This is a genomic window from Shigella sp. SIG3 (genome assembly GCF_053555855.1).
On sequence record NZ_JBQZXE010000009.1, the window covers coordinates 1 to 57671 of the forward strand.

49 protein-coding genes, 5 tRNA genes and 2 pseudogenes (1 of these 56 running past the window's edge) are annotated in these 57671 nt (G+C 51.6%); 39 read left to right on the top strand and 17 right to left on the bottom strand.

Annotated features, from left to right (window positions below):
* Window positions 1–375 precede the first annotated feature (375 nt).
* The 3 genes and pseudogenes from ACUU1I_RS03535 to ACUU1I_RS03545 all read left to right on the top strand — a co-directional run.
* Window positions 376–582 (top strand): annotated as a pseudogene (locus ACUU1I_RS03535) (DcrB-related protein); the annotation flags it as partial.
* A gap of 18 nt (window positions 583–600) precedes the next feature.
* On the top strand, window positions 601–5265 hold the full coding sequence (locus tag ACUU1I_RS03540; protein ID WP_000390561.1) for an RHS repeat-associated core domain-containing protein: 4665 nt from the start codon (window positions 601–603) through the stop codon (window positions 5263–5265).
* Between the two features lie 2 nt (window positions 5266–5267).
* Entirely contained in the window at window positions 5268–5648 is a 381-nt protein-coding gene (locus ACUU1I_RS03545) for a hypothetical protein (protein ID WP_050544116.1), read from the top strand.
* Window positions 5649–5702: 54 nt separating this feature from the next.
* Here ACUU1I_RS03545 and ACUU1I_RS03550 read toward each other — a convergent pair whose 3' ends face one another.
* Window positions 5703–6020 (bottom strand): SymE family type I addiction module toxin, encoded by a 318-nt coding sequence (locus ACUU1I_RS03550; RefSeq protein ID WP_000807560.1) that lies wholly within the window; start codon window positions 6018–6020, stop codon window positions 5703–5705.
* A 128-nt stretch (window positions 6021–6148) separates the two neighbouring features.
* Here ACUU1I_RS03550 and ACUU1I_RS03555 point away from each other — a divergent pair, with 128 nt between their 5' ends.
* Window positions 6149–6658, top strand: coding sequence for a YbgA family protein (locus tag ACUU1I_RS03555; RefSeq protein ID WP_001053303.1), 510 nt, complete (start codon window positions 6149–6151; stop codon window positions 6656–6658).
* Entirely contained in the window at window positions 6655–8073 is a 1419-nt protein-coding gene (gene phrB, locus ACUU1I_RS03560) for a deoxyribodipyrimidine photo-lyase (protein ID WP_000207083.1), read from the top strand. The genes ACUU1I_RS03555 and phrB overlap by 4 nt, the downstream gene beginning before the upstream one ends.
* A gap of 149 nt (window positions 8074–8222) precedes the next feature.
* Here phrB and dtpD read toward each other — a convergent pair whose 3' ends face one another.
* The gene (gene dtpD / locus ACUU1I_RS03565; RefSeq protein WP_001032706.1) at window positions 8223–9704 is read right to left on the bottom strand and encodes a dipeptide permease DtpD; all 1482 of its coding nucleotides are present in this window, start codon (window positions 9702–9704) and stop codon (window positions 8223–8225) included.
* 270 nt (window positions 9705–9974) lie between these two features.
* Here dtpD and ybgI point away from each other — a divergent pair, with 270 nt between their 5' ends.
* The 5 genes from ybgI to nei are packed head-to-tail and all read left to right on the top strand — an operon-like array spanning window position 9975 to window position 13874.
* The gene (gene ybgI, locus ACUU1I_RS03570) at window positions 9975–10718 is read left to right on the top strand and encodes a radiation resistance protein YbgI (RefSeq protein WP_000798874.1); all 744 of its coding nucleotides are present in this window, start codon (window positions 9975–9977) and stop codon (window positions 10716–10718) included.
* Between the two features lie 22 nt (window positions 10719–10740).
* The gene (gene pxpB / locus ACUU1I_RS03575) at window positions 10741–11397 is read left to right on the top strand and encodes a 5-oxoprolinase subunit PxpB (protein WP_001188349.1); all 657 of its coding nucleotides are present in this window, start codon (window positions 10741–10743) and stop codon (window positions 11395–11397) included.
* Window positions 11391–12323 carry a 5-oxoprolinase subunit PxpC gene (pxpC, locus tag ACUU1I_RS03580; RefSeq protein WP_000912720.1) on the top strand — a complete coding sequence of 311 codons (933 nt, stop codon included), beginning with the start codon at window positions 11391–11393 and terminating at the stop codon, window positions 12321–12323. Before pxpB ends, pxpC begins: the two co-directional genes overlap by 7 nt.
* Window positions 12313–13047 carry a 5-oxoprolinase subunit PxpA gene (pxpA, locus tag ACUU1I_RS03585; RefSeq protein ID WP_000687141.1) on the top strand — a complete coding sequence of 245 codons (735 nt, stop codon included), beginning with the start codon at window positions 12313–12315 and terminating at the stop codon, window positions 13045–13047. Before pxpC ends, pxpA begins: the two co-directional genes overlap by 11 nt.
* A 35-nt stretch (window positions 13048–13082) precedes the next feature.
* Window positions 13083–13874, top strand: coding sequence for an endonuclease VIII (gene nei / locus ACUU1I_RS03590; protein ID WP_001114016.1), 792 nt, complete (start codon window positions 13083–13085; stop codon window positions 13872–13874).
* Here the strand turns inward: nei and ACUU1I_RS03595 are convergent.
* The 7 genes and pseudogenes from ACUU1I_RS03595 to ACUU1I_RS03625 form a co-directional block, all read right to left on the bottom strand.
* The gene (locus tag ACUU1I_RS03595; protein ID WP_001297246.1) at window positions 13871–14917 is read right to left on the bottom strand and encodes an AbrB family transcriptional regulator; all 1047 of its coding nucleotides are present in this window, start codon (window positions 14915–14917) and stop codon (window positions 13871–13873) included. The two genes, nei and ACUU1I_RS03595, sit on opposite strands and share 4 nt — an antisense overlap.
* 151 nt (window positions 14918–15068) lie before the next feature.
* Window positions 15069–16131: pseudogene (locus ACUU1I_RS03600) on the bottom strand (fimbrial protein).
* A complete protein-coding gene (locus ACUU1I_RS03605; protein ID WP_000143529.1) occupies window positions 16128–16859 on the bottom strand; it encodes a fimbrial biogenesis chaperone in 732 nt (243 codons plus the stop codon). Before ACUU1I_RS03605 ends, ACUU1I_RS03600 begins: the two are co-directional and overlap by 4 nt.
* 14 nt (window positions 16860–16873) lie before the next feature.
* Window positions 16874–19333 carry a fimbria/pilus outer membrane usher protein gene (locus ACUU1I_RS03610; protein ID WP_167701209.1) on the bottom strand — a complete coding sequence of 820 codons (2460 nt, stop codon included), beginning with the start codon at window positions 19331–19333 and terminating at the stop codon, window positions 16874–16876.
* A gap of 50 nt (window positions 19334–19383) precedes the next feature.
* Complete coding sequence (locus ACUU1I_RS03615) at window positions 19384–19950, bottom strand: fimbrial protein (RefSeq protein ID WP_000472416.1); 567 nt, start codon at window positions 19948–19950, stop codon at window positions 19384–19386.
* Window positions 19951–20340: 390 nt separating this feature from the next.
* Window positions 20341–21624: a citrate synthase gene (gene gltA / locus ACUU1I_RS03620; protein ID WP_000785836.1), complete on the bottom strand. Its 1284-nt coding sequence runs from the start codon at window positions 21622–21624 to the stop codon at window positions 20341–20343.
* 205 nt (window positions 21625–21829) lie between these two features.
* Window positions 21830–21937, bottom strand: coding sequence for a hypothetical protein (locus tag ACUU1I_RS03625; protein WP_001305582.1), 108 nt, complete (start codon window positions 21935–21937; stop codon window positions 21830–21832).
* 380 nt (window positions 21938–22317) lie between these two features.
* Here ACUU1I_RS03625 and sdhC point away from each other — a divergent pair, with 380 nt between their 5' ends.
* The 8 genes from sdhC (at window position 22318) to sucD (ending at window position 32024) form a co-directional block, all read left to right on the top strand.
* Window positions 22318–22722 (top strand): succinate dehydrogenase cytochrome b556 subunit, encoded by a 405-nt coding sequence (gene sdhC, locus ACUU1I_RS03630; protein ID WP_000263347.1) that lies wholly within the window; start codon window positions 22318–22320, stop codon window positions 22720–22722.
* Window positions 22716–23063 carry a succinate dehydrogenase membrane anchor subunit gene (gene sdhD / locus ACUU1I_RS03635; RefSeq protein ID WP_000254365.1) on the top strand — a complete coding sequence of 116 codons (348 nt, stop codon included), beginning with the start codon at window positions 22716–22718 and terminating at the stop codon, window positions 23061–23063. The genes sdhC and sdhD overlap by 7 nt, the downstream gene beginning before the upstream one ends.
* The gene (gene sdhA / locus ACUU1I_RS03640) at window positions 23063–24829 is read left to right on the top strand and encodes a succinate dehydrogenase flavoprotein subunit (RefSeq protein WP_000775540.1); all 1767 of its coding nucleotides are present in this window, start codon (window positions 23063–23065) and stop codon (window positions 24827–24829) included. Before sdhD ends, sdhA begins: the two co-directional genes overlap by 1 nt.
* Window positions 24830–24844: 15 nt before the next feature.
* Window positions 24845–25561 carry a succinate dehydrogenase iron-sulfur subunit SdhB gene (gene sdhB, locus ACUU1I_RS03645; protein WP_001235263.1) on the top strand — a complete coding sequence of 239 codons (717 nt, stop codon included), beginning with the start codon at window positions 24845–24847 and terminating at the stop codon, window positions 25559–25561.
* A gap of 300 nt (window positions 25562–25861) precedes the next feature.
* Window positions 25862–28663 carry a 2-oxoglutarate dehydrogenase E1 component gene (gene sucA / locus ACUU1I_RS03650; protein WP_001181462.1) on the top strand — a complete coding sequence of 934 codons (2802 nt, stop codon included), beginning with the start codon at window positions 25862–25864 and terminating at the stop codon, window positions 28661–28663.
* A gap of 14 nt (window positions 28664–28677) precedes the next feature.
* Window positions 28678–29895 carry a 2-oxoglutarate dehydrogenase complex dihydrolipoyllysine-residue succinyltransferase gene (odhB, locus tag ACUU1I_RS03655; RefSeq protein ID WP_000099824.1) on the top strand — a complete coding sequence of 406 codons (1218 nt, stop codon included), beginning with the start codon at window positions 28678–28680 and terminating at the stop codon, window positions 29893–29895.
* A 93-nt stretch (window positions 29896–29988) separates the two neighbouring features.
* The gene (gene sucC / locus ACUU1I_RS03660) at window positions 29989–31155 is read left to right on the top strand and encodes an ADP-forming succinate--CoA ligase subunit beta (RefSeq protein WP_001048602.1); all 1167 of its coding nucleotides are present in this window, start codon (window positions 29989–29991) and stop codon (window positions 31153–31155) included.
* Complete coding sequence (sucD, locus tag ACUU1I_RS03665; RefSeq protein ID WP_000025451.1) at window positions 31155–32024, top strand: succinate--CoA ligase subunit alpha; 870 nt, start codon at window positions 31155–31157, stop codon at window positions 32022–32024. Before sucC ends, sucD begins: the two co-directional genes overlap by 1 nt.
* A 103-nt stretch (window positions 32025–32127) precedes the next feature.
* Here sucD and mngR read toward each other — a convergent pair whose 3' ends face one another.
* The gene (gene mngR, locus ACUU1I_RS03670; RefSeq protein WP_000509906.1) at window positions 32128–32850 is read right to left on the bottom strand and encodes a mannosyl-D-glycerate transport/metabolism system transcriptional repressor MngR; all 723 of its coding nucleotides are present in this window, start codon (window positions 32848–32850) and stop codon (window positions 32128–32130) included.
* 169 nt (window positions 32851–33019) lie between these two features.
* On the opposite strand from mngR, the gene mngA reads away from it, so the two are divergent.
* From mngA to pnuC, 20 genes are all read left to right on the top strand, one after another.
* Window positions 33020–34936, top strand: a complete 1917-nt coding sequence (gene mngA, locus ACUU1I_RS03675; RefSeq protein WP_005066816.1) for a PTS 2-O-a-mannosyl-D-glycerate transporter subunit IIABC — start codon at window positions 33020–33022, stop codon at window positions 34934–34936.
* Between the two features lie 17 nt (window positions 34937–34953).
* Complete coding sequence (gene mngB, locus ACUU1I_RS03680) at window positions 34954–37587, top strand: mannosylglycerate hydrolase (RefSeq protein ID WP_000648948.1); 2634 nt, start codon at window positions 34954–34956, stop codon at window positions 37585–37587.
* An 848-nt stretch (window positions 37588–38435) separates the two neighbouring features.
* The gene (gene cydA / locus ACUU1I_RS03685; RefSeq protein WP_000884354.1) at window positions 38436–40004 is read left to right on the top strand and encodes a cytochrome ubiquinol oxidase subunit I; all 1569 of its coding nucleotides are present in this window, start codon (window positions 38436–38438) and stop codon (window positions 40002–40004) included.
* Between the two features lie 15 nt (window positions 40005–40019).
* A complete protein-coding gene (cydB, locus tag ACUU1I_RS03690) occupies window positions 40020–41159 on the top strand; it encodes a cytochrome d ubiquinol oxidase subunit II (RefSeq protein WP_000568272.1) in 1140 nt (379 codons plus the stop codon).
* A 14-nt stretch (window positions 41160–41173) separates the two neighbouring features.
* Window positions 41174–41287, top strand: a complete 114-nt coding sequence (gene cydX / locus ACUU1I_RS03695; RefSeq protein ID WP_000270282.1) for a cytochrome bd-I oxidase subunit CydX — start codon at window positions 41174–41176, stop codon at window positions 41285–41287.
* On the top strand, window positions 41287–41580 hold the full coding sequence (gene ybgE, locus ACUU1I_RS03700) for a cyd operon protein YbgE (protein WP_000034602.1): 294 nt from the start codon (window positions 41287–41289) through the stop codon (window positions 41578–41580). The genes cydX and ybgE overlap by 1 nt, the downstream gene beginning before the upstream one ends.
* A gap of 149 nt (window positions 41581–41729) precedes the next feature.
* Window positions 41730–42134: a tol-pal system-associated acyl-CoA thioesterase gene (gene ybgC, locus ACUU1I_RS03705; protein ID WP_001098380.1), complete on the top strand. Its 405-nt coding sequence runs from the start codon at window positions 41730–41732 to the stop codon at window positions 42132–42134.
* Window positions 42131–42823, top strand: coding sequence for a Tol-Pal system protein TolQ (tolQ, locus tag ACUU1I_RS03710; RefSeq protein WP_000131314.1), 693 nt, complete (start codon window positions 42131–42133; stop codon window positions 42821–42823). The genes ybgC and tolQ overlap by 4 nt, the downstream gene beginning before the upstream one ends.
* Before the next feature lie 3 nt (window positions 42824–42826).
* Window positions 42827–43255: a colicin uptake protein TolR gene (gene tolR / locus ACUU1I_RS03715; RefSeq protein ID WP_000090097.1), complete on the top strand. Its 429-nt coding sequence runs from the start codon at window positions 42827–42829 to the stop codon at window positions 43253–43255.
* 64 nt (window positions 43256–43319) lie between these two features.
* Window positions 43320–44489, top strand: a complete 1170-nt coding sequence (gene tolA / locus ACUU1I_RS03720; protein WP_449144810.1) for a cell envelope integrity protein TolA — start codon at window positions 43320–43322, stop codon at window positions 44487–44489.
* Between the two features lie 132 nt (window positions 44490–44621).
* Entirely contained in the window at window positions 44622–45914 is a 1293-nt protein-coding gene (gene tolB / locus ACUU1I_RS03725) for a Tol-Pal system beta propeller repeat protein TolB (RefSeq protein WP_001295307.1), read from the top strand.
* Window positions 45915–45948: 34 nt separating this feature from the next.
* Window positions 45949–46470 carry a peptidoglycan-associated lipoprotein Pal gene (gene pal / locus ACUU1I_RS03730; protein ID WP_001295306.1) on the top strand — a complete coding sequence of 174 codons (522 nt, stop codon included), beginning with the start codon at window positions 45949–45951 and terminating at the stop codon, window positions 46468–46470.
* 9 nt (window positions 46471–46479) lie between these two features.
* Window positions 46480–47271, top strand: a complete 792-nt coding sequence (gene cpoB, locus ACUU1I_RS03735) for a cell division protein CpoB (protein WP_000097580.1) — start codon at window positions 46480–46482, stop codon at window positions 47269–47271.
* Window positions 47272–47435: 164 nt separating this feature from the next.
* Window positions 47436–47511, top strand: a tRNA-Lys gene (locus ACUU1I_RS03740).
* Between the two features lie 136 nt (window positions 47512–47647).
* Window positions 47648–47723, top strand: a tRNA-Val gene (locus ACUU1I_RS03745).
* Between the two features lie 2 nt (window positions 47724–47725).
* Window positions 47726–47801: transfer RNA gene (locus ACUU1I_RS03750), tRNA-Lys, on the top strand.
* A gap of 51 nt (window positions 47802–47852) precedes the next feature.
* Window positions 47853–47928 (top strand) — tRNA-Val (locus ACUU1I_RS03755).
* 3 nt (window positions 47929–47931) lie between these two features.
* Window positions 47932–48007 (top strand) — tRNA-Lys (locus ACUU1I_RS03760).
* A gap of 248 nt (window positions 48008–48255) precedes the next feature.
* Window positions 48256–49299, top strand: coding sequence for a quinolinate synthase NadA (gene nadA, locus ACUU1I_RS03765; RefSeq protein ID WP_000115306.1), 1044 nt, complete (start codon window positions 48256–48258; stop codon window positions 49297–49299).
* 37 nt (window positions 49300–49336) lie between these two features.
* Window positions 49337–50056 carry a nicotinamide riboside transporter PnuC gene (pnuC, locus tag ACUU1I_RS03770; RefSeq protein ID WP_000345410.1) on the top strand — a complete coding sequence of 240 codons (720 nt, stop codon included), beginning with the start codon at window positions 49337–49339 and terminating at the stop codon, window positions 50054–50056.
* On the opposite strand, the gene zitB is transcribed toward pnuC, so the two are convergent.
* Both zitB and ACUU1I_RS03780 read right to left on the bottom strand, forming a co-directional pair.
* Window positions 50053–50994: a CDF family zinc transporter ZitB gene (gene zitB, locus ACUU1I_RS03775; RefSeq protein WP_000951292.1), complete on the bottom strand. Its 942-nt coding sequence runs from the start codon at window positions 50992–50994 to the stop codon at window positions 50053–50055. The genes pnuC and zitB overlap by 4 nt on opposite strands.
* Window positions 50995–51107: 113 nt before the next feature.
* Window positions 51108–51488 (bottom strand): YbgS-like family protein, encoded by a 381-nt coding sequence (locus ACUU1I_RS03780; protein ID WP_000784351.1) that lies wholly within the window; start codon window positions 51486–51488, stop codon window positions 51108–51110.
* A gap of 315 nt (window positions 51489–51803) precedes the next feature.
* Between ACUU1I_RS03780 and aroG the strand changes: the two genes are divergently transcribed.
* Window positions 51804–52856, top strand: coding sequence for a 3-deoxy-7-phosphoheptulonate synthase AroG (gene aroG, locus ACUU1I_RS03785; protein ID WP_001109192.1), 1053 nt, complete (start codon window positions 51804–51806; stop codon window positions 52854–52856).
* Window positions 52857–53022: 166 nt separating this feature from the next.
* On the opposite strand, the gene gpmA is transcribed toward aroG, so the two are convergent.
* The 5 genes from gpmA to galE form a co-directional block, all read right to left on the bottom strand.
* Window positions 53023–53775, bottom strand: coding sequence for a 2,3-diphosphoglycerate-dependent phosphoglycerate mutase (gene gpmA / locus ACUU1I_RS03790; RefSeq protein ID WP_001295305.1), 753 nt, complete (start codon window positions 53773–53775; stop codon window positions 53023–53025).
* Between the two features lie 202 nt (window positions 53776–53977).
* The gene (gene galM / locus ACUU1I_RS03795) at window positions 53978–55018 is read right to left on the bottom strand and encodes a galactose-1-epimerase (RefSeq protein WP_000931412.1); all 1041 of its coding nucleotides are present in this window, start codon (window positions 55016–55018) and stop codon (window positions 53978–53980) included.
* Window positions 55012–56160 carry a galactokinase gene (gene galK, locus ACUU1I_RS03800; RefSeq protein WP_000053437.1) on the bottom strand — a complete coding sequence of 383 codons (1149 nt, stop codon included), beginning with the start codon at window positions 56158–56160 and terminating at the stop codon, window positions 55012–55014. Before galK ends, galM begins: the two co-directional genes overlap by 7 nt.
* 3 nt (window positions 56161–56163) lie before the next feature.
* Window positions 56164–57210 carry a galactose-1-phosphate uridylyltransferase gene (galT, locus tag ACUU1I_RS03805; protein WP_000191508.1) on the bottom strand — a complete coding sequence of 349 codons (1047 nt, stop codon included), beginning with the start codon at window positions 57208–57210 and terminating at the stop codon, window positions 56164–56166.
* 9 nt (window positions 57211–57219) lie between these two features.
* Window positions 57220–57671 carry the end of a UDP-glucose 4-epimerase GalE gene (gene galE / locus ACUU1I_RS03810; protein WP_001265430.1) on the bottom strand. Its footprint extends 565 nt past the window's final position, so 452 of the gene's 1017 nt are visible here — the last part of the coding sequence; its start codon lies off the right edge, out of view; the stop codon is at window positions 57220–57222.

Consider the following 57671-nt stretch of genomic DNA (forward strand, 5'->3'; position numbering starts at 1 on the left):
TTTTGTTGTTAATAAAAAGCTTATAGATTTATAGTTGATAATTAAAACGCATCCGATATTTCAGCTTTTTCTATGCAAGATACAATTTTATAAGGTGTCCATTTTTATATGGAGGCGGTAGCGTGTCTGTTACTAGTGGTTTTATTTGCATAGTGAATATATTGGGATTGTTAAATACATAACTATGTATCCGCTCTGGTCGTTGTAAATATTGCTAATTGCTTAATATTATTAGTGATTATGGCTGGAAAGATAAAGTGTGCTGTAAAGCGGTGATGGGTATTACATTCATGATTAAAAAAACAGAACCTGTCAATAAATAATTCCTTTATTAAAACGGACTATTTACATTATGACGGAATATTATCTCAACGAGGCGGTTTGGAAATACAGAGCCAGTTTCTCCGGGGTAACGAGCAGGTGTACCAGTGTCAGGTGGCATTTGTATTGCCGGGTGAGCGGGTCATGATGGCCTTCACCTACGCCAGAACCACACCGCTGACCCCGGCAGATATGACGCGCTGGGCTGAAATTAAAAAGAATCTGCGCTTCAGGATGCGGCAGGAAGTCAGGACGAATTAATCATACAGGGAACGGGACATGGAAGAGGCATTCTGGGCGGCAAGACAGGGGGATGCCCTGCTGCATACGTCGTTTATGGCAGATGTGCTGGGGGCGGTGCTGGAGGTGGCTGCAAATGTCGTTATTGATGCCCTCATTGTCGGCACAACCTCGTTACTGGCGACGTCAGTGGGGATCACGATGGGGGGCACGGCCGTCGTGCTGACCGGTTTTGTGGCGGGTGTGGCGATGGTGTACACCGGCGTGACAGAAAAGGTCAGCGAAGCCTGTTCAGCCCTCGCAAATATGCTTTTCCCGCCTCAGATTGAAGGTTACATCCTCACCGGCTCTGGTGACACATGGATCAACAGCAAACCTGCCGCGCGGGCAGCGGCGACTGCGGCATCGCGGCAGGACATAGAGGCGCAGGAAGCGCAGGCGAAGGCAGAACAGGAAGAAGCGCAGCGTCAGGAGGATGCCAGAACGTTCCGGGATGTGGCCGGGGAATATCTGGAAATGGCGGGGGCCATAGCCCTGGCGGTTAACCCGGTGACAGGGCCTGTGCTGATGTCCCGGGCTCTGCACGACCAGCTCAGTACGGAAGAAGGGCGTTCTGAAATGGTGGATGGCGTGACACATTTTGTGTCGGAACTATGGCAGCCCACTGTGGCCAGTGCGGCCCCGGGCTCCACCCCGACCCCTGACGATAAAATCGACTGCCATAAACATCCTTCCTCACTGACGCAGTTTCTCGCACAAAAAAAAGCCGCCTTTCTGGATGACCCCCTGGGAACGGCCCTTAACCTGCTGAATCCGGGCGGTATGCTGGAAACCGCCTTTCAGGGAGTGAATGCGGTTATTGGCAGCATCAGTAATCTGTTCAAAGGCGATGACGAGCCGCCCGCAGCGGAATATATCGCGGAAGGCGCGCGGGATGTGCGTATCAACAGCCAGCCGGCGACACGCAGCGGGGCACGCTGTACCTGCGAGGCCAGGGTGGTGAATGAGCCGGGGAACGGGGCGTTTGTGTCACCGGATGTGCGCATTGGCGGTCCGTTACTGGTGGTCAGGGATATCAGAAGCGGCAGGTCGCAGATAACCCTGGTGGCAACCGTGGCGCTGATGTTTCTTCGCCCGGGCAAAATGCTTTCTAAAATCGCCTGTTTTGCTGCCAGTGTCGGGATGAGCATGCTGACGCAGAAGGCCACCAGTGCCCTTCCGCATCCGGTCAATGCCGCCACCGGGGCCAAATACCTGGCCGATGACGATGACTTCGATTTCAGTCTGCCGGGCCACTTTCCGCTGGACTGGCAGCGCGTGTACAGCAGTCGTGACGAACGTACGGAAGGAATGTTTGGTCAGGGCTGGAGTGTAATGTATGAAGTCAGCCTCGTGTGCACACCGGGTAGCGCAGACGAAAACTGCATGACCTTTGTGTCGGGCATGGGGCGACGCCTGGATATGGAAGCCGTACTGCCGGGGGGCGGGTTTTACAGCCCCGGTGAAGGGCTGGCGGTAAGGCGTGGTGAGCAGGGGCACTGGCTTATCAGCAGCGATGACGGGCAGTGTTTTCTGTTTGAGGCTGACCCGCACCACCCGCAGCGCCAGCGGCTGAAAATGCTGGGCGACCGTAACAGCAACTGTCTGAATCTGTACTACGACGACCGGGGCCGCATTGTGGAAATCAGCGGCGAACAGCAGCGTCCGTGCATCCGTCTGTATTACGAACTGGCGGCGCATCCCCGGCGGGTGACACAGATTTATCAGCATTTCCCTGAGACTGCACCTTTACTGCTGCGTCGTTACAGCTATGACGAGGCCGGCCACCTGAACGGCGTGTACGACAGCACGGGGCACCTGCTGCGTGAGTTTGCTTACGACGAAAACCACTGCATGACGCTGCACCGCCAGCCGGGCGGCGAAGGGTATTATTACCAGTGGGGCTGGTATGAAGGTCCGGATGACGCGGCATGGCGGGTGACGGGGCACCACACGGACAGCGGTGAACAGTACCGGCTGGCGTGGGACCTGGCGCAGCGCAGGCTGTGCGTGACGGACGGACTGGGGCGCACACGTTATCACCAGTGGGATGCGCAGAATCAGGTGACGGCGTACCAGGACGAAGCCGGACAGGTGACGACATTCCGCTGGAGCGACGAAGAACGACTGTTGCTGGGGATGACCGACCCTCAGGGCGGCAAATGGCGCTATGTGTATGACCTGCAGGGGCATATCACGGAGACGCACGACCCGCTGGGGCGGGTGGAGCAGGCGCAGTGGCACCCGGTGTGGCACCAGCCGGAAACGGAGGTGGACGCGGCGGGAAACACCTGGCGCTGTGTGTACGATGAACGCGGCAACCTTCTTGCCGTGACCGACCCGCTGCAGCAGAACACCCGGTATCAGTATGACCACCACGGCCAGGTGGTGCAGATAACAGATGCGCGCGGGGGGAATAAATACCTCCAGTGGAATGAAGACGGGCAGCTCATGCGGCACACGGACTGTTCCGGCTCGCAGACGGCGTGGTTCTACGACGAACGCACGAGGCTTATCAGAATGACGGATGCGCAGAGCCACAGCACGCGCTACGGGTATGACGACAGCGGTCATCTGACGGAGGTGATACTGGCGGACGGCCGCACGGTGAATTACCAGTCAGACGCGGCGGGCAGGCTGGTAAAGTACACCAGCCCGATGGGGAGGATAACGCGCTGGCAGCGGGACGGGCAGGGCCGGGTGCGCAGCCGGACGGACGCGATGGGGCGCAGGACGGCATTCGGGTACGACGCTTACGGGCGTCTGGTCACGCTCACGAACGAGAACGGAGAACGCTACTGGTTCCGCCATGATGTGCTGGACCGTCTGGCGGAGCAGATAAACCCGGACGGCTGCCGCCAGTCGTACCGCTACAACGCGCTGAACGCGGTCACGGAAGTGGTGTTCACCGGGGACCGGGGCGGTGAAATCCGCCACCGGCTGGCGCGTGATGCGGCGGGCCGGCTCACGGCAAAAGAGACAGCCGATGGCCGTACGGAATACGTCCATGATGCGGCAGACCAGCTACTGGAAATCCGTCGCCAGCGGCACGAAACTGACGCGCCGGAAGTTATCCGCTTCAGCTACGACAGACTGGGGCGGATGCTGAGCGAGGAGACGGCGCAGGGCATCCTGACCCACCAGTACGATGAACTGGGCAACCGGACTGCCACCACCTTTCCGGACGGCAGAACGCAGCGCCATCTGTACTACGGCAGCGGCCATCTCCAGCAGATAAATCTGGACCGGGAGGTCATCAGCGAGTTCACGCGCGACCACCTGCACCGTGAAGTGCTCAGAAGCCAGGGGCGACTGAGCACGCGGCAGCTTTACGACCCCGGCGGGCGGCTGAAGCGCAGGGAGACATACAGCGGGATGCGCGGGGTGGTACCGGAGACGTTCACGGACCGGCAGTACAGCTACAGTGGCGAGGATGAACTGCTGAAGACGCGGCACAGCCGGCGGGGGGAAACGGATTACTTCTACGACCCCACGGGGAGCATCACGGCGTGTCGTTCGGAGGATGAGGGGTATCTGGCGAGCTGGCAGTACGACGCGGCGGGAAACCTGCTGGGGAGGCGCGCGGGGGAAAGGGCCACGGCAGAAAACAGCGTGGTGCCGTTCAACCGGCTGATGTCTTACCGTGGTGTGCACTACCGTTATGACGAATTTGGCCGTGCGGTGGAAAAGGAGGGCCGGAGCGGAACGCAGAGTTACCGTTATGATGCGGAACACCGGATGGTGGAAGTGACGACAGCGCGGGGGACATACCGGTATGTGTACGATGCACTGGGGAGGCGGACGGAAAAACAGCACATCAGCCCTGACGGTAAGCCGTACAACCGGACAAAATTTTTATGGGACGGAATGCGGCTGGCGCAGGAGAGCAGGCCGGAGGGAACAGGCAGCCTGTACATCTACAGGGACCAGGGGAGTTATGAACCGCTGGCGCGGGTGGATAAGGCGGGCAAAGAGGGCCCGAACCGGATACTGTATTTTCACACGGATGTGAACGGCGCGCCGGAAGAGATGACGGACAGCGACGGGAAAATCGTGTGGGAGACGGGGTATCAGGTCTGGGGTAACACGATACAGGAGAAGGACCACGGCGGGGTGGAGCAGAACCTGCGCTACCAGGGACAGTACCTCGACAGGGAAACGGGGCTGCACTACAATCTGCACAGGTACTATGATCCGGATGTCGGGCGGTTCATGGTAACTGACCCGATAGGGTTGAGAGGCGGTTTAAATCTCTACAGTTATGCACCTAATCCTCTAAAATATGCTGATCCACTTGGATTAACTCCATGTGCTGTTAGTAACCAAAAAGCGAATCGTTTATTAGATAGTAGTGAAACCAAAGTTACTGTTAGGTCTAGAAGTGACGCTGAACAATTGTTTATGGATAGATATTTAGGTCATAATTATAAAAATATGACAGGTGAGTCAGGCCCCAGCACTAAGAACTTAATGGAATATCTTACTGGAAATAAAACAAAAGCAGGTTCATATCATTGGGATGATATAAAAGATCCTTCTGTAACAAAACCTCCATATAGAGTGTCAGGTCATGGACCAGGAAATCCTGATGGTGATTTACCACATTTACAAGTTCATCAACATGGTGGAAGTGTTAGACATATATTTTTCCCGAGGGAGACATAATAATGAACAATCTCAATACATTATTAAGTGGAAAGGTTTTGCTCAAAGAAATTAGTCCATTAATGCCTGGATATAGAACATGGATTGAAATTTCATTGATCGATGAATTAAAACCATCTTATCCTTTTAGATTAGAGGAATATGCTATGATAGGGCATTCACCTTATGCCAATGAATGTAATAAAGATGAAGCTAAATTTAAACTACGAATATCATCATTTTTAGCTTCTGACATAGATAATGAATACGATCCATCATATGATTATGTTGGAAAATATGAAATTATCGCTTCACTTAATGAGTTAAAAACTAGGTTAAGTACTCTTCATGTAAACTTGGAGCAATTTATAAATTCATCGGAAGATGATGAGTATACATTATAATAAGACAGAATAAAAAGCTAGGAAGGTTTTAAATCTTCCCAGCTTTTTTAATATTTAACTTTCGTTCAGCACACTAAACATCCCATCCCGCATCCCCTTAACTACCTGTTTAACCTGATAAAGTTCCTCCCGCAGTTCCTGCACCTCGTCACTGTCAGCGATGATGGTCAGGCCCCCCTCCGAAATCTTCACCGTGACACCCCGTCCGGTATCAAATCCGGCCTCTTTCAGCCAGTCGCCCTTAAGGTGCAGGCTATAATACCGGGCTATACCGGTTTTGCGGTCCTGGTGGCGGGCTCTGACATAGCCGACTTTATAGCGGCGCTGTGTTTTGGAAATGGTGACTTCTGGCGTAATATCGTGTTCAGCCATGATTAACTACCTTGATTAGTTGCTTGCGGGGAGCGCGCTTTCGTAATCTTGCCCTGCTAGCGGATTAACTTCACAAACATCATTTACCAACGTCTACACTTACTCCTGTATACCGTTCAGGAGCAGTAATGAATCTACAACGATTTGATGACAGCACCCTAATCCGTATCTTCGCCCTTCATGAGTTACATCGACTGAAAGAACATGGCTTAACGCGCGGGGCGCTTCTCGATTATCACAGCCGCTATAAACTCGTCTTTCTGGCCCATTCTCAGCCCGAGTACCGCAAACTTGGCCCGTTTGTGGCTGATATTCATCAGTGGCAAAATCTGGATGATTTTTACAACCAGTACCGCCAACGCGTAATTGTTTTGCTTTCTCATCCCGCCAACCCGCGCGATCACACCAACGTTTTGATGCACGTTCAGGGTTATTTTCGCCCGCATATTGATTCCACAGAACGCCAGCAGCTGGCTGCGCTTATCGACAGTTATCGCCGTGGCGAGCAACCACTTCTTGCGCCGCTGATGCGTATCAAACACTATATGGCGCTTTATCCTGACGCCTGGCTTTCAGGGCAGCGTTATTTCGAACTTTGGCCGCGTGTGATTAACTTGCGCCATTCAGGAGTTTTATGACTACCCATCTGGCCTGGTTTCGCCAGGATTTACGTCTGCACGATAATCTCGCACTGGCTGCCGCCTGCCGCAATTCGTCTGCACGCGTGCTGGCGCTGTATATCGCTACACCACGCCAGTGGGAGACGCATAACATGTCGCCGCGTCAGGCTGAACTTATCAATGCTCAACTGAATGGGCTACAAATCGCGCTGGCGGAAAAAGGTATTCCTTTATTGTTCCGTGAAGTGGATGACTTTGTCGCCAGTGTCGAAATAGTTAAACAGGTGTGCGCGGAAAACAGCGTTACTCATCTTTTTTATAACTATCAGTATGAGGTGAATGAGCGAGCGCGGGATGTGGACGTTGAAAGAGCGCTGCGTAACGTGGTGTGTGAAGGATTTGATGACAGCGTGATCCTGCCGCCGGGGGCGGTGATGACCGGCAATCACGAGATGTACAAAGTCTTTACGCCTTTTAAGAATGCCTGGCTGAAACGGCTGCGGGAAGGGATGCCGGAGTGCGTCGCTGCACCAAAAGTTCGTAGTAGCGGATCGATAAAGCCCGCGCCATCCATTACGCTGAATTATCCTCGTCAGTCTTTCGATACTGCGCATTTCCCGGTGGAAGAAAAAGCGGCGATTGCGCAATTACGCCAGTTTTGCGAGAACGGTGCTGGAGAGTATGAGCAACAACGAGATTTTCCGGCAGTGGAAGGCACCAGCCGTTTGTCCGCCAGCTTGGCAACGGGCGGGTTATCGCCTCGCCAGTGTTTGCATCGCTTGTTGGCGGAACAGCCGCAGGCGCTGGACGGTGGGGCCGGTAGTGTCTGGCTTAGTGAGCTGATCTGGCGCGAGTTCTACCGTCATCTGATGACGTATTACCCCTCGTTGTGTAAACATCGTCCATTTATTGCCTGGACGGATCGTGTGCAGTGGCAAAGCAATCCCGCACATTTACAGGCCTGGCAGAAAGGCAAAACGGGATACCCGATTATTGATGCCGCTATGCGTCAGCTTAACAGCACTGGCTGGATGCATAACCGGCTACGGATGATTACAGCCAGTTTTCTGGTGAAAGATTTGTTGATCGACTGGCGCGAAGGCGAGCGATATTTTATGTCGCAGCTGATTGATGGTGATTTGGCAGCTAATAACGGTGGCTGGCAGTGGGCGGCTTCTACGGGTACTGATGCTGCGCCGTATTTTCGTATTTTCAATCCTATAACTCAGGGCGAGAAATTTGACCGTGAGGGCGAGTTTATTCGTCGATGGTTACCGGAGCTGCGCGATGTACCAGGGAAAGCGGTGCATGAGCCGTGGAAGTGGGCGCAGAAAGCAGGTGTGAAGCTGGATTATCCGCAACCGATAGTCGAGCACAAAGAGGCGAGAGTACAAACGTTGGCAGCGTATGAGACGGCGCGGAAGGGGAAATAACAGACGCGTCAGGCAATCGAGCCCAGATGCCGGATGCGGCGTGAACGCCTAATCCAGCCTACAAATTTGTGCAAATTCAATAAATTGCAGGAAATACGTAGGCCTGATAAGACGCGTCAAGCGTCGCATCAGGCATCGGTGCTGGCCTATTATGACTCCAGCGCCAGCGCGCGGTTTCTGAATTTCAGCGCCTGATACAGCCAAATCATCAGTACCAGTCCTACACACGCCAGTGCGCCCCAGGTAATTTGATCAAATACTTCAATATATGCATTGATGGAGTAGTTGATCGCCCCGGAAGCATCAAACGAAGCCTGCGATGTCTGATCGGCAATCACGCCCGCCAGATAGTTCGCGATCGCGCCAGAAAGCAGCATGTAGATGCCGGTTAATACGCCGGTCACGCCCGGAATTTCAATGCGCGTAATTTGCGACATGGCAACCGGGTCGATAAACAGTTCCGCAAAGCCCATCACCGCGAGGCCTAACACCATCAGTGGCAGAGAAGAGTGACCATACATTGCGGACCAGCGGGCGCTTAAGGTCAGAATGCAGAATCCGGCGCTCATCAGGCCAAGGCCAAGAGCAAATTTTCCCCAGATGCGCACGGTACGATTACCTGCGACGCTTTCTTTAACCACCCACGCCAGGAACACACCGCACAGCATAACTGCGAAGGCATTAATCGACTGGAACATCGCGGTCGGAACGGTATAACCAAACATATCGCGGTTAACGAAGCGGTCGATATAAAGGCTAATCGAGCTACCGCCCTGTTGTGCGAAGGCCCAGAACAACATACTGAATAAGGTGAGCGTCACAATCAGCCCCAGCTCCTTCCGCTGTTTCTGGTTTTCTGCTTTGCGATAAATTTTTGCCAGTACACCCAGGCCAATAATAGTCGCGACAATTAAGGCGTATACCGACCACTCTTTCCAGAACAGCACGGTAATCAGTGCAGGCGTTGCCACCAGCAGAACCAGCAGCCATCCCCAGTTCGGCAGGAGAAAGTTTGTCGCACGCAGTACTTTTTTGTTAACGCCGCGGGTATGAGTGAAATGACGATTGCCACATAAGAAAATGACCAGACCCGCGATCATGCCAACCGCCGCCAGGCCAAAGCCCATCGCCCAGCTGTACTCTTCCTGGGCGTAACCACAGGCGATAGGTGCGATAATAGACCCCACGTTACCCGCCGCATACATCAGCGAGAAACCGCCATCACGACGCGGATCGGTTGGCTCATACAGCTCGCCGAGCAGACAGCTTACGTTAGATTTAAACAGGCCATAGCCGCAGACGATAATCGCCAGGGACAGATAGAGGAATGACGGATGGATCTCACTGGCACCCAGCACCACATGACCGATCGCCATCAACAACGCCCCCAGCATCACCGCCATGCGATTGCCGAGAACTTTATCCGCCAAAAAGCCACCGAGGATTGGCGTGACATACACCAGCGAACAGTAGGCGCTAAATAACTCGTAGGCGTGAGTATCGTTGTATTTTAGTTGATTGGTGAGATAGAGAATCAGCAGGGCACGCATGCCGTAAAAGCTAAAATATTCCCAGATTTGCAGCGCAACGACATAGTAAATAGCGCGCGGTTGTGATGCGTGTTTATTCATAATAATTCCACAATTGACGGCAACGTCACGTAATAGTTGCGCGGCGTGCTTGTGTTTCCTTAAAGTTAAAACTTTGATACAGAACTGATTATTTATGCAATATGCTGTCTGATTGCATAAATATACATTAGCTGAAGCGTGATGATATAAACAATTTGCGTCTTTTGGCGTCGGGTTTGTTTCTTAATATGTCAAAAGATTGGCTATCGACGAACAGGCGAGGTAACGCTATGTTAACGGTGTAGCTATCAGAATACGGAAGGCGCGAAGATGAAAAACACCGAACTGGAACAACTGATTAACGAAAAACTGAACAGCGCGGCGATTAGTGATTACGCGCCGAATGGTTTGCAGGTGGAAGGCAAAGAGACGGTGCAAAAAATTGTTACCGGTGTCACCGCCAGCCAGGCTTTGCTCGATGAGGCAGTGCGTCTGGGCGCGGATGCGGTCATTGTGCATCATGGCTACTTCTGGAAAGGAGAGTCTCCGGTCATTCGCGGAATGAAGCGTAACCGTTTAAAAACGTTGCTGGCGAATGATATCAACCTGTATGGCTGGCATTTGCCGCTTGACGCACATCCTGAGCTGGGCAATAACGCACAGCTGGCGGCGTTACTGGGGATCACGGTCATGGGCGAAATTGAGCCGTTGGTGCCGTGGGGAGAGCTGACCATGCCTGTGCCGGGAATGGAACTAGCCTCCTGGATTGAAGCGCGTCTGGGACGTAAGCCGTTATGGTGTGGCGATACCGGACCTGAGGTGGTCCAGCGCGTCGCCTGGTGCACGGGCGGCGGGCAAAGTTTTATCGATAGCGCCGCGCGTTTTGGCGTGGATGCTTTTATTACTGGCGAAGTTTCTGAACAGACCATTCATTCAGCCCGCGAGCAGGGATTGCATTTTTATGCTGCAGGTCACCATGCCACTGAACGCGGTGGTATTCGCGCATTGAGCGAGTGGCTGAATGAAAATACCGATCTTGATGTGACCTTTATTGATATTCCTAATCCTGCATAACGAATAATCAGAGGGATCGAAAGTGCAACGAGCGCGTTGTTATCTGATAGGTGAAACGGCGGTAGTGCTGGAACTGGAACCGCCGGTGACGCTGGCTAGCCAGAAGCGGATCTGGCGACTGGCGCAGCGTCTGGTGGATATGCCGAATGTGGTTGAAGCCATTCCCGGCATGAACAATATCACGGTGATTTTGCGTAATCCTGAGTCGCTGGCGCTGGATGCCATAGAGCGTTTGCAACGCTGGTGGGAGGAGAGCGAGGCCCTGGAACCTGAGTCTCGCTTTATTGAAATTCCGGTGGTTTACGGTGGTGCAGGCGGACCGGATTTGGCGGTGGTCGCGGCGTATTGCGGGTTGAGCGAAAAACAGGTTGTTGAATTGCACTCCTCCGTGGAATACGTGGTCTGGTTTTTAGGTTTTCAACCGGGCTTCCCGTATCTCGGGAGTTTGCCGGAACAACAACACACGCCACGGCGCGCTGAACCGCGCTTGCTCGTTCCGGCAGGTTCTGTCGGGATCGGCGGGCCGCAGACTGGTGTTTATCCGCTGGCAACGCCGGGTGGCTGGCAGTTGATTGGTCATACCTCACTCAGCCTGTTTGATCCGGCGCGTGACGAACCCATCTTATTACGTCCGGGAGACAGCGTGCGATTTGTACCGCAGAAGGAGGGAATATGCTGAAGATTATTCGTGCGGGCATGTACACCACTGTGCAGGATGGCGGTCGTCACGGTTTTCGCCAGTCGGGTATCAGCCACTGTGGCGCACTGGATATGCCTGCGCTGCGCATTGCTAACCTGCTGGTGGGTAATGACGCCAATGCCCCCGCGCTGGAGATCACGCTCGGTCAGTTAACAGTTGAGTTCGAAACTGATGGGTGGTTTGCCCTGACGGGTGCAGGTTGCGAAGCGCGGTTGGATGATAACGCCGTCTGGACCGGCTGGCGATTGCCGATGAAAGCAGGCCAGCGTTTAACGCTTAAACGCCCGCAGCACGGGATGCGCAGTTATCTGGCGGTCGCGGGTGGTATTGATGTTCCGCCGGTAATGGGGTCATGCAGCACCGATCTCAAAGTGGGGATTGGCGGGCTGGAAGGCCGTTTACTGAAGGATGGTGACCGACTCCCGATTGGCAAATCGAAGCGTGATTTTATGGAAGCGCAGGGCGTTAAACAGCTGCTGTGGGGCAACCGCATTCGCGCCTTGCCGGGGCCGGAATATCATGAGTTCGATCGCGCCTCGCAGGATGCATTCTGGCGTTCGCCCTGGCAGCTTAGCTCGCAAAGTAACCGAATGGGCTATCGTTTACAGGGGCAAATTTTAAAACGCATCACCGATCGCGAACTGTTATCTCACGGTTTGTTACCGGGCGTGGTGCAGGTGCCGCATAACGGGCAGCCGATTGTGTTGATGAACGACGCACAGACCACCGGTGGTTATCCACGTATTGCCTGTATCATTGAGGCTGATATGTACCATCTGGCGCAAATTCCGCTCGGTCAGCCGATTCATTTTGTCCAGTGTTCACTGGAAGAGGCACTGAAAGCGCGGCAAGATCAGCAACGTTATTTTGAACAATTAGCGTGGCGGCTGCACAATGAAAATTGACCTGAACGCCGATCTGGGCGAAGGCTGCGCCAGCGACGCAGAGCTATTAACGCTGGTTTCCTCTGCCAATATTGCTTGTGGATTTCATGCAGGCGATGCGCAAACCATGCAGGCTTGCGTGCGTGAAGCAATAAAAAATGGTGTCGCGATTGGCGCTCACCCGAGTTTTCCCGACAGGGAAAATTTTGGTCGCAGCGCCATGCAGCTGCCGCCGGAAACCGTTTACGCCCAGACGCTGTATCAAATTGGCGCGCTGGCAACGATTGCCCGTGCGCAAGGCGGCGTAATGCGTCATGTCAAACCGCACGGCATGTTGTACAACCAGGCGGCGAAAGAAGCACAACTGGCAGACGCCATCGCCAGAGCGGTATACGCTTGCGATCCGGCATTGGTTCTCGTTGGGCTGGCAGGAAGCGAGCTGATTCGTGCAGGCAAGCAATATGGCCTGACAACGCGCGAGGAAGTGTTTGCCGATCGCGGTTATCAGGCTGACGGCTCGCTGGTGCCGCGAAGTCAGCCAGGCGCGTTGATTGAAAACGAAGAACAGGCGTTGGCGCAAACGCTGGAGATGGTGCAACACGGCAGAGTCAAAAGTATCACCGGCGAATGGGCAACGGTCGCGGCGCAAACGGTCTGCCTGCATGGCGACGGCGAGCACGCTCTGGCGTTCGCCCGCCGATTACGAGCTACATTTGCCAAAAAGGGGATTGTTGTCGCAGCATAACCCCGCTTAATAAAGAATGAAAAAAGGATATCACCATGCCTGAAGGCCCGGAGATCCGCCGTGCAGCGGATAACCTGGAGGCGGCGATCAAAGGCAAACCACTAACTGATGTCTGGTTTGCCTTCCCGCAGTTAAAAACTTATCAATCACAACTTATCGGTCAACACGTTACCCATGTGGAAACGCGTGGTAAGGCGTTGTTAACTCATTTTCCCAACGGTTTAACGCTCTACAGCCATAATCAGCTTTACGGCGTCTGGCGCGTGGTTGATACCGGCGAAGAGCCGCAGACCACGCGAGTATTGCGGGTAAAACTGCAAACGGCTGACAAAACCATTCTGCTTTATAGCGCCTCGGATATTGAGATGTTGAGGCCGGAACAACTGACCACGCATCCGTTTTTACAACGCGTTGGTCCCGATGTGCTGGATCCGAATCTGACGCCGGAGGTGGTAAAGGAACGGTTATTGTCGCCGCGCTTTCGTAACCGTCAGTTTGCAGGATTACTGCTCGATCAGGCGTTTCTGGCTGGGCTTGGCAATTATTTGCGGGTGGAGATCCTCTGGCAGGTTGGGTTGACTGGAAATCATAAAGCGAAAGATCTCAATGCGGCGCAACTGGATGCACTCGCACACGCGTTACTGGAGATTCCTCGGTTTTCTTACGCTACGCGGGGGCAGGTGGATGAGAATAAGCATCATGGGGCGCTGTTTCGCTTTAAGGTTTTTCATCGTGATGGCGAACTGTGCGAACGCTGTGGCGGCATCATTGAGAAAACCACGTTGTCCTCGCGCCCGTTTTACTGGTGTCCAGGCTGCCAGCACTAGGCCGACCGCTTCGGCGCATAGGTTGAAATAAACCGCGCAATGGCTGGCCCTGTCAGCAAAATACTGAACAGGCGCAGGGTTTGCATCGCCATAATAAGCGCCATATCGGCATTGCTCCCTGCGGCGATGACCGCCACGGTATCAAGCCCGCCGGGACTGGTGGCGAGGTAGGCAGTCATAAAATCAATATGCATAAACCGGGTCAGTCCCCACGCCATACCTGCACAAATAGCCAGCAGAGCAAAAATCGACAGCAGGATTTGCGGTAGCGGGCGTAGTGCCCGCAGTAAGATTTGTTTATCGAAACCAAGACCAATCCGCCAGCCAATTGCCATATACGCCATCGCCAGCAGCCATTCCGGTAGTTCGATGGTGATGAGCTGACCAGACTGGAGCACTGCGCCCGCCAGCATCGGGATGAGCATCGTGCCGGAAGGAAGACGCAGCATGCATCCCGCCGTACCGGCAACGACTGCGAGCAAAATCGTAAGCAGGAGATTAATGCTCACTGGCGGGAACCAGACGATTTGCTGGTTAACCGCTTCAGCGTTATCACCCAGCATCATGCGGGTGACCAGAACAGCGGCACCCGCGACGAACAGCACTCGCAGATATTGCATAAACGCCACCAGGCGAATATCTGCGCCGTAATCTTGCGCCATAGCGACCATTGCCGCTGCGCCGCCTGGAGAAGAACCCCAGGCACCGGTATTTCCAGGCAGTGAGCTATAGCGCACCAATAACCAACCCACGATGGCGCTGGAAAGCAGCGTCACCAGTAAAATAGCAAGCACGATCGGCCAGTTGGCGGCCAGCGTGGTGAGAATCGAACCAGTGAGGTTTTGCGCAATCATGCAGCCAAGAATGGCCTGCGCGGCGAGAAAAGCGGAGCGGGGAAGTTGCAGAGTAATTCCGCGCATACTGAAGATGATCCCGGCGATCATCGGCCCAAGTAATAGCGCCGCCGGGAGATGTACCGCGAGGAAACCAATAGAAAGGAGAAGTGATAGCACACATAACATTCCCCACTGCAAAACTGGCATCCTTCGCTCCCTCATTATTTTCTCTTTGGTGTATCGATACAGCATAAAGAAAGCCGGGCTAGGAAAAAATAACAGCAATCAAGGAAAAGGGGAAAATCAGCAATTTTCTGAAAGAGATGCCCTTTCCGGCTGCAAAGGGCATCATGGCAAATCAGTTATAGTTAATTTTAAAAAGCACCACTGTATCGAAGGGCCCCAGCCTCGATGGGGGTACCTGCAATGGACGAAAGTTCAGCTGTATAGGTTTTTTCGTAGACCAACATGTCGCTGGTGAAATCGGCGTATTCAGCATATTTATTGAAGGTATAAGGCGAGGCGTTTTCATCCAGCAAACGTAGCTTCAGACCATTACCAATCAACAATGCTTTATCTTCTTCAACCAACGTTTCTTCGGTATAAAAGGAGGAACTGACTTTAAATCCGTCGGTGCATTGGTCATTTTGTGATTTTGTCGTCTTAATACTGAATGTTTTCGACATTGTGTGGCGACGAATATCCAGCAAATTAAATTTACCAAAATCAATCACCTGTGTTTCCGGTGAAATGGAAAAATTGACGCTGCAATCCAGCACGCGAATGTTTTCCAGACCAGTAATATGATATTTCAGGTTTTGGGCAGTAGGGTCTTCGTTAACGCTACCGGCACCGTCAAATTGCACGACGATATAGTCGCTAAGCGTACTTTGATAATCATGCGGCGGCATTTCTCGTATTTTGACGTATAACCGCATGCGAGCGAGAAAGGTACGCGACATGTGAATATTAGCGGGATCACCCGAGCAAATTTTGTTCTGCCATCCCATCGCGATGATCTGCTCAAGGGTATAAATGTCAATGTTCTTACTGTCGATACACTGGTTAGTGTCGATGCGGCTTTTTCCCTGGTTGGCGTCATAATCAACGCCATTGTAAGTTACTCCGAGTTGATAATAACGATCCTGCACCCCCGGGTAGGGGTTTACCCATGCGTAGACATGTTCGCTTTCAAAGTTGCCGTTGGTATTGTTGTCACAATAGACGGGAATTTTAATATCGTCAGATTCCCAGATCTTATCGCCGAGTTTGGCATTGCCTGGTACAGCAAAAGGTTGAATCGCTTCTGATTTTTCTACCGAGCCACCGGATGAACCAAAGTAGCAGTTCAGGGCAAGCGCAGACTTCAACGGCAGAAATAACAGACAGATGACGAGCAACACTCCCTTGCCAGCACTCATTTCTTCGCCTCCACGGCTTGTAAATGGCATTGTCCGCTGCAGTTGAGCGTCGTCATGCGTAACGCGCCGTAATCATCCATATAACCGAGATAAAACTGGCTGCCGCTATAATTTCCGGTGTTTGTGTTGACCGTACTAAAAGGCGCAACCATCACGGTTTTGAAGCCGGGGAGAACGCCTTTTTCATTTCGTCCCAGGTAGGCAATGGTCAGATAATACGCGGTAGGATTTTTCAGTGTCAGTTGGTTGCCCTGCTGGCTGACCTGTAACTGCAGTTCGACCTTTTCTCCTGCTTTCTTGCGTAATGCAGCCGGTCGCCAGAACACCTTGATACGACTCTGAATGGCGACTTGCAGAACGGCATGGTCGCTGTTTTTTTCCGGGGCGGGAGGAATTTCACGCATATTGTAGAAAAATAGCGTTTCGCGATCGCCCGGTAATTTTGTGGTCGAGGCTTGCTTTACTATCCGTACCTGCGTTGTTGCTTTCGGTTCCAGACGTTGTATCGGCGGCAGGGCGACCAGAAGATCATCGCTTTTCTCCCCTTTTTCATTTTCGAGCCAGGAATAAGCGAGGTAGGGGAGTTTATCGCTACGATTATCCACCCGCAGACTGGTAGCTTTATCATTAGCGTTAAACACAATACGAGTGCGATCGGGTTGTAGTGCAGCGTGGCTGCACAGACTGGCAACCAACAACAAAAGGGGTAGTCCTTTCATAAATGTCATTTTCATTTCCTTAATTAATGACAAGGTAAAATCAGGCGATTTGCGGTGTCTTCCATATGTTCAGGAAGATGGAGCGAGCAATGCTGGCTATCACCCCAGACCACGGTAAACTTTTGATTTTCAGCGACTCCGCTTAACCAGGCATGTCCTTCCTCGCCAACCATCCCCACGCTAATGCCGCTGTCATCCTGGCGGATATCCGCTCCGAGGGGAGGAAACTGACCGCTGGCGTTGCGAATGATGACGTTAACGTCTTTACCGGAACGGGAAGCCAGTGATTTGTAACCTATCGCGCCTTCAATCCACGTTTCTTTGATAACGTTTTCTGCAACTGTTACGCCGTCGGGTAAGTCATTCATGTTCACCGCCACGGTGGAAGGCTGGTAACTGGAAATCAACGGCACCACCGCAATGCCAAAATGGTTGGTGTAGTCGAGATTGCCCTGAACCGGAATATCTGCCACGCCATCGGTGCTGACCATCAGGCGTGGTTCATTGGTGGAGCTGCGGCGATGAAACGCTGCACCATATTGGGTTGCGGTGAAAGAACCGCTCCAGCTGCTGCTGACGGAACTGTAATCATTGGCGGCATAGGTACCAGAAATATCCCACTCACCCGCTGAACTCAGGTGCTGATAGTTACCGCTCACCTGGGCTCCATTGTCAGGACGGTCGGATTGCAGTCCGGCAGACATGCCCCAGCTATTACGTTCATCCAGCGTATCGTTCCACGACATGCGGTGTGTGGTGCTGTGGCTACTGTTTTGCATGTCATAGCCAACCTGACCACCGTTACCGAAGGGGAGCGAAATCGACAGGTAAATCTGGTTGTCGCGATCTTTATCTTCGTAATGGGTTGTATTGAATGACGTAGAAATAGAGATATCTCTCCAGTCACCAATATCAACATTAAAACCTGCCGTGATGTTGGCGGTCGTGGAGGCGTCTGCATTCCACCAGGTTTGATGTAGCAGGTTGGCGTAAAGATTGAGGTTTAGTGGGGTAATCGGTTGGCCCACAGATAAGCTGATCGTCTGTTTTTCGTCCTGCGCATCGCTGTCGTTGTATTTGTGATCCAGATAGTTGGCGTAGCTGTGAAAATGACGATCGGAGAAACGATAAGCGGCGAGGGAAATCGTGCTGTTAGTGGCATCCACTTGTTTGCTGTAATTAAAACGGTAGCTTAAGCCCCGCTCGTCCTGCTGAGTATCAAAATGGCTACTGGCCCACGTGACATCAAACGACAGCGCACCAAGCCACAGCATATTTTGCCCAATACCCATTGCGGCAGAATGGTAGTCATCACCAGAAAGCAGCAGGCCGCTGTACAGCGAGGTGTTTGACAGCATCCCCCAGGAAACTTCATTGCTAAAAAAGGTTTCATTTTCAGTTTGATGTGACATGGAGGGCCGTGGCTGACCCGCGGCCAGTTTATAGCGAACCTGTCCCTGACGAGTCAGGAAGGGCGTCGATGCTGCTGAAACCTGGAAATTGTTCACCCGACCATCTTCTTCCGTCACTTTGACATCCAGTGTGCCCTGAACAGACTGATTAAGGTCGTCAATGATAAATGGGCCTGGTGGGACTTTTTTCTGGTAAATGACGCGGCCTGATTGACTGATCGTCACCGTGGCATTGGTCTGTGCAATACCGCTAATTTGTGGGGCGTAGCCGCGTAGTTCCCATGGCAACATTCGATCGTCACTTGCCAGTGCCGCGCCGGTATAAGAAAAACCGTCGAAAATATTGGAACTAAAATCCGTTTCGCCGAGGGTTAATTTTGAACCTAATTGCGGTAACGGGCGAAAAAGATAGGTACGTGATATTTCGCCTGACTGTTCATGGTTATCATCGCTATCAGTATGATTCAACTGATAATCACTGCGTAAGCGCCATGCCCCCGTGTTGATTCCGGCTGTTCCATAGGCGTTAAGATTAGTGCTGCTGCTGCCATCCTGTGGGCGGTAGCTGCTGGCAAACAAGTTGTAATCCATCAGGACACCGGCGACACCTTCTTTCCATGTGGAGGGTGGGGTCCAGTTTTCTGAGTACCACGCCAGCCAGGCTTGCGGAATACTAATATTCAGTTGCTGATTGGCTTGATCGAAATTGAAGAGCATTTCAGGTCGGGAGCTAAAATCGACGCACTGATTTATCAATGGTAATGACTGACGGACTTCAGGTTTTAAGCCAAATTTATCGACCAGTAAATCATTGATGCACGGAATGGTTTTATCGTCATTTTTGTGCCAGTTAATCTTTTGCTCGTTACTGATTTGGTTATTATTTACCGCAACGCTAACAAAATACTCACCGGGAGCAATGACTCCTTTTTCCTTTAATAATGAAATATCAATGCGGTCGCGCATTGATTTATCGAGAACATTCAGATTGAATTCGAGCGCCAATGCGCAAGGCATCGCCACGACCAGGCAGGATACAAAAGAGAGTCGATAAATATTCACGGTGTCCATACCTGATAAATATTTTATGAAAGGCGGCGATAGCGCCGCCAAAGTAATACTTATTTATAATCCAGCACGTAGGTTGCATTCGCCGTAACTGCGCCTGGCGTTACAGGTGTAGCCTGATCAATTTGTTCCATCCAGGCAAAGAAATTCAGCGTTTGTTCGCTGGAGGTCGGAGCCAGGTCGATATCTGGAGTAGCGGTGCCTAAAACGATATTGCTTTGATCTTTATTCATTAAACGTACGCCGACGCAGGTGGCTTCACCCGTGCTGGTGTTGTTGAGAATCGGATCTGCGCCGGTGGTTTTCGCTGAGCTATCAAAGGTGACTGCAACTTTAGAAATCTTGCCACCGGAACCGTTGCTGGAGTTTTCCAGATCACAGTTGACTAAGAGCAGGTCGACAGCAACGGCATCGCTGTGATGTGACTGATTAATGTGGCTGGTGGTCACCTGACCGAGTTCAACCTCTTTATCAATATCATCCTGATGTATTTCACACGGTGCTTCAATAACTTCACCTTTAAAGTGAATTTCACCGGATCCTTCATCAGCCGCATAAACAGGTGCTGTGAACAGCAGAGATACGGCCAGTGCGGCCAATGTTTTTTGTCCTTTAAACATAACTGAGTCCTTTAACAGAAAAGAAAAAAGTATATCGGTGCAAGAATATCTTATTTGATTGTCGAATGTTTTTAGTTTTTCTTAAAAATATTATTAATTTTATTAAATGTAAAAGTAATTAATTGATGGTATGAATTAAATGTTTGATGAATAAAGTATTGGAAATTATAGGGGTGCGCTATATTTGGTGGTTTATTCATGTAACTGAGAGGAAGATAGATGATTAAAAATCATCGATTTGTTTATAATTTATACCGATATATTTTTTTTTAGAATATATGAATGTCCGATAGTGGATTTTATTTTTACAATTTTTTGTGTTTAGGCATATAAAAATTAACCCGCCATTTGAACGGCGGGTTAAAATATTTACAACTTAGCAATCAACCATTAACGCTTGATATCGCTTTTAAAGTCGCGTTTTTCATATCCTGTATACAGCTGACGCGGACGGGCAATCTTCATACCGTAACTGTGCATTTCGCTCCAGTGGGCGATCCAGCCAACGGTACGTGCCATTGCGAAAATGACGGTGAACATGGAAGACGGAATACCCATCGCTTTCAGGATGATACCAGAGTAGAAATCGACGTTCGGGTACAGTTTCTTCTCGATAAAGTACGGGTCGTTCAGCGCGATGTTTTCCAGCTCCATAGCCACTTCCAGCAGGTCATCTTTGGTGCCCAGCTCTTTCAGAACTTCATGGCAGGTTTCACGCATTACGGTGGCGCGCGGGTCGTAATTTTTGTACACGCGGTGACCGAAGCCCATCAGGCGGAAAGAATCATTTTTATCTTTCGCACGACGAACAAATTCCGGAATGTGTTTAACGGAGCTAATTTCTTCCAGCATTTTCAGCGCCGCTTCGTTAGCACCACCGTGCGCAGGTCCCCACAGTGAAGCAATACCTGCTGCGATACAGGCAAACGGGTTCGCACCCGAAGAGCCAGCGGTACGCACGGTGGAGGTAGAGGCGTTCTGTTCATGGTCAGCGTGCAGGATCAGAATACGGTCCATAGCACGTTCCAGAATCGGATTAACTTCATACGGTTCGCACGGCGTGGAGAACATCATATTCAGGAAGTTACCGGCATAGGAGAGATCGTTGCGCGGATAAACAAATGGCTGACCAATGGAATACTTGTAACACATCGCGGCCATGGTCGGCATTTTCGACAGCAGGCGGAACGCGGCAATTTCACGATGACGAGGATTGTTAACATCCAGCGAGTCGTGATAGAACGCCGCCAGCGCGCCGGTAATACCACACATGACTGCCATTGGATGTGAGTCGCGACGGAAAGCGTGGAACAGACGGGTAATCTGCTCGTGGATCATGGTATGACGGGTCACCGTAGTTTTAAATTCGTCATACTGTTCCTGAGTCGGTTTTTCACCATTCAGCAGGATGTAACAAACTTCTAGGTAGTTAGAATCGGTCGCCAGCTGATCGATCGGGAAACCGCGGTGCAGCAAAATACCTTCATCACCATCAATAAAAGTAATTTTAGATTCGCAGGATGCGGTTGAAGTGAAGCCTGGGTCAAAGGTGAACACACCTTTTGAACCGAGAGTACGGATATCAATAACATCTTGACCCAGCGTGCCTTTCAGCACATCCAGTTCAACAGCTGTGTCCCCGTTGAGGGTGAGTTTTGCTTTTGTATCAGCCATTTAAGGTCTCCTTAGCGCCTTATTGCGTAAGACTGCCGGAACTTAAATTTGCCTTCGCACATCAACCTGGCTTTACCCGTTTGTTATTTGGCTCGCCGCTCTGTGAAAGAGGGGAAAACCTGGGTACAGAGCTCTGGGCGCTTGCAGGTAAAGAATCCATTGATGACGAATAAATGGCGAATCAAGTACTTAGCAATCCGAATTATTAAACTTGTCTACCACTAATAACTGTCCCGAATGAATTGGTCAATACTTCCACACTGTTACATAAGTTAATCTTAGGTGAAATACCGACTTCATAACTTTTACGCATTATATGCTTTTCCTGGTAATGTTTGTAACAACTTTGTTGAATGATTGTCAAATTAGATGATTAAAAATTAAATAAATGTTGTTATCGTGACCTGGATCACTGTTCAGGATAAAACCCGACAAACTATATGTAGGTTAATTGTAATGATTTTGTGAACAGCCTATACTGCCGCCAGGTCTCCGGAACACCCTGCAATCCCGAGCCACCCAGCGTTGTAACGTGTCGTTTTCGCATCTGGAAGCAGTGTTTTGCATGACGCGCAGTTATGGAAAGGACGCTGTCTGACCCGCAAGCAGACCGGAGGAAGGAAATCCCGACGTCTCCAGGTAACAGAAAGTTAACCTCTGTGCCCGTAGTCCCCAGGGAATAATAAGAACAGCATGTGGGCGTTATTCATGATAAGAAATGTGAAAAAACAAAGACCTGTTAATCTGGACCTACAGACCATCCGGTTCCCCATCACGGCGATAGCGTCCATTCTCCATCGCGTTTCCGGTGTGATCACCTTTGTTGCAGTGGGCATCCTGCTGTGGCTTCTGGGTACCAGCCTCTCTTCCCCTGAAGGTTTCGAGCAAGCTTCCGCGATTATGGGCAGCTTCTTCGTCAAATTTATCATGTGGGGCATCCTTACCGCTCTGGCGTATCACGTCGTCGTAGGTATTCGCCACATGATGATGGATTTTGGCTATCTGGAAGAAACATTCGAAGCGGGTAAACGCTCCGCCAAAATCTCCTTTGTTATTACTGTCGTGCTTTCACTTCTCGCAGGAGTCCTCGTATGGTAAGCAACGCCTCCGCATTAGGACGCAATGGCGTACATGATTTCATCCTCGTTCGCGCTACCGCTATCGTCCTGACGCTCTACATCATTTATATGGTCGGTTTTTTCGCCACCAGTGGCGAACTGACATATGAAGTCTGGATCGGTTTCTTCGCCTCTGCGTTCACCAAAGTGTTCACCCTGCTGGCGCTGTTTTCTATCTTGATTCATGCCTGGATCGGCATGTGGCAGGTGTTGACCGACTACGTTAAACCGCTGGCCTTGCGCCTGATGCTGCAACTGGTGATTGTCGTTGCACTGGTGGTTTACGTGATTTATGGATTCGTTGTGGTGTGGGGGGTGTGATGAAATTGCCAGTCAGAGAATTTGATGCAGTTGTGATTGGTGCCGGTGGCGCAGGTATGCGCGCGGCGCTGCAAATTTCCCAGAGCGGCCAGACCTGTGCGCTGCTCTCTAAAGTCTTCCCGACCCGTTCCCATACCGTTTCTGCGCAAGGCGGCATTACCGTTGCGCTGGGTAATACCCATGAAGATAACTGGGAATGGCATATGTACGACACCGTAAAAGGGTCGGACTATATCGGTGACCAGGACGCGATTGAATATATGTGTAAAACCGGGCCGGAAGCGATTCTGGAACTCGAACACATGGGCCTGCCGTTCTCGCGTCTCGATGATGGTCGTATCTATCAACGTCCGTTTGGCGGTCAGTCGAAAAACTTCGGCGGCGAGCAGGCGGCACGCACTGCGGCGGCTGCTGACCGTACCGGTCACGCACTGTTGCACACGCTTTATCAGCAGAACCTGAAAAACCACACCACCATTTTCTCCGAGTGGTATGCGCTGGATCTGGTGAAAAACCAGGATGGCGCGGTGGTGGGTTGTACCGCACTGTGCATCGAAACCGGTGAAGTGGTTTATTTCAAAGCCCGCGCTACCGTGCTGGCGACTGGCGGGGCAGGGCGTATTTATCAGTCCACCACTAACGCCCACATTAACACTGGCGACGGTGTCGGCATGGCTATCCGCGCAGGCGTACCGGTGCAGGATATGGAAATGTGGCAATTCCACCCGACCGGCATTGCCGGTGCGGGCGTACTGGTCACCGAAGGTTGCCGTGGTGAAGGCGGTTATCTGCTGAACAAACATGGCGAACGCTTTATGGAGCGTTATGCGCCGAACGCCAAAGACCTGGCGGGCCGTGATGTGGTGGCGCGTTCCATCATGATTGAAATCCGTGAAGGTCGCGGCTGTGATGGTCCGTGGGGGCCACACGCGAAACTGAAACTCGATCACCTGGGTAAAGAAGTTCTCGAATCCCGTCTGCCGGGTATCCTGGAGCTTTCCCGTACCTTCGCTCACGTCGATCCGGTGAAAGAGCCGATTCCGGTTATCCCAACCTGTCACTACATGATGGGCGGTATTCCGACCAAAGTTACCGGTCAGGCGCTGACTGTGAATGAGAAAGGCGAAGATGTGGTTGTTCCGGGACTGTTTGCCGTTGGTGAAATCGCTTGTGTATCGGTACACGGCGCTAACCGTCTGGGCGGCAACTCGCTGCTGGACCTGGTGGTCTTTGGTCGCGCGGCAGGTCTGCATCTGCAAGAGTCTATCGCCGAGCAGGGCGCACTGCGCGATGCCAGCGAGTCTGATGTTGAAGCGTCTCTGGATCGCCTGAACCGGTGGAACAATAATCGTAACGGTGAAGATCCGGTGGCGATCCGTAAAGCGCTGCAAGAATGTATGCAGCATAACTTCTCGGTCTTCCGTGAAGGTGATGCGATGGCGAAAGGGCTTGAGCAGTTGAAAGTGATCCGCGAGCGTCTGAAAAATGCCCGTCTGGATGACACTTCCAGCGAGTTCAACACCCAGCGCGTTGAGTGCCTGGAACTGGATAACCTGATGGAAACGGCGTATGCAACGGCTGTTTCTGCCAACTTCCGTACCGAAAGCCGTGGCGCACATAGCCGCTTCGACTTCCCGGATCGTGATGATGAAAACTGGCTGTGCCACTCCCTGTATCTGCCTGAGTCGGAATCCATGACGCGCCGAAGCGTCAACATGGAACCGAAACTGCGCCCGGCATTCCCGCCGAAGATTCGTACTTACTAATGCGGAGACAGGAAAATGAGACTCGAGTTTTCAATTTATCGCTATAACCCGGATGTTGATGATGCTCCGCGTATGCAGGATTACACCCTGGAAGCGGAAGAAGGTCGCGACATGATGCTGCTGGATGCGCTTATCCAGCTGAAAGAGAAAGATCCCAGCCTGTCGTTCCGCCGCTCCTGCCGTGAAGGTGTGTGCGGTTCCGACGGTCTGAACATGAACGGCAAGAATGGTCTGGCCTGTATTACCCCGATTTCGGCACTCAACCAGCCGGGCAAGAAGATTGTGATTCGCCCGCTGCCAGGTTTACCGGTGATCCGCGATTTGGTGGTAGACATGGGACAATTCTATGCGCAATATGAGAAAATTAAGCCTTACCTGTTGAATAATGGACAAAATCCGCCAGCTCGCGAGCATTTACAGATGCCAGAGCAGCGCGAAAAACTCGACGGGCTGTATGAATGTATTCTCTGCGCATGTTGTTCAACCTCTTGTCCGTCTTTCTGGTGGAATCCCGATAAGTTTATCGGCCCGGCAGGCTTGTTAGCGGCATATCGTTTCCTGATCGATAGCCGTGATACCGAGACTGACAGCCGCCTCGACGGTTTGAGCGATGCATTCAGCGTATTCCGCTGTCACAGCATCATGAACTGCGTCAGTGTATGTCCGAAGGGGCTGAACCCGACGCGCGCCATCGGCCATATCAAGTCGATGTTGTTGCAACGTAATGCGTAAACTGTAGGCCTGATAAGACGCGCAAGCGTTGCATCAGGCAACCAGTGCCGGATGCGGCGTGAACGCCTTATCCGGCCTACAAGTCATTACCCGCAGGCCTGATAAGCGCAGCGCATCAGGCGTAACAAAGAAATGCAGGAAATCTTTAAAAACTGCCCCTGACACTAAGACAGTTTTTAAAGGTTCCTTCGCGAGCCACTACGTAGACAAGAGCTCGCAAGTGAACCCCGGCACGCACATCACTGTGCGTGGTAGTATCCACGGCGAAGTAAGCATAAAAAAGATGCTTAAGGGATCACGATGCAGAACAGCGCTTTGAAAGCCTGGTTGGACTCTTCTTACCTCTCTGGCGCAAACCAGAGCTGGATAGAACAGCTCTATGAAGACTTCTTAACCGATCCTGACTCGGTTGACGCTAACTGGCGTTCGACGTTCCAGCAGTTACCTGGTACGGGAGTCAAACCGGATCAATTCCACTCTCAAACGCGTGAATATTTCCGCCGCCTGGCGAAAGACGCTTCACGTTACTCTTCAACGATCTCCGACCCTGACACCAATGTGAAGCAGGTTAAAGTCCTGCAGCTCATTAACGCATACCGCTTCCGTGGTCACCAGCATGCGAATCTAGATCCGCTGGGACTGTGGCAGCAAGATAAAGTGGCCGATCTGGATCCGTCTTTCCACGATCTGACCGAAGCAGACTTCCAGGAAACCTTCAACGTCGGTTCATTTGCCAGCGGCAAAGAAACCATGAAACTCGGCGAGCTTATTTCCGCCCTCAAGCAAACCTACTGCGGCCCGATTGGTGCCGAGTATATGCACATCACCAGCACCGAAGAAAAACGCTGGATCCAACAGCGTATCGAGTCTGGTCGCGCGACTTTCAATAGCGAAGAGAAAAAACGCTTCTTAAGCGAACTGACCGCCGCTGAAGGCCTTGAGCGTTACCTCGGCGCAAAATTCCCTGGCGCAAAACGCTTCTCGCTGGAAGGCGGTGACGCGTTAATCCCGATGCTTAAAGAGATGATCCGCCACGCTGGCAACAGCGGCACCCGCGAAGTGGTTCTCGGGATGGCGCACCGTGGTCGTCTGAACGTGCTGGTGAACGTGCTGGGTAAAAAACCGCAAGACTTGTTCGACGAGTTCGCCGGTAAACATAAAGAACACCTCGGCACAGGCGACGTGAAATACCACATGGGCTTCTCGTCTGACTTCCAGACCGATGGCGGCCTGGTGCACCTGGCGCTGGCGTTTAACCCGTCTCACCTTGAGATTGTAAGCCCGGTCGTTATCGGCTCTGTTCGTGCCCGTCTGGACAGACTTGATGAGCCGAGCAGCAACAAAGTGCTGCCAATCACCATCCACGGTGACGCCGCAGTGACCGGGCAGGGCGTGGTTCAGGAAACTCTGAACATGTCGAAAGCGCGTGGTTATGAAGTTGGCGGTACGGTACGTATCGTTATCAACAACCAGGTTGGTTTCACCACCTCTAACCCGCTGGATGCCCGTTCTACACCGTACTGTACTGATATCGGTAAGATGGTTCAGGCACCGATTTTCCACGTTAACGCGGATGATCCGGAAGCCGTTGCCTTTGTGACCCGTCTGGCGCTCGATTTCCGTAACACCTTTAAACGTGATGTCTTCATCGACCTGGTATGCTACCGCCGTCACGGCCACAACGAAGCCGACGAGCCGAGCGCAACCCAGCCACTGATGTATCAGAAAATCAAAAAACATCCGACACCGCGCAAAATCTACGCTGACAAGCTGGAGCAGGAAAAAGTGGCGACGCTGGAAGATGCCACCGAGATGGTTAACCTGTACCGCGATGCGCTGGATGCTGGCGATTGCGTAGTGGCAGAGTGGCGTCCGATGAACATGCACTCTTTCACCTGGTCGCCGTACCTCAACCACGAATGGGACGAAGAGTACCCGAACAAAGTTGAGATGAAGCGCCTGCAGGAACTGGCTAAACGTATCAGTACGGTACCAGAAGCAGTTGAAATGCAGTCTCGCGTTGCCAAGATTTATGGCGATCGCCAGGCGATGGCAGCCGGTGAGAAACTGTTCGACTGGGGCGGTGCGGAAAACCTCGCTTACGCCACGCTGGTTGATGAAGGCATTCCGGTTCGCCTGTCGGGTGAAGACTCCGGTCGCGGTACCTTCTTCCACCGCCACGCGGTGATCCACAACCAGTCTAACGGTTCCACTTACACGCCGCTGCAACACATCCATAACGGTCAGGGCGCGTTCCGTGTCTGGGACTCCGTACTGTCAGAAGAAGCCGTGCTGGCGTTTGAATATGGTTATGCCACCGCAGAACCACGCACCCTGACCATCTGGGAAGCGCAGTTCGGTGACTTCGCCAACGGTGCGCAGGTGGTTATCGACCAGTTCATCTCCTCTGGCGAGCAGAAATGGGGCCGGATGTGTGGTCTGGTGATGTTGCTGCCGCACGGTTACGAAGGGCAGGGGCCGGAGCACTCCTCCGCGCGTCTGGAACGTTATCTGCAACTTTGTGCTGAGCAAAACATGCAGGTTTGCGTACCGTCTACCCCGGCACAGGTTTACCACATGCTGCGTCGTCAGGCGCTGCGCGGGATGCGTCGTCCGCTGGTCGTGATGTCGCCGAAATCCCTGCTGCGTCATCCGCTGGCGGTTTCCAGCCTCGAAGAACTGGCGAACGGCACCTTCCTGCCAGCCATCGGTGAAATCGACGAACTTGATCCGAAGGGCGTGAAGCGCGTAGTGATGTGTTCTGGTAAGGTTTATTACGACCTGCTGGAACAGCGTCGTAAGAACAATCAACACGATGTCGCCATTGTGCGTATCGAGCAACTCTACCCGTTCCCGCATAAAGCGATGCAGGAAGTGTTGCAGCAGTTTGCTCACGTCAAGGATTTTGTCTGGTGCCAGGAAGAGCCGCTCAACCAGGGCGCATGGTACTGCAGCCAGCATCATTTCCGTGAAGTGATTCCGTTTGGGGCTTCTCTGCGTTATGCAGGCCGCCCGGCCTCCGCCTCTCCGGCGGTAGGGTATATGTCCGTTCACCAGAAACAGCAACAAGATCTGGTTAATGACGCGCTGAACGTCGAATAAATAAAGGATACACAATGAGTAGCGTAGATATTCTGGTCCCTGACCTGCCTGAATCCGTAGCCGATGCCACCGTCGCAACCTGGCATAAAAAACCCGGCGACGCAGTCGTACGTGATGAAGTGCTGGTAGAAATCGAAACTGACAAAGTGGTACTGGAAGTACCGGCATCAGCAGACGGCATTCTGGATGCGGTTCTGGAAGATGAAGGTACAACGGTAACGTCTCGTCAGATCCTTGGTCGCCTGCGTGAAGGCAACAGCGCCGGTAAAGAAACCAGCGCCAAATCTGAAGAGAAAGCGTCCACTCCGGCGCAACGCCAGCAGGCGTCTCTGGAAGAGCAAAACAACGATGCGTTAAGCCCGGCGATCCGTCGCCTGCTGGCTGAACACAATCTCGACGCCAGCGCCATTAAAGGCACCGGTGTGGGTGGTCGTCTGACTCGTGAAGATGTGGAAAAACATCTGGCGAAAGCCCCGGCGAAAGAGTCTGCTCCGGCAGCGGCTGCTCCGGCGGCGCAACCGGCTCTGGCTGCACGTAGTGAAAAACGTGTCCCGATGACTCGCCTGCGTAAGCGTGTGGCAGAGCGTCTGCTGGAAGCGAAAAACTCCACCGCCATGCTGACCACGTTCAACGAAGTCAACATGAAGCCGATTATGGATCTGCGTAAGCAGTACGGTGAAGCGTTTGAAAAACGCCACGGCATCCGTCTGGGCTTTATGTCCTTCTACGTGAAAGCGGTGGTTGAAGCCCTGAAACGTTACCCGGAAGTGAACGCGTCTATCGACGGCGATGACGTGGTTTACCACAACTATTTCGACGTCAGCATGGCGGTTTCTACGCCGCGCGGCCTGGTGACGCCGGTTCTGCGTGATGTCGATACCCTCGGCATGGCAGACATCGAGAAGAAAATCAAAGAGCTGGCAGTCAAAGGCCGTGATGGCAAGCTGACGGTTGAAGATCTGACCGGTGGTAACTTCACCATCACCAACGGTGGTGTGTTCGGTTCCCTGATGTCTACGCCGATCATCAACCCGCCGCAGAGCGCAATTCTGGGTATGCACGCTATCAAAGATCGTCCGATGGCGGTGAATGGTCAGGTTGAGATCCTGCCGATGATGTACCTGGCGCTGTCCTACGATCACCGTCTGATCGATGGTCGCGAATCCGTGGGCTTCCTGGTAACGATCAAAGAGTTGCTGGAAGAGCCGACGCGTCTGCTGCTGGACGTGTAGTAGTTTAAGCTTCACCTGCACTGTAGACCGACGTGGATAGGGTGTCGGTCTACGGTTTAAAAGATAACGATTACTGAAGGATGGACAGAACACATGAACTTACATGAATATCAGGCAAAACAACTGTTTGCCCGCTATGGCTTACCAGCACCGGTGGGTTATGCCTGTACTACTCCGCGCGAAGCAGAAGAAGCCGCTTCAAAAATCGGTGCCGGTCCGTGGGTAGTGAAATGTCAGGTTCACGCTGGTGGCCGCGGTAAAGCGGGCGGTGTGAAAGTTGTAAACAGCAAAGAAGACATCCGTGCTTTTGCAGAAAACTGGCTGGGCAAGCGTCTGGTAACGTATCAAACAGATGCCAATGGCCAACCGGTTAACCAGATTCTGGTTGAAGCGGCGACCGATATCGCTAAAGAGCTGTATCTCGGTGCCGTTGTAGACCGTAGTTCCCGTCGCGTGGTCTTTATGGCCTCCACCGAAGGCGGCGTGGAAATCGAAAAAGTGGCGGAAGAAACTCCGCACCTGATCCATAAAGTTGCGCTTGATCCGCTGACTGGCCCGATGCCGTATCAGGGACGCGAGCTGGCGTTCAAACTGGGTCTGGAAGGTAAACTGGTTCAGCAGTTCACCAAAATCTTCATGGGCCTGGCGACCATTTTCCTGGAGCGCGACCTGGCGCTGATCGAAATCAACCCGCTGGTCATCACCAAACAGGGCGATCTGATTTGCCTCGACGGCAAACTGGGCGCTGATGGCAACGCCCTGTTCCGCCAGCCTGATCTGCGCGAAATGCGTGACCAGTCGCAGGAAGATCCGCGTGAAGCACAGGCTGCACAGTGGGAACTGAACTACGTTGCGCTGGACGGTAACATCGGTTGTATGGTTAACGGCGCAGGTCTGGCGATGGGTACGATGGACATAGTTAAACTGCACGGCGGCGAACCGGCTAACTTCCTGGACGTTGGCGGCGGCGCAACCAAAGAACGTGTAACCGAAGCGTTCAAAATCATCCTCTCTGACGACAAAGTGAAAGCCGTTCTGGTTAACATCTTCGGCGGTATCGTTCGTTGCGACCTGATCGCTGACGGTATCATCGGCGCGGTAGCGGAAGTGGGTGTTAACGTACCGGTCGTGGTACGTCTGGAAGGTAACAACGCCGAACTCGGCGCGAAGAAACTGGCTGACAGCGGCCTGAATATTATTGCAGCAAAAGGTCTGACGGATGCAGCTCAGCAGGTTGTTGCCGCAGTGGAGGGGAAATAATGTCCATTTTAATTGATAAAAACACCAAGGTTATCTGCCAGGGCTTTACCGGTAGCCAGGGGACTTTCCACTCAGAACAGGCCATTGCATACGGCACTAAAATGGTTGGTGGCGTAACTCCAGGTAAAGGCGGCACTACCCACCTCGGCCTGCCGGTGTTCAACACCGTGCGTGAAGCTGTTGCTGCTACTGGCGCTTCCGCGTCTGTTATTTACGTACCAGCACCGTTCTGCAAAGACTCCATTCTGGAAGCTATCGATGCAGGCATCAAACTGATTATCACCATCACTGAAGGCATCCCGACGCTGGATATGCTGACCGTGAAAGTGAAACTGGACGAAGCAGGCGTTCGTATGATCGGCCCGAACTGCCCAGGCGTTATCACCCCGGGTGAATGCAAAATCGGTATCCAGCCGGGTCACATTCACAAACCGGGTAAAGTGGGTATCGTTTCCCGTTCCGGTACACTGACCTATGAAGCGGTTAAACAGACCACGGATTACGGTTTCGGTCAGTCGACCTGTGTCGGTATCGGCGGTGACCCGATCCCTGGCTCTAACTTTATCGACATTCTCGAAATGTTCGAAAAAGATCCGCAGACCGAAGCGATCGTGATGATCGGTGAGATCGGCGGTAGCGCTGAAGAAGAAGCGGCAGCGTACATCAAAGAGCATGTTACCAAGCCAGTTGTGGGTTACATCGCTGGTGTGACTGCGCCGAAAGGCAAACGTATGGGCCACGCGGGTGCGATCATTGCCGGTGGGAAAGGGACTGCGGATGAGAAATTCGCTGCTCTGGAAGCCGCAGGCGTGAAAACCGTTCGCAGCCTGGCGGATATCGGTGAAGCACTGAAAACTGTTCTGAAATAAATATCTGTAATAAGAAATAGCCCTCGCCGCTTCCCTCTACAGGAATGGCGAAGGGCTGTCGGTTTCGACATGGTTGGCCATCGTATGATGGCCTTTTTTGTGCTTATCGCGATGATTTTCGCTGCGCTATCAGGGTAAATTTATAGTCATCGGTATTAAAAGCGTTGCGGCTATATTCAAACACCCGACCATCAACTAAATATCCACGCGATACTTTTTCAAGAATCGGCTTTGTCTGGCTGATATTAAGCAGACGGCTCATCTCTTCGGTTGGCATCAGAGGAATGATTTCCTGTTCGCTACGATCGATAACCATCTTCTTCACTTCTTCAATAAAGTGATATTTCGAATTTTCCATGACCTGCCAGGTGAGATCCGGGAACAACGCAAGCGGCATCCAGGTTTCTTCCAGCGCCATTGGCTTTTGCTTGCGATAGCGCACGCGCTTCACATGCCACACACGATCCTGCACGGTGATTTGTAGCTGTTGCTGAAGAAAATCGTCAGCCGGAATCACTTCAAATATCAGAACTTCACTGTGTGTATCGACGTGACGGTCCGACAGTTTTTCATCAAAACTGGTTAACTGAAAAATATCGTAATTGACCCGCTCTTCTTTGACGTAAGTCCCGCTGCCCTGAATGCTTTCGAGGATCTGTTGCTCGACTAACTGGCGCAAAGCCTGACGCACCGTAACCCGGCTGACGCCAAACTCTGTTTGTAATGCCGATTCGGTAGGTAACGCATCGCCAGGTTTAAGCTCGCCACGCGCAATTTGCTCACGAATGCGATCAGCAATCTGTCGGTATAAGGGTTTGTGTCCCATTATTTAGCATCTCATTAATACGAATTTAGCCATTATGCCCGATAAATTCATCCTGTAAATAATACAAATACAATGCAAATAATTTCAATAAAGTGAAATTGATTACGCAATGGTATTGTTTTATCGGGCACACTGGCGCGACTATAAAAACGATCAAGTGAGGATCATGATGAACCTGACGACTCTGACCCACCGCGATGCGTTGTGTCTGAATGCGCGCTTTACCAGCCGTGAAGAGGCCATTCACGCGTTGACTCAACGTCTTGCTGCTCTGGGGAAAATTTCCAGTACTGAGCAATTTCTGAAAGAAGTGTATCGCCGTGAAAGCCTTGGCCCGACCGCCTTAGGTGAAGGGTTGGCTGTGCCGCATGGCAAAACTGCTGCGGTAAAAGAAGCGGCGTTTGCGGTCGCCACACTCAGCGAGCCGCTTCAGTGGGAAAGCGTGGATGGCCCGGAAGCGATTGATTTAGTGGTGTTGCTGGCGATTCCCCCCAATGAAGCGGGTACTACGCACATGCAACTGCTGACAGCGCTGACCACGCGCCTGGCGGATGATGAGATTCGGGCGCGTATACAGTCGGCGACGACGCCTGATGAATTGCTCTCGGCGCTGGATGACAAGGGAGGCACGCAACCTTCTGCCTCTTTTTCCAACGCGCCAACTATCGTTTGCGTAACGGCCTGCCCGGCGGGTATTGCTCACACCTACATGGCTGCGGAGTATCTGGAAAAAGCCGGACGCAAACTCGGCGTGAATGTCTACGTTGAAAAGCAAGGTGCTAACGGTATTGAAGGGCGTTTAACGGCGGATCAACTCAATAGTGCAACTGCCTGTATTTTTGCGGCTGAAGTCGCCATCAAGGAGAGTGAGCGTTTTAACGGCATTCCTGCGCTTTCTGTGCCTGTTGCCGAGCCGATTCGCCATGCAGAAGCGTTGATCCAACAATCGCTTACCCTCGAGCGTGGCGATGAGACGCGTACCGTACAGCAAGATACGCAACCGGTGAAAAGCGTCAAAACGGAGCTGAAACAGGCACTGTTGAGCGGGATCTCTTTTTCCGTACCGTTGATTGTCGCGGGGGGGACGGTGCTGGCGGTCGCGGTATTACTGTCGCAAATCTTCGGGCTACAAGATCTGTTTAATGAAGAAAACTCCTGGCTGTGGATGTACCGCAAACTGGGCGGCGGGCTGCTCGGAATTTTGATGGTACCGGTGCTGGCAGCCTATACCGCCTATTCGCTGGCAGATAAACCGGCGTTAGCGCCAGGCTTTGCGGCTGGACTTGCCGCCAACATGATCGGCTCCGGGTTTCTCGGCGCGGTCGTTGGCGGATTGATAGCCGGTTACTTGATACGCTGGATGAAAAATCACTTGCGTCTTAGCAGTAAATTCAATGGCTTCCTGACTTTTTATCTCTACCTGGTGCTCGGTACATTGGGAGCGGGCAGTCTGATGCTGTTTGTGGTGGGGGAACCTGTCGCCTGGATCAATAACTCGCTTACCGCCTGGCTGAACGGTCTGTCAGGAAGTAACGCGCTGTTGCTGGGTGCCATTCTCGGTTTTATGTGTTCCTTTGACCTTGGAGGGCCAGTGAATAAAGCCGCTTATGCATTCTGCCTGGGCGCAATGGCGAACGGCGTTTACGGCCCGTATGCCATTTTCGCCTCCGTCAAAATGGTTTCGGCATTTACCGTAACCGCTTCCACGATGCTCGCACCGCGCCTGTTTAAAGAGTTTGAAATTGAGACCGGGAAATCCACCTGGCTGTTAGGGCTGGCAGGTATTACCGAAGGGGCGATCCCGATGGCGATTGAAGATCCGCTGCGGGTTATTGGTTCGTTTGTGCTGGGCTCTATGGTAACGGGCGCTATTGTCGGTGCGATGAATATCGGCCTTTCGACACCCGGTGCTGGCATTTTCTCGCTCTTTTTACTTCATGATAATGGCGCGGGCGGTGTTATGGCGGCAATTGGCTGGTTTGGTGCGGCATTGGTGGGGGCTGCAATCTCGACTGCAATTCTCCTGATCTGGCGGCGTCACGCGGTTAAGCATGGCAACTATCTGACTGATGGCGTAATGCAATAAACAAAAAGGAAACGACGATGAAAGCGGTATCTCGCGTTCACATCACCCCGCATATGCACTGGGATCGGGAGTGGTATTTCACCACCGAAGAGTCACGCATTCTGCTGGTCAATAATATGGAAGAGATCCTGTGCCGACTGGAACAGGACAACGAATACAAATATTACGTACTCGACGGGCAAACGGCGATCCTCGAAGATTATTTCGCGGTGAAACCGGAAAACAAAGACCGCGTGAAGAAACTGGTAGAAGCCGGCAAGTTGATTATCGGCCCCTGGTATACCCAGACCGATACCACGATTGTTTCTGCGGAATCCATCGTCCGTAATCTGATGTACGGAATGCGTGACTGCCTCGCGTTTGGCGAGCCGATGAAAATAGGTTATTTACCCGATTCCTTTGGCATGTCCGGGCAACTGCCGCATATCTACAATGGATTTGGCATTACCTGCACCATGTTCTGGCGTGGATGTTCTGAGCGCCACGGTACGGATAAAACCGAGTTTTTGTGGCAAAGCAGTGACGGTAGCGAAGTGACGGCGCAGGTGATGCCGTTGGGTTATGCCATCGGTAAGTACTTACCTGCGGACGAAAACGGATTCCGCAAACGCCTCGACAGTTATTTTGACGTGCTGGAAAAAGCGTCTGTAACCAAAGAGATTTTGCTGCCGAATGGGCATGATCAGATGCCATTGCAGCAAAATATCTTCGAAGTGATGGAGAAACTGCGCGAAATTTATCCTCAACGAAAGTTTGTGATGAGCCGCTTTGAAGAGGTATTTGAGAAGATCGAAGCGCAGCGAGATAATCTGGCAACCCTGAAAGGGGAATTTATTGATGGCAAATATATGCGCGTGCATCGCACCATCGGTTCCACGCGCATGGATATCAAAGTTGCCCACGCACGTATTGAAAATAAGATTGTTAATCTGCTGGAACCGCTGGCAACGCTGGCCTGGACGTTGGGTTTTGAATACCACCACGGCTTGCTGGAGAAAATATGGAAAGAGATCTTAAAAAATCATGCCCACGACAGCATCGGCTGCTGCTGTAGTGACAAAGTTCATCGCGAAATCGTCGCCCGCTTCGAACTGGCTGAAGACATGGCGGATAATCTGCTGCGTTTCTATATGCGTAAAATCGCCGACAACATGCCGCAGAGCGACGCCGACAAACTCGTCCTGTTTAACCTGATGCCCTGGCCGCGGGAAGAAGTGATCAACACCACTGTGCGGCTGCGCGCCAGCCAGTTTAATCTACGAGACGATCGCGGTCAGCCTGTACCGTATTTTATTCGCCATGCCCGTGAGATCGATCCAGGCCTAATCGATCGGCAAATAGTTCATTACGGTAATTACGATCCCTTTATGGAGTTTGATATACAGATCAACCAGATTGTCCCTTCTATGGGCTATCGCACGCTTTATATCGAAGCGAATCAGCCTGGCAACGTGATTGCGGCAAAAAGTGACGCTGAAGGGATACTGGAAAATGCTTTCTGGCAAATTGCGCTCAATGAGGATGGAACGCTACAACTGGTAGATAAAGATAGCGGTGTGCGCTATGACCGGGTGTTGCAAATTGAAGAAAGCTCTGATGATGGTGATGAATATGACTATTCACCCGCAAAAGAAGAGTGGGTAATTACTTCGGCGAATGCGAAACCGCAATGCGAGATTATTCATGAGGCCTGGCAGAGCAGGGCTGTTATCCGCTATGAAATGGCGGTGCCGCGTAATCTGCAACAACGCAGCGCAAGACAATCCACTGGCAGAGTAGGTGTCGAGTTGGTTGTCACTCTTAGTCATAACAACAGGCGCATTGATGTGGATATCAACCTTGATAACCAGGCTGACGATCATCGCCTTCGCGTCCTGATCCCTACATCTTTTAACACCGATAGTGTTCTGGCAGATACCCAGTTTGGTTCGCTAACGCGCCCCGTGAACGACAGTGCAATGAACAACTGGCAGCAAGAAGGCTGGAAAGAAGCGCCGGTTCCGGTATGGAATATGCTCAACTATGCAGCCTTACAGGAAGGGCGTAACGGCATGGCTGTCTTTAGCGAAGGGCTACGTGAATTTGAAGTCATCGGTGAAGAGAAGAAAACCTTTGCCATTACGTTGCTGCGCGGCGTGGGCTTACTGGGGAAAGAAGATCTGCTTTTAAGGCCTAGGCGGCCTTCGGGAATTAAAATGCCAGTCCCGGACTCACAACTACGTGGTCTGCTTTCTTGTCGCCTAAGTTTATTGAGTTATACCGGTACGCCAACCGCCGCTGGTGTAGCTCAGCAGGCGCGAGCATGGCTGACTCCAGTACAGTGTTACAACAAAATCCCATGGGATGCGATGAAGCTCAACAAAGCCGGATTCAACGTGCCGGAAAGTTATAGTTTGTTGAAAATGCCCCCAGTGGGATGCCTGATAAGCGCACTTAAGAAAGCTGAAGACCGACAAGAAGTGATTTTACGGCTGTTTAATCCGGCTGAATCAGCAACCTGTGATGCGACTGTTGCTTTCAGTCGCGAGGTGATTTCTTGCTCAGAAACGATGATGGATGAACACATTACCACCGAGGAAAATCAAGGTTCAAATCTATCGGGGCCTTTTTTACCCGGCCAGTCACGGACGTTCAGTTACCGGCTTGCCTGAATAGCAATCAAACCGAAGCCACATATGCGCGGCCAGATTGTTGACAAAGGGCGCTTTGTTCATGCCGGATACGGCATGAACGCTTTATTCGGTCTACAAAAGCAGGCAAATTCAATATATTGCAGAGATGATGTAGACACTGGCAAGCGTAGCGCATCAGGTAATTTTGCGTTTATCTTCACTCTCAAGCTACGTATATGTGGCTTTATTTTTAACAAAATAATAACCCCGGGTGAGTTAATTATAATATAATTATAAGTTAATTAAATGTTAATATCGGCGGGGAGGAGATTTATGCCTTTATTAATAATCCTGAAACTCTGCGTCGTATTAGCCAGTGACCAAAAAAAGAATTAAGGTCAACCGTGCTGTTTTTGCTTCGTCTCTTTTTATCTTTAATTGCCAACCGAAACTAATTTCAGTCTTATAATTCACACATTTTAAACATAAATGTCACTAAAGTTACCTTGTTGAAACATGATTAACATAATTTGTAGAAATTGATATTTATCAATGTATAAGTCTTGGAAATGGGCATCAAAAAGAGATAAATTGTTCTCGATCAAATTGGCTGAAAGGCGGCAATTTAGCTATAAATTGATCACCGTCGAAAAATGCAAATTTGCTTCAACAAAAACCTGTTTATTGTAAGGATTTTGCGGCGTAATATATACGTGGGATCAATTTGAGTTTTTATTAACATGTTTGCAACCTTTCTTTACGCCGTTTTTGTGTGCATTCACATGGTATGATGAAAGTGTTCAAACAAATTTCTATTGGGGCATGCGTGTGACCCTTTCTAACGGGGTTCACTCTCGGAGTCTTCATGCGATGAGCAAGGAGTCATGATGTTAGATATAGTCGAACTGTCGCGCTTACAGTTTGCCTTGACCGCGATGTACCACTTCCTTTTTGTGCCACTGACGCTCGGTATGGCGTTCCTCCTGGCCATTATGGAAACGGTCTACGTCCTCTCCGGCAAACAGATTTATAAAGATATGACCAAGTTCTGGGGCAAGTTGTTTGGTATCAACTTCGCTCTGGGTGTGGCTACCGGTCTGACCATGGAGTTCCAGTTCGGGACTAACTGGTCTTACTATTCCCACTATGTAGGGGATATCTTCGGTGCGCCGCTGGCAATCGAAGGTCTGATGGCCTTCTTCCTCGAATCCACCTTTGTAGGTCTGTTCTTCTTCGGTTGGGATCGTCTGGGTAAAGTTCAGCATATGTGTGTCACCTGGCTGGTGGCGCTCGGTTCAAACCTGTCCGCACTGTGGATTCTGATTGCGAACGGCTGGATGCAAAACCCAATCGCGTCCGATTTCAACTTTGAAACTATGCGTATGGAGATGGTGAGCTTCTCCGAGCTGGTGCTTAACCCGGTTGCTCAGGTGAAATTCGTTCACACTGTAGCGTCTGGTTATGTGACTGGCGCGATGTTCATCCTCGGTATCAGCGCATGGTATATGCTGAAAGGTCGTGACTTCGCCTTCGCTAAACGCTCCTTTGCTATCGCTGCCAGCTTCGGTATGGCTGCTGTTCTGTCTGTTATTGTTCTGGGTGATGAATCCGGCTACGAAATGGGCGACGTGCAGAAAACCAAACTGGCTGCTATTGAAGCCGAGTGGGAAACGCAACCTGCGCCTGCTGCCTTTACTTTGTTCGGCATTCCTGATCAGGAAGAGGAGACGAACAAATTTGCGATTCAGATCCCTTACGCACTGGGCATCATTGCAACGCGTTCCGTGGATACCCCGGTTATCGGCCTGAAAGAGCTGATGGTGCAGCATGAAGAACGCATTCGTAACGGGATGAAGGCGTACTCTCTGCTCGAACAACTGCGTTCTGGTTCTACCGACCAGGCGGTTCGTGACCAGTTCAATAGCATGAAGAAAGACCTCGGTTACGGTCTGCTGCTGAAACGCTATACGCCAAACGTGGCTGATGCGACTGAAGCGCAGATTCAACAGGCAACCAAAGACTCCATCCCGCGTGTAGCGCCGCTGTACTTTGCGTTCCGTATCATGGTGGCGTGTGGCTTCCTGCTGCTGGCAATCATCGCGCTCTCTTTCTGGAGTGTCATCCGCAACCGCATTGGCGAGAAAAAATGGCTTCTGCGCGCCGCGCTGTACGGTATTCCGCTGCCGTGGATTGCTGTAGAAGCGGGCTGGTTCGTGGCTGAATATGGCCGCCAACCGTGGGCTATCGGTGAAGTGCTGCCGACAGCTGTGGCGAATTCGTCACTGACCGCAGGCGATCTCATCTTCTCAATGGTGCTGATTTGCGGCCTGTATACCCTGTTCCTGGTGGCAGAATTGTTCTTAATGTTCAAGTTTGCACGCCTCGGCCCAAGCAGCCTGAAAACCGGTCGCTATCACTTTGAGCAGTCTTCCACGACTACTCAGCCGGCACGCTAAGACAGGAGTCGTCAAATGATCGATTATGAAGTATTGCGTTTTATCTGGTGGCTGCTGGTTGGCGTTCTGCTGATTGGTTTTGCAGTCACTGACGGTTTCGACATGGGGGTGGGCATGCTCACCCGTTTCCTCGGTCGTAACGACACCGAGCGTCGAATTATGATTAACTCCATTGCACCACACTGGGACGGTAACCAGGTTTGGCTGATCACCGCGGGCGGCGCACTCTTTGCTGCCTGGCCGATGGTCTATGCCGCTGCGTTCTCCGGCTTCTATGTGGCGATGATCCTCGTGCTGGCGTCTTTGTTCTTCCGTCCGGTCGGTTTTGACTACCGCTCCAAGATTGAAGAAACCCGCTGGCGTAACATGTGGGACTGGGGCATCTTCATTGGTAGCTTCGTTCCGCCGCTGGTAATTGGTGTAGCGTTCGGTAACCTGTTGCAGGGCGTACCGTTCAACGTTGATGAATATCTGCGTCTGTACTACACCGGTAACTTCTTCCAGTTGCTTAACCCGTTCGGCCTGCTGGCAGGCGTGGTGAGCGTAGGGATGATCATTACTCAGGGCGCAACCTATCTGCAAATGCGTACCGGGGGCGAACTGCACCTGCGTACCCGTGCAACGGCTCAGGTGGCTGCGCTGGTGACACTGGTCTGTTTCGCACTGGCTGGCGTATGGGTGATGTACGGTATCGATGGTTATGTCGTGAAATCGACAATGGACCATTACGCAGCCTCTAACCCACTGAATAAAGAAGTGGTTCGTGAAGCTGGCGCATGGCTGGTTAACTTCAACAACACGCCAATTCTGTGGGCTATTCCGGCACTGGGTGTGGTTCTGCCGCTGCTGACCATCCTGACTGCACGTATGGATAAAGCCGCGTGGGCGTTTGTGTTCTCCTCCCTGACGCTGGCCTGCATCATCCTGACAGCCGGTATCGCAATGTTCCCGTTTGTGATGCCGTCCAGCACCATGATGAACGCAAGTCTGACAATGTGGGATGCAACTTCCAGCCAGCTGACGCTTAACGTCATGACCTGGGTTGCGGTGGTTCTGGTACCGATCATTCTGCTCTACACCGCCTGGTGTTACTGGAAAATGTTCGGTCGTATCACCAAAGAAGATATTGAACGTAACACCCACTCTCTGTACTAAGTAAGGAGCTAAAAATGTGGTATTTCGCATGGATTCTGGGAACGCTTCTTGCCTGTTCGTTTGGGGTAATCACCGCGCTGGCGCTTGAACACGTCGAATCAGGCAAAGCCGGTCAAGAAGACATCTGATGAGTAAGATTATCGCGACCTTGTATGCGGTAATGGACAAGCGCCCCCTGCGGGCGCTTTCCTTCGTGATGGCGCTTCTGTTAGCAGGATGTATGTTTTGGGACCCATCTCGTTTTGCCGCGAAGACCAGTGAACTGGAAATCTGGCATGGTTTATTGCTGATGTGGGCCGTCTGTGCTGGTGTGATTCACGGCGTGGGCTTTCGTCCGCAGAAGGTTCTTTGGCAAGGGATTTTTTGCCCATTGCTTGCCGATATTGTTCTCATTGTCGGGCTGATTTTCTTCTTCTTTTAAATCAGAATTCTCTTTAAAAAATTATGGGCCGCTCTAGGCCCATAAATTTTTACGCTCCCTTAACTTGCCCTCATTCCCAAACCTCAATCGCGCGCGTATAGTAGCAGCGTTTAAAAGCTCTAACTTTTGTTGCATTACCGGGATGTAAAGTGAATACAACGCTGTTTCGATGGCCGGTTCGCGTCTACTATGAAGATACCGATGCCGGTGGTGTGGTGTACCACGCCAGTTACGTCGCTTTTTATGAAAGAGCACGCACAGAGATGCTGCGTCATCATCACTTCAGTCAGCAGGCGCTGATGGCTGAACGCGTTGCCTTTGTGGTACGTAAAATGACGGTGGAATATTATGCACCTGCGCGGCTCGACGATATGCTCGAAATACAGACTGAAATAACATCAATGCGTGGCACCTCTTTGGTTTTCACGCAACATATTGTCAACGCCGAGAATACTTTGCTGAATGAAGCAGAGGTTCTGGTTGTTTGCGTTGACCCACTCAAAATGAAGCCTCGTGCGCTTCCCAAGTCTATTGTCGCGGAGTTTAAGCAGTGACTGACATGAATATCCTTGATTTGTTCCTGAAGGCTAGCCTTCTGGTTAAACTTATCATGTTGATTTTGATTGGTTTTTCAATCGCATCCTGGGCCATTATTATCCAGCGAACCCGTATTCTTAACGCAGCGGCGCGTGAAGCCGAAGCGTTTGAAGATAAATTCTGGTCTGGAATCGAACTCTCTCGCCTCTATCAAGAGAGTCAGGGGAAACGGGATAATCTGACTGGTTCGGAACAAATCTTTTACAGCGGGTTCAAAGAGTTTGTGCGCCTGCATCGTGCCAATAGCCATGCGCCGGAAGCCGTAGTGGAAGGGGCGTCGCGTGCTATGCGTATCTCCATGAACCGTGAACTTGAAAATCTGGAAACGCACATTCCGTTCCTCGGTACGGTTGGCTCCATCAGCCCGTATATTGGTCTGTTTGGTACGGTCTGGGGGATCATGCACGCCTTTATCGCCCTCGGGGCGGTAAAACAAGCAACACTGCAAATGGTTGCGCCCGGTATCGCAGAAGCGTTGATTGCGACGGCAATTGGTCTGTTCGCCGCAATTCCGGCGGTAATGGCTTATAACCGTCTCAACCAGCGCGTAAACAAACTGGAACTGAATTACGACAACTTTATGGAAGAGTTTACCGCGATTCTGCACCGCCAGGCGTTTACCGTTAGCGAGAGCAACAAGGGGTAAGCCATGGCCAGAGCGCGTGGACGAGGTCGTCGCGATCTCAAGTCCGAAATCAACATTGTACCGTTGCTGGACGTACTGCTGGTGCTGTTGCTGATCTTTATGGCGACAGCGCCCATCATCACCCAGAGCGTGGAGGTCGATCTGCCAGACGCTACTGAATCACAGGCGGTGAGCAGTAACGATAATCCGCCAGTGATTGTTGAAGTGTCTGGTATTGGTCAGTACACCGTGGTGGTTGAGAAAGATCGCCTGGAGCGTTTACCACCAGAGCAGGTGGTGGCGGAAGTGTCCAGCCGTTTCAAGGCCAACCCGAAAACGGTCTTTCTGATCGGTGGCGCAAAAGATGTGCCTTACGATGAAATAATTAAAGCACTGAACTTGTTACATAGTGCGGGTGTGAAATCGGTTGGTTTAATGACGCAGCCTATCTAAACATCTGCGTTTCCCTTGCTTGAAAGAGAGCGGGTAACAGGCGAACAGTTTTTGGAAACCGAGAGTGTCAAAGGCAACCGAACAAAACGACAAGCTCAAGCGGGCGATAATTATTTCAGCAGTGCTGCATGTCATCTTATTTGCGGCGCTGATCTGGAGTTCGTTCGATGAGAATATAGAAGCTTCAGCCGGAGGCGGCGGTGGTTCGTCCATCGACGCTGTCATGGTTGATTCAGGTGCGGTAGTTGAGCAGTACAAACGCATGCAAAGCCAGGAATCAAGCGCGAAGCGTTCTGATGAACAGCGCAAGATGAAGGAACAGCAGGCTGCTGAAGAACTGCGTGAGAAACAAGCGGCTGAACAGGAACGCCTGAAGCAACTTGAGAAAGAGCGGTTAGCGGCTCAGGAGCAGAAAAAGCAGGCTGAAGAAGCCGCAAAACAGGCCGAGTTAAAGCAGAAGCAAGCTGAAGTGGCGGCAGCGAAAGCGGCGGCAGATGCTAAAGCTGCGGAAGAAGCTGCGAAGAAAGCGGCTGCAGACGCGAAGAAAAAAGCAGAAGCAGCTGCAGCTGAAGCAAGAAAGAAAGCGGCAACTGAAGCTGCTGAAAAAGCCAAGGCAGAAGCTGAGAAGAAAGCGGCTGCTGAAAAGGCTGCAGCTGATAAGGCTGCAGCTGATAAGAAAGCGGCAGCAGAGAAAGCTGCAGCCGACAAAAAAGCAGCAGAAAAAGCGGCTGCTGATAAGGCAGCAGCTGATAAGAAAGCAGCGGCAGAAAAAGCCGCCGCAGACAAAAAAGCGGCAGCGGCAAAAGCAGCAGCTGAAAAAGCCGCTGCAGCAAAAGCTGCCGCAGAGGCAGATGATATTTTCGGTGAGCTAAGCTCTGGTAAGAATGCACCGAAAACGGGGGGAGGGGCGAAAGGGAACAATGCTTCGCCTGCCGGGAGTGGTAATACTAAAAACAATGGCGCATCAGGGGCCGATATCAATAACTATGCCGGGCAGATTAAATCTGCTATCGAAAGTAAGTTCTATGACGCATCGTCCTATGCAGGCAAAACCTGTACGCTGCGCATAAAACTGGCACCCGATGGTATGTTACTGGATATCAAACCTGAAGGTGGCGATCCCGCACTTTGTCAGGCTGCGTTGGCAGCAGCTAAACTTGCGAAGATCCCGAAACCACCAAGCCAGGCAGTATATGAAGTGTTCAAAAACGCGCCATTGGACTTCAAACCGTAATCGCGATGTTGACTGTTCGGACGGTCAACATCAGGCACCGGTTGCCACGGGGTTCTGGTAGTTTTGTGTATTTTAGTTTGTTAACATTCTGCTAAATTATCGTGGGCCATCGGTCCAGATAAGGGAGATATGATGAAGCAGGCATTACGAGTAGCATTTGGTTTTCTCATACTGTGGGCATCAGTTCTGCATGCTGAAGTCCGCATTGTGATCGACAGCGGTGTAGATTCCGGTCGTCCTATTGGTGTTGTTCCTTTCCAGTGGGCGGGGCCTGGTGCGGCACCTGAAGATATTGGCGGCATCGTTGCTGCTGACTTGCGTAACAGCGGTAAATTTAATCCGTTAGATCGCGCTCGTCTGCCACAGCAGCCGGGTAGTGCGCAGGAAGTACAACCAGCTGCATGGTCCGCACTGGGCATTGACGCTGTAGTTGTCGGTCAGGTCACTCCGAATCCGGATGGTTCTTACAATGTTGCTTATCAACTTGTTGACACTGGCGGCGCACCGGGTACTGTACTTGCTCAGAACTCGTACAAAGTGAACAAGCAGTGGCTGCGTTATGCTGGTCATACCGCCAGTGATGAAGTGTTTGAAAAACTGACCGGCATTAAAGGTGCGTTCCGTACCCGTATTGCCTACGTTGTTCAGACCAACGGCGGTCAGTTCCCGTATGAACTGCGCGTATCTGACTATGACGGTTACAACCAGTTTGTCGTTCACCGTTCACCGCAGCCGCTGATGTCTCCGGCGTGGTCACCAGACGGTTCTAAACTGGCTTATGTGACCTTCGAAAGCGGTCGTTCCGCGCTGGTTATTCAGACGCTGGCAAATGGCGCTGTACGTCAGGTGGCTTCATTCCCGCGTCACAACGGTGCACCTGCATTCTCGCCAGACGGCAGCAAACTGGCATTCGCCTTGTCGAAAACCGGTAGTCTGAACCTGTACGTAATGGATTTGGCTTCTGGTCAGATCCGCCAGGTGACTGATGGTCGCAGTAACAATACCGAACCGACCTGGTTCCCGGATAGCCAGAACCTGGCATTTACTTCTGACCAGGCCGGTCGTCCGCAGGTTTATAAAGTGAATATCAACGGCGGTGCGCCACAACGTATTACCTGGGAAGGTTCGCAGAACCAGGATGCGGATGTCAGCAGCGACGGTAAATTTATGGTAATGGTCAGCTCCAATGGTGGGCAGCAGCACATTGCCAAACAAGATCTGGCAACGGGAGGCGTACAAGTTCTGTCGTCCACGTTCCTGGATGAAACGCCAAGTCTGGCACCTAACGGCACTATGGTAATCTACAGCTCTTCTCAGGGGATGGGATCCGTGCTGAATTTGGTTTCTACAGATGGGCGTTTCAAAGCGCGTCTTCCGGCAACTGATGGACAGGTCAAATTCCCTGCCTGGTCGCCGTATCTGTGATAATAATTAATTGAATAGTAAAGGAATCATTGAAATGCAACTGAACAAAGTGCTGAAAGGGCTGATGATTGCTCTGCCTGTTATGGCAATTGCGGCATGTTCTTCCAACAAGAACGCCAGCAATGACGGCAGCGAAGGCATGCTGGGTGCTGGCACTGGTATGGATGCGAACGGCGGCAACGGCAACATGTCTTCCGAAGAGCAGGCTCGTCTGCAAATGCAACAGCTGCAGCAGAACAACATCGTTTACTTCGATCTGGACAAGTACGATATCCGTTCTGACTTCGCTCAAATGCTGGATGCACATGCAAACTTCCTGCGTAGCAACCCGTCTTACAAAGTCACCGTAGAAGGTCACGCGGACGAACGTGGTACTCCGGAATACAACATCTCCCTGGGTGAACGTCGTGCGAACGCCGTTAAGATGTACCTGCAGGGTAAAGGCGTTTCTGCAGACCAGATCTCCATCGTTTCTTACGGTAAAGAAAAACCTGCAGTACTGGGTCATGACGAAGCAGCATACTCCAAAAACCGTCGTGCGGTACTGGTTTACTAAGAGAATTGCATGAGCAGTAACTTCAGACATCAACTATTGAGTCTGTCGTTACTGGTTGGTATAGCGGCCCCCTGGGCCGCTTTTGCTCAGGCACCAATCAGTAGTGTCGGCTCAGGCTCGGTCGAAGACCGCGTCACTCAACTTGAGCGTATTTCTAATGCTCACAGCCAGCTTTTAACCCAACTCCAGCAACAACTTTCTGATAATCAATCCGATATTGATTCCCTGCGTGGTCAGATTCAGGAAAATCAGTATCAACTGAATCAGGTCGTGGAGCGGCAAAAGCAGATCCTGTTGCAGATCGACAGCCTCAGCAGCGGTGGTGCAGCGGCGCAATCAACCAGCAGCGATCAAAGCGGTGCGGCGGCATCAACGACGCCGACAGCTGATGCTGGTACTGCGAATGCTGGCGCGCCGGTGAAAAGCGGCGATGCAAACACGGATTACAATGCAGCTATTGCGCTGGTGCAGGATAAATCCCGCCAGGATGACGCAATGGTGGCATTTCAGAATTTCATCAAAAATTACCCTGATTCAACTTACCTGCCAAACGCCAATTATTGGCTGGGTCAGTTAAACTACAACAAGGGTAAAAAAGATGATGCGGCGTACTATTTTGCTTCGGTAGTGAAAAACTATCCGAAGTCACCAAAGGCTGCTGATGCGATGTTTAAAGTCGGCGTCATCATGCAGGACAAAGGTGACACCGCAAAAGCGAAAGCCGTATACCAGCAGGTTATCAGTAAATACCCTGGTACTGATGGCGCTAAACAGGCACAAAAACGTCTGAACGCGATGTAATGCATAAAACACGACCAGAAGTCGCATTATTTCTGGTCGTGTCGTGCGAATCATAAGCAGTTGAGTGATCTGCATCGAAATTTTTGTTGCGCTCAAGTCTGAAATCAGTAATATATGCCGCCGTTGCCACGGGATATCAAACAAACCGAAAGCAACGAAAAAGTGGGTCGTTAGCTCAGTTGGTAGAGCAGTTGACTTTTAATCAATTGGTCGCAGGTTCGAATCCTGCACGACCCACCAATCGCTAAGGTGGAAGCGGTAGTAAAATGTGAAGGATAACGTTGCATCAGCAACGGCGCCGAAGGGCGAGACGAAGTCGAGTCATCCTGCACGACCCACCACTAACATAGTTAGTTGTAGTATCCAGCGTAGTGTCGGGTGATTAGCTCAGCTGGGAGAGCACCTCCCTTACAAGGAGGGGGTCGGCGGTTCGATCCCGTCATCACCCACCACCGGGTCGTTAGCTCAGTTGGTAGAGCAGTTGACTTTTAATCAATTGGTCGCAGGTTCGAATCCTGCACGACCCACCACTAATTACGGTGGGTTCGGTGGAAGTAGTTTGTAGTATCCAGCGCAGTATCGGGTGATTAGCTCAGCTGGGAGAGCACCTCCCTTACAAGGAGGGGGTCGGCGGTTCGATCCCGTCATCACCCACCACTCGGGTCGTTAGCTCAGTTGGTAGAGCAGTTGACTTTTAATCAATTGGTCGCAGGTTCGAATCCTGCACGACCCACCAATGTAAAAAAGCGCCCTAAAGGCGCTTTTTTGCTATTCAGGCATCCTCAATTTCACTTTGTAAACCTGATGACATCGTCAGAGCTTACTGTGCAAGCAACTCTACGTCGGTGGAATTAGGCGTAATGCGAGTGACTTTTCCCCACCATTCGACTATCTTGTTTAGCATATAAAACAAATTACACCGATAACAGCGAATGTTACGCTAATGTCGGTTTTAACGTTAAGCCTGTAAAACGAGATGGTAAGATGAGCGTAATGTTTGATCCAGACACGGCGATTTATCCTTTCCCCCCGAAGCCGACGCCGTTAAGCATTGATGAAAAAGCGTATTACCGCGAGAAGATAAAACGTCTGCTAAAAGAACGTAATGCGGTGATGGTTGCCCACTACTATACCGATCCCGAAATTCAACAACTGGCAGAAGAAACCGGTGGCTGTATTTCTGATTCTCTGGAAATGGCGCGCTTCGGTGCAAAGCATCCCGCTTCTACTTTGTTAGTCGCTGGGGTGAGATTTATGGGAGAAACCGCCAAAATTCTCAGTCCGGAAAAAACAATTCTGATGCCGACACTTCAGGTTGAGTGTTCACTGGATCTCGGCTGCCCTGTTGAAGAATTTAACGCATTTTGCGATGCCCATCCCGATCGTACTGTCGTCGTCTACGCCAACACTTCTGCTGCGGTAAAAACGCGCGCAGATTGGGTGGTAACTTCAAGCATTGCCGTCGAACTTATTGATCATCTTGATAGTTTGGGTGAAAAAATCATCTGGGCACCCGACAAACATCTGGGGCGTTACGTGCAAAAACAGACGGGTGGAGACATTTTATGCTGGCAGGGTGCCTGCATTGTGCATGATGAATTTAAGACTCAGGCGTTAACCCGCTTGCAAGAAGAATACCCGGATGCTGCCATACTGGTGCATCCAGAATCACCACAAGCTATTGTCGATATGGCGGATGCGGTCGGTTCCACCAGTCAACTGATCGCTGCTGCAAAAGCATTGCCTCATCAGAGGCTTATTGTGGCAACCGATCGGGGTATTTTCTACAAAATGCAGCAGGCGGTGCCAGATAAAGAGTTACTGGAAGCACCAACCGCGGGTGAGGGCGCAACCTGCCGCAGCTGCGCGCATTGTCCGTGGATGGCCATGAATGGCCTTCAGGCTATCGCAGAGGCATTAGAACAGGAAGGAAGTAATCACGAGGTTCATGTCGATGAGAGGCTGCGAGAGAGGGCGCTGGTGCCGCTCAATCGTATGCTGGATTTTGCGGTTACACTACGTGGATAACGAATAATAAGGCGTAACGTTACGCTTTGGGGGAAAGATGGATTTTTTTAGTGTGCAGAATATCCTGGTACATATACCAATAGGGGCGGGCGGTTATGATCTCTCATGGATCGAAGCGGTAGGCACGATCGCCGGGTTGCTGTGTATTGGCCTTGCCAGTCTGGAGAAGATCAGCAACTACTTCTTTGGCCTGATCAACGTTACCTTGTTTGGCATTATTTTCTTTCAGATTCAGCTGTATGCCAGCCTGCTATTACAGGTGTTTTTCTTTGCCGCGAATATTTACGGCTGGTATGCGTGGTCGCGACAAACCAGTCAGAACGAGGCGGAGTTGAAAATTCGCTGGTTGCCATTGCCGAAGGCACTCAGCTGGTTGGCGGTTTGCGTTGTTTCGATTGGTCTGATGACGGTATTTATCAATCCGGTGTTTGCATTTTTGACCCGCGTGGCAGTCATGATCATGCAAGCATTAGGATTACAGGTTGTGATGCCTGAACTGCAACCGGACGCTTTCCCGTTCTGGGATTCATGCATGATGGTGTTATCTATCGTGGCAATGATTCTGATGACGCGTAAGTATGTGGAAAACTGGCTGTTGTGGGTGATTATTAACGTGATTAGCGTCGTTATTTTTGCACTTCAGGGCGTTTACGCCATGTCTCTGGAGTACATCATCCTGACCTTTATTGCGCTCAACGGCAGCCGGATGTGGATCAACAGCGCACGTGAAAGAGGCTCACGCGCGCTGTCCCATTAATGGTGATGATGTGAATGGCCAGACACCCCTTCATTCAGGTGGCAGTCTGGCCCATGACAAGGTTGATATTCCATCTGAATGGTGGCGTGCTCAATCTGATAGTGATCCATCAGGTAGTGTTGGATCTGATCCAACAAGGCATCGTGATCGTGTGGCGGGATCACCTGCACATGCAACGTCATCACCGGCTTCTCGCCTACCATCCATACATGTACATGGTGCACATTGCGGACTTCCGGGATTTCCCGGCACATACGACGCTTCAGTTCAGCGATATCCAGCGATACCGGTGCACCTTCAAGTAATTCATTCACGCTATCTTTCAACAGTCGCCACGCGCTACGCAGAACCAGAAGCGACACCAGTATCGAGAGAATGGGGTCAGCAGGTGTCCAGCCAGTCCAGATAATAATCAACGCGGCAATAATAGCCCCAACCGAACCCAGCAGGTCCCCGAGCACATGCAGTGCCGCTGCTCGTACGTTGAGGTTTTTCTCTTCGCTGCCGTGATGAAGTAACCAGAAAGAAAGTATATTTGCCAGCAACCCAGCCACGGCAATTGCCATCATCATGCCTCCCTCGACCGGACGCGGCGTGCGGAAGCGTTCTATCGCCTCCCAGACAATCAAAATGGTAATTACCACGAGGGCGATGGCATTCACAAACGCCGCGAGCGTGGTCAGTCTTAGCCAACCGAAAGTGTGGCGAATGGTGGGAGGACGACGTGAAAATTGCACGGCGAGTAGGGCGAAAAGCAGGGCGGCAGTATCGGTCAACATATGACCCGCATCGGCCAGCAATGCCAGAGAACCAGAAAGAAAACCACCAACGACTTCTACCAGCATAAACCCGGCAGTCACGCCGAAAGCATACAACAAGCGACGAGCATTATTATCTTCTGGCAGGTGTGAGGACGTGTGTGAGTGTGAGTGCGCCATGACGAGTCATCCCTTAATTATTCTCACTTAACTTTATGACATCATACTGCTTTTAGAAGTGAAAAATTAAAAGGGAGAGACTCCGCTCTCCCATTATTGGCTATTTTGCAGGGTTACTGCGTGGTACCGTCGGTTTTGGTATCGACATCATTATTGATGCCATCACCGGTTTGTACCTTTTTATTGATATCCGGACATCGACCATCTTTGCACATGGTGTTCTTGTGCTCTTCATCTTTGGTCATTCCGTCATTGTTCATTGAAGAACCATCCGAATGCAGCATTGTGCCGCCAGAACCGGTATTTACCCCGTTATTGTCGACGTTATTTGGCGCGACATTTTCACGGGCGTCAGGGGCTACCTGGCCCGCATCAGCTGCGGCGTTTGCCTGGCCGTTATTAGTTTGCGCTCCGCTATCGGCAGCCAGTGCGGCACCGCTGGCAAGGCTTAGAGTGGCAGTCAGAAATAATGTGGCCAGTTTTGTCATTTTCATAGGATGCTCCTGTTATGGTCGTTATGTCGGATAACCTCTTCCAACAGTGCATTTGCAGGTGAATATAAGGCATTGGTTTAAGATTTCAGCCAGTTTATGAAACGCAGCAGAGAATCTTGAAATAATTAACAAACAAAGGAATTACAGTTAGAAATTGTAGGAAAGATCTCGTTTTTCGCGACAATCTGGCGTTTTTCTTGCTAATTCTAGGATTAATCCGTTCATAGTGTAAAACCCCGTTTACACATTCTGACGGAAGATATAGATTGGAAGTATTGCATTCACTAAGATAAGTATGGCGACACTGGAACAGACATGAATTATCAGAACGACGATTTACGCATCAAAGAAATCAAAGAGTTACTTCCTCCTGTCGCATTGCTGGAAAAATTCCCCGCAACTGAAAATGCCGCGAATACGGTTGCTCATGCCCGAAAAGCGATCCATAAGATCCTGAAAGGTAATGATGATCGCCTGTTGGTGGTGATTGGCCCGTGCTCAATTCATGATCCTGTCGCGGCTAAAGAGTATGCCACTCGCTTGCTGGCGCTGCGTGAAGAGCTGAAAGATGAGCTGGAAATCGTAATGCGCGTCTATTTTGAAAAGCCGCGTACCACGGTGGGCTGGAAAGGGTTGATTAACGATCCGCATATGGATAACAGCTTCCAGATCAACGACGGTCTGCGTATAGCCCGTAAATTGCTGCTTGATATTAACGACAGCGGTCTGCCAGCGGCGGGTGAGTTTCTCGATATGATCACTCCTCAGTATCTCGCTGACCTGATGAGCTGGGGCGCAATTGGTGCACGTACCACGGAATCGCAGGTGCACCGCGAACTGGCGTCTGGTCTTTCTTGTCCGGTAGGTTTTAAAAATGGCACAGACGGTACGATTAAAGTGGCTATCGATGCCATTAATGCCGCCGGTGCGCCGCACTGCTTCCTGTCCGTAACTAAATGGGGGCATTCGGCGATTGTGAATACCAGTGGTAACGGCGATTGCCATATCATTCTGCGCGGCGGTAAAGAGCCTAACTACAGCGCGAAGCACGTTGCTGAAGTGAAAGAAGGGCTGAACAAAGCAGGTCTGCCAGCTCAGGTGATGATCGATTTCAGCCATGCTAATTCGTCCAAACAATTCAAAAAGCAGATGGATGTTTGTGCTGACGTTTGCCAGCAGATTGCCGGTGGCGAAAAGGCCATTATTGGCGTGATGGTGGAAAGCCATCTGGTGGAAGGCAATCAGAGCCTCGATAGCGGGGAGCCGCTGGCCTACGGTAAGAGCATCACCGATGCCTGCATTGGCTGGGAAGATACCGATGCTCTGTTACGTCAACTGGCGAATGCAGTAAAAGCGCGTCGCGGGTAAGGTTTAATTGTCGGATGCGCCGTCAGAGTGGCGTATCCGATGAATCACCACAGGCCTGATAAGACGCGCAGCGTCGCATCAGGCAATGTGCTCCATTGTTAGCAACGACAAACAAAAAAGCCGACTCACTTGCAGTCGGCTTTCTCATTTTTTAAACGAATGACGTTTACTTCGCTTTACCCTGGTTCGCAACGGCTGCTGCTTTCGCCGCGATCTCGTCAGCATTACCCAGATAATAGCGTTTCAGCGGTTTGAAATTCTCGTCGAACTCATACACCAGCGGCACGCCAGTCGGGATATTCAGCTCAAGAATCTCTTCTTCGCTCATGTTATCAAGATATTTCACCAGCGCACGCAGGGAGTTACCGTGTGCGGCGATGATTACGCGCTCACCGCTCTTCATACGCGGCAGAATGGTTTCATTCCAGTAAGGGATCACGCGGTCAATGGTCAGCGCCAGGCTTTCCGTCAGCGGCAATTCTTTCTCGCTCAGTTTCGCGTAACGCGGATCGTGACCCGGATAACGCTCATCATCTTTAGTCAGTTCCGGCGGAGTCACTGCAAAACCACGACGCCACTGTTTCACCTGCTCGTCGCCATACTTTTCAGCAGTTTCCGCTTTGTTCAGACCCTGCAACGCACCGTAGTGACGTTCGTTCAGTTTCCAGGATTTCTCAACGGGCAGCCATGCCTGATCCAGTTCGTCCAGCACATTCCACAGGGTATGGATAGCGCGTTTCAGCACAGAAGTGTAAGCAAAGTCAAAGCTGTAACCTTCCTCTTTCAGCAGCTTACCTGCTGCTTTTGCTTCGCTTACGCCTTTCTCAGACAGATCCACGTCGTACCAACCGGTGAAACGGTTTTCTTTGTTCCACTGACTTTCGCCATGACGAACCAGAACCAGCTTAGTTACAGCCATATACTTACTCCTCAAATCATCTTTTAATGATAATAATTCTCATTATATTGCCGTGACGAAGCAACAGCAATGCTTACGCATAACCATAGCGAAAATAGTGGCGCAGTGTAAGGTTGTTGTGAATATTGAGTTGCAAATATGTCGGTGTTTGCTGGTGATTTGAACAATATGAAGATAAAGCCCTCATGACGAGGGCTTAACATTACTCAGCAATAAACTGATATTCCGTCAGGCTGGAATACTCTTCGCCAGGACGCAGGAAGCAGTCCGGTTGCGGCCATTCAGGGTGGTTCGGGCTGTCCGGCAGAAACTCGCTTTCCAACGCCAGCCCTTGCCAGTCGGCGTAAGGTTCGGTTCCCCGCGACGGTGTGCCGCCGAGGAAGTTGCCGGAGTAGAATTGAAGAGCCGGAGCGGTGGTGTAGACCTTCAGCTGTAATTTTTCATCTGCTGACCAGACATGCGCCGCCACTTTCTTGCCATCGCCTTTGGCCTGTAACAAGAATGCGTGATCGTAACCTTTCACTTTGCGCTGATCGTCGTCGGCAAGAAACTCACTGGCGATGATTTTGGCGCTGCGGAAATCAAAAGACGTTCCGGCGACAGATTTCAAGCCGTCGTGCGGAATGCCGCCTTCATCAACCGGAAGATATTCGTCCGCCAGAATCTGCAACTTGTGATTGCGCACGTCAGACTGCTCGCCGTCAAGATTGAAATAGACGTGATTAGTCATATTCACCGGGCAAGGTTTATCAACTGTGGCGCGATAAGTAATGGAGATACGGTTATCGTCGGTCAGACGATATTGCACCGTCGCGCCGAGATTACCCGGGAAGCCCTGATCGCCATCATCTGAACTCAGGGCAAACAGCACCTGACGATCGTTCTGGTTCACAATCTGCCAGCGACGTTTGTCGAACCCTTCCGGGCCGCCGTGCAGCTGGTTAACGCCCTGGCTTGGCGAAAGCGTCACGGTTTCACCGTCAAAGGTATAACGACTATTGGCGATGCGGTTGGTATAACGACCAATAGAGGCCCCCAGAAACGCAGCCTGATCCTGATAGCATTCCGGACTGGCACAGCCGAGCAGCGCCTCGCGGACGCTGCCATCGGAAAGCGGAATACGGGCGGAAAGTAAAGTCGCACCCCAGTCCATCAGCGTGACTACCATCCCTGCGTTGTTACGCAAAGTTAACAGTCGGTACGGCTGACCATCGGGTGCCAGTGCGGGAGTTTCGTTCAGCACTGTCCTGCTCCTTGTGATGGTTTACAAACGTAAAAAGTCTCTTTAATACCTGTTTTTGCTTCATATTGTTCAGCGACAGCTTGCTGTACGGCAGGCACCAGCTCTTCCGGGATCAGCGCGACGATACAGCCGCCAAATCCGCCGCCGGTCATGCGTACGCCACCTTTGTCGCCAATCACAGCTTTGACGATTTCTACCAGAGTGTCAATTTGCGGCACGGTGATTTCGAAATCATCGCGCATAGAGGCATGAGACTCCGCCATCAACTCGCCCATACGTTTCAGGTCGCCTTGCTCCAGCGCGCTGGCAGCTTCAACGGTGCGGGCGTTTTCAGTCAGGATATGACGCACGCGTTTCGCCACGATTGGGTCCAGCTCATGTGCAACAGCGTTGAACTCTTCAATGGTGACATCGCGCAGAGCTGGCTGCTGGAAGAAACGCGCACCGGTTTCGCACTGTTCACGACGGGTGTTGTATTCGCTGCCAACCAGGGTACGTTTGAAGTTACTGTTGATGATGACGACAGCCACACCTTTCGGCATGGAAACTGCTTTAGTCCCCAGTGAGCGGCAGTCAATCAGCAAGGCATGATCTTTCTTGCCGAGTGCGGAAATTAGCTGATCCATGATCCCGCAGTTACAGCCAACAAACTGGTTTTCTGCTTCCTGACCGTTAAGCGCGATTTGTGCGCCGTCCAGCGGCAGATGATAAAGCTGCTGCAATACGGTTCCGACCGCGACTTCCAGTGAAGCGGAAGAACTTAACCCGGCACCCTGCGGCACATTGCCGCTGATCACCATGTCCACACCGCCGAAGCTGTTGTTACGCAGTTGCAGATGTTTCACCACGCCACGAACGTAGTTCGCCCATTGATAGTTTTCATGCGCGACAATGGGCGCATTGAGGGAAAACTCGTCGAGCTGATTTTCATAATCGGCTGCCATCACGCGAACTTTACGGTCATCGCGTGGTGCACAGCTGATCACGGTTTGATAATCAATCGCGCAGGGCAGAACGAAACCGTCGTTGTAGTCGGTGTGTTCACCAATCAAATTCACGCGGCCAGGCGCCTGAATGGTGTGAGTGGCAGGGTAGCCAAATGCGTTGGCAAACAGAGATTGTGTTTTTTCTTTCAGACTCATTTCTTACACTCCGGATTCGCGAAAATGGATATCGCTGACTGCGCGCAAACGCTCTGCTGCCTGTTCTGCGGTCAGGTCTCGCTGGGTCTCTGCCAGCATTTCATAACCAACCATAAATTTACGTACGGTGGCGGAGCGCAGCAGAGGCGGATAAAAGTGCGCGTGCAGCTGCCAGTGTTGATTCTCTTCGCCATTAAATGGTGCGCCGTGCCAGCCCATAGAGTAGGGGAAGGAGCACTGGAAGAGGTTGTCATAACGACTGGTCAGCTTTTTCAACGCCAGCGCCAAATCGCTGCGCTGGGCGTCGGTCAAATCGGTGATCCGCAAAACGTGGGCTTTGGGCAGCAGTAGCGTTTCGAACGGCCAGGCAGCCCAGTAAGGCACAACGGCTAACCAGTGTTCGGTTTCGACAACGGTACGGCTACCGTCTGCCAGCTCGCGCTGAACATAATCCACCAGCATTGGTGATTTCTGTTCGGCAAAATATTCTTTTTGCAGGCGGTCTTCGCGCTCAGCTTCGTTAGGCAGGAAGCTATTTGCCCAAATCTGTCCGTGCGGATGCGGGTTAGAGCAGCCCATCGCCGCACCTTTGTTTTCAAAGACCTGCACCCACGGGTACGTTTTTCCCAGCTCTGCGGTTTGCTCCTGCCAGGTTTTGACGATTTCCGTCAATGCCGCAACGCTCAGTTCTGGCAACGTTTTACTGTGATCCGGTGAAAAGCAGATCACCCGGCTGGTACCGCGCGCGCTCTGGCAACGCATCAAAGGATCGTTGCTTTCTGGCGCATCTGGCGTGTCAGACATCAAGGCCGCAAAGTCATTAGTGAAAACGTAAGTCCCGGTGTAATCGGGGTTTTTATCGCCTGTCACCCGCACATTACCTGCGCAGAGGAAGCAATCTGGATCGTGCGCAGGTAACACCTGTTTGGCTGGCGTTTCCTGCGCCCCCTGCCAGGGGCGCTTAGCGCGGTGCGGTGAAACCAGAATCCATTGCCCGGTGAGCGGGTTGTAGCGGCGATGTGGATGATCAACGGGATTAAATTGCGTCATGGTCGTTCCTTAATCGGGATATCCCTGTGGATGGCGTGACTGCCAGTGCCAGGTGTCCTGCGCCATTTCATCGAGTGTGCGCGTTACGCGCCAGTTCAGTTCACGGTCGGCTTTGCTGGCGTCCGCCCAGTAGGCCGGAAGGTCGCCTTCGCGACGCGGTGCAAAATGATAGTTAACCGGTTTGCCGCAGGCTTTGCTGAAGGCATTAACCACGTCCAGCACGCTGCTGCCTACGCCAGCACCGAGGTTGTAGATGTGTACGCCTGGCTTGTTCGCCAGTTTTTCCATCGCCACGACGTGACCGTCCGCCAGATCCATTACGTGGATGTAATCGCGTACGCCAGTACCATCTTCGGTCGGATAATCGTTACCAAAAATCGCCAGCGAGTCGCGACGGCCTACAGCAACTTGGGCGATGTATGGCATCAGGTTATTCGGAATGCCTTGCGGATCTTCGCCCA

Bases quoted from the DNA above. Each gene is read 5' to 3' on its own strand.
- ACUU1I_RS03540 (WP_000390561.1), top strand. From the start codon at position 601: ATGGAAGAGGCATTCTGGGCGGCAAGACAGGGGGATGCCCTGCTGCAT.
- ACUU1I_RS03545 (WP_050544116.1), top strand. From the start codon at position 5,268: ATGAACAATCTCAATACATTATTAAGTGGAAAGGTTTTGCTCAAAGAA.
- ACUU1I_RS03550 (WP_000807560.1), bottom strand. From the start codon at position 6,020: ATGGCTGAACACGATATTACGCCAGAAGTCACCATTTCCAAAACACAG.
- ACUU1I_RS03555 (WP_001053303.1), top strand. From the start codon at position 6,149: ATGAATCTACAACGATTTGATGACAGCACCCTAATCCGTATCTTCGCC.
- phrB (WP_000207083.1), top strand. From the start codon at position 6,655: ATGACTACCCATCTGGCCTGGTTTCGCCAGGATTTACGTCTGCACGAT.
- dtpD (WP_001032706.1), bottom strand. From the start codon at position 9,704: ATGAATAAACACGCATCACAACCGCGCGCTATTTACTATGTCGTTGCG.
- ybgI (WP_000798874.1), top strand. From the start codon at position 9,975: ATGAAAAACACCGAACTGGAACAACTGATTAACGAAAAACTGAACAGC.
- pxpC (WP_000912720.1), top strand. From the start codon at position 11,391: ATGCTGAAGATTATTCGTGCGGGCATGTACACCACTGTGCAGGATGGC.
- pxpA (WP_000687141.1), top strand. From the start codon at position 12,313: ATGAAAATTGACCTGAACGCCGATCTGGGCGAAGGCTGCGCCAGCGAC.
- nei (WP_001114016.1), top strand. From the start codon at position 13,083: ATGCCTGAAGGCCCGGAGATCCGCCGTGCAGCGGATAACCTGGAGGCG.
- ACUU1I_RS03595 (WP_001297246.1), bottom strand. From the start codon at position 14,917: ATGCCAGTTTTGCAGTGGGGAATGTTATGTGTGCTATCACTTCTCCTT.
- ACUU1I_RS03605 (WP_000143529.1), bottom strand. From the start codon at position 16,859: ATGACATTTATGAAAGGACTACCCCTTTTGTTGTTGGTTGCCAGTCTG.
- ACUU1I_RS03610 (WP_167701209.1), bottom strand. From the start codon at position 19,333: ATGGACACCGTGAATATTTATCGACTCTCTTTTGTATCCTGCCTGGTC.
- ACUU1I_RS03615 (WP_000472416.1), bottom strand. From the start codon at position 19,950: ATGTTTAAAGGACAAAAAACATTGGCCGCACTGGCCGTATCTCTGCTG.
- gltA (WP_000785836.1), bottom strand. From the start codon at position 21,624: ATGGCTGATACAAAAGCAAAACTCACCCTCAACGGGGACACAGCTGTT.
- ACUU1I_RS03625 (WP_001305582.1), bottom strand. From the start codon at position 21,937: ATGCGTAAAAGTTATGAAGTCGGTATTTCACCTAAGATTAACTTATGT.
- sdhC (WP_000263347.1), top strand. From the start codon at position 22,318: ATGTGGGCGTTATTCATGATAAGAAATGTGAAAAAACAAAGACCTGTT.
- sdhD (WP_000254365.1), top strand. From the start codon at position 22,716: ATGGTAAGCAACGCCTCCGCATTAGGACGCAATGGCGTACATGATTTC.
- sdhA (WP_000775540.1), top strand. From the start codon at position 23,063: ATGAAATTGCCAGTCAGAGAATTTGATGCAGTTGTGATTGGTGCCGGT.
- sdhB (WP_001235263.1), top strand. From the start codon at position 24,845: ATGAGACTCGAGTTTTCAATTTATCGCTATAACCCGGATGTTGATGAT.
- sucA (WP_001181462.1), top strand. From the start codon at position 25,862: ATGCAGAACAGCGCTTTGAAAGCCTGGTTGGACTCTTCTTACCTCTCT.
- odhB (WP_000099824.1), top strand. From the start codon at position 28,678: ATGAGTAGCGTAGATATTCTGGTCCCTGACCTGCCTGAATCCGTAGCC.
- sucC (WP_001048602.1), top strand. From the start codon at position 29,989: ATGAACTTACATGAATATCAGGCAAAACAACTGTTTGCCCGCTATGGC.
- sucD (WP_000025451.1), top strand. From the start codon at position 31,155: ATGTCCATTTTAATTGATAAAAACACCAAGGTTATCTGCCAGGGCTTT.
- mngR (WP_000509906.1), bottom strand. From the start codon at position 32,850: ATGGGACACAAACCCTTATACCGACAGATTGCTGATCGCATTCGTGAG.
- mngA (WP_005066816.1), top strand. From the start codon at position 33,020: ATGAACCTGACGACTCTGACCCACCGCGATGCGTTGTGTCTGAATGCG.
- mngB (WP_000648948.1), top strand. From the start codon at position 34,954: ATGAAAGCGGTATCTCGCGTTCACATCACCCCGCATATGCACTGGGAT.
- cydA (WP_000884354.1), top strand. From the start codon at position 38,436: ATGTTAGATATAGTCGAACTGTCGCGCTTACAGTTTGCCTTGACCGCG.
- cydB (WP_000568272.1), top strand. From the start codon at position 40,020: ATGATCGATTATGAAGTATTGCGTTTTATCTGGTGGCTGCTGGTTGGC.
- cydX (WP_000270282.1), top strand. From the start codon at position 41,174: ATGTGGTATTTCGCATGGATTCTGGGAACGCTTCTTGCCTGTTCGTTT.
- ybgE (WP_000034602.1), top strand. From the start codon at position 41,287: ATGAGTAAGATTATCGCGACCTTGTATGCGGTAATGGACAAGCGCCCC.
- tolR (WP_000090097.1), top strand. From the start codon at position 42,827: ATGGCCAGAGCGCGTGGACGAGGTCGTCGCGATCTCAAGTCCGAAATC.
- tolB (WP_001295307.1), top strand. From the start codon at position 44,622: ATGAAGCAGGCATTACGAGTAGCATTTGGTTTTCTCATACTGTGGGCA.
- pal (WP_001295306.1), top strand. From the start codon at position 45,949: ATGCAACTGAACAAAGTGCTGAAAGGGCTGATGATTGCTCTGCCTGTT.
- cpoB (WP_000097580.1), top strand. From the start codon at position 46,480: ATGAGCAGTAACTTCAGACATCAACTATTGAGTCTGTCGTTACTGGTT.
- nadA (WP_000115306.1), top strand. From the start codon at position 48,256: ATGAGCGTAATGTTTGATCCAGACACGGCGATTTATCCTTTCCCCCCG.
- pnuC (WP_000345410.1), top strand. From the start codon at position 49,337: ATGGATTTTTTTAGTGTGCAGAATATCCTGGTACATATACCAATAGGG.
- zitB (WP_000951292.1), bottom strand. From the start codon at position 50,994: ATGGCGCACTCACACTCACACACGTCCTCACACCTGCCAGAAGATAAT.
- ACUU1I_RS03780 (WP_000784351.1), bottom strand. From the start codon at position 51,488: ATGAAAATGACAAAACTGGCCACATTATTTCTGACTGCCACTCTAAGC.
- aroG (WP_001109192.1), top strand. From the start codon at position 51,804: ATGAATTATCAGAACGACGATTTACGCATCAAAGAAATCAAAGAGTTA.
- gpmA (WP_001295305.1), bottom strand. From the start codon at position 53,775: ATGGCTGTAACTAAGCTGGTTCTGGTTCGTCATGGCGAAAGTCAGTGG.
- galK (WP_000053437.1), bottom strand. From the start codon at position 56,160: ATGAGTCTGAAAGAAAAAACACAATCTCTGTTTGCCAACGCATTTGGC.
- galT (WP_000191508.1), bottom strand. From the start codon at position 57,210: ATGACGCAATTTAATCCCGTTGATCATCCACATCGCCGCTACAACCCG.